52 protein-coding genes and 1 riboswitch (2 of these 53 running past the window's edge) are annotated in these 56,494 nt (G+C 64.4%); of the genes, 29 read left to right on the top strand and 23 right to left on the bottom strand.

Features of this window, described 5'->3' with window-relative positions; translation table 11 throughout:
- From KVP70_RS03890 to KVP70_RS03880, 3 genes are all read right to left on the bottom strand, one after another.
- A protein-coding gene (locus KVP70_RS03890; RefSeq protein ID WP_217940791.1) for a carboxymuconolactone decarboxylase family protein crosses the window boundary here: on the bottom strand, positions 1-54 show its 5' portion. Its footprint begins 411 nt before the window's first position; 54 of the gene's 465 nt are visible here — the first part of the coding sequence; the start codon lies at positions 52-54; its stop codon lies off the left edge, out of view.
- Positions 55-151: 97 nt separating this feature from the next.
- Positions 152-1,039 (bottom strand): RNA polymerase sigma-70 factor, encoded by an 888-nt coding sequence (locus KVP70_RS03885; protein ID WP_217940790.1) that lies wholly within the window; start codon positions 1,037-1,039, stop codon positions 152-154.
- A gap of 117 nt (positions 1,040-1,156) precedes the next feature.
- Complete coding sequence (locus KVP70_RS03880) at positions 1,157-1,777, bottom strand: FxDxF family PEP-CTERM protein (protein WP_217940789.1); 621 nt, start codon at positions 1,775-1,777, stop codon at positions 1,157-1,159.
- Between the two features lie 104 nt (positions 1,778-1,881).
- Here KVP70_RS03880 and KVP70_RS03875 point away from each other — a divergent pair, with 104 nt between their 5' ends.
- On the top strand, positions 1,882-2,934 hold the full coding sequence (locus tag KVP70_RS03875; RefSeq protein ID WP_217940788.1) for an RNA-guided endonuclease InsQ/TnpB family protein: 1,053 nt from the start codon (positions 1,882-1,884) through the stop codon (positions 2,932-2,934).
- A gap of 226 nt (positions 2,935-3,160) precedes the next feature.
- Here the strand turns inward: KVP70_RS03875 and KVP70_RS03870 are convergent, their stop codons facing one another.
- From KVP70_RS03870 to ompA, 6 genes are all read right to left on the bottom strand, one after another.
- Positions 3,161-4,270, bottom strand: coding sequence for a hypothetical protein (locus KVP70_RS03870; protein WP_217940786.1), 1,110 nt, complete (start codon positions 4,268-4,270; stop codon positions 3,161-3,163).
- A gap of 150 nt (positions 4,271-4,420) precedes the next feature.
- Complete coding sequence (locus KVP70_RS03865) at positions 4,421-5,458, bottom strand: hypothetical protein (RefSeq protein WP_229224580.1); 1,038 nt, start codon at positions 5,456-5,458, stop codon at positions 4,421-4,423.
- Positions 5,459-5,675: 217 nt separating this feature from the next.
- Positions 5,676-6,368, bottom strand: coding sequence for an HAD family hydrolase (locus KVP70_RS03860; RefSeq protein WP_217940784.1), 693 nt, complete (start codon positions 6,366-6,368; stop codon positions 5,676-5,678).
- A 24-nt stretch (positions 6,369-6,392) separates the two neighbouring features.
- Positions 6,393-7,088 carry a bifunctional 2-polyprenyl-6-hydroxyphenol methylase/3-demethylubiquinol 3-O-methyltransferase UbiG gene (gene ubiG / locus KVP70_RS03855; protein WP_217940782.1) on the bottom strand — a complete coding sequence of 232 codons (696 nt, stop codon included), beginning with the start codon at positions 7,086-7,088 and terminating at the stop codon, positions 6,393-6,395.
- A gap of 139 nt (positions 7,089-7,227) precedes the next feature.
- Entirely contained in the window at positions 7,228-7,734 is a 507-nt protein-coding gene (locus KVP70_RS03850; protein ID WP_229224579.1) for a PEP-CTERM sorting domain-containing protein, read from the bottom strand.
- Positions 7,735-7,983: 249 nt separating this feature from the next.
- On the bottom strand, positions 7,984-8,697 hold the full coding sequence (gene ompA / locus KVP70_RS03845; RefSeq protein ID WP_217940780.1) for an outer membrane protein OmpA: 714 nt from the start codon (positions 8,695-8,697) through the stop codon (positions 7,984-7,986).
- Between the two features lie 438 nt (positions 8,698-9,135).
- Between ompA and gyrA the strand changes: the two genes are divergently transcribed.
- The 19 genes from gyrA (at position 9,136) to KVP70_RS03750 (ending at position 30,401) form a co-directional block, all read left to right on the top strand.
- Positions 9,136-11,796: a DNA gyrase subunit A gene (gene gyrA / locus KVP70_RS03840; RefSeq protein ID WP_217940779.1), complete on the top strand. Its 2,661-nt coding sequence runs from the start codon at positions 9,136-9,138 to the stop codon at positions 11,794-11,796.
- A gap of 121 nt (positions 11,797-11,917) precedes the next feature.
- Positions 11,918-12,496 (top strand): DUF2059 domain-containing protein, encoded by a 579-nt coding sequence (locus KVP70_RS03835; protein ID WP_217940778.1) that lies wholly within the window; start codon positions 11,918-11,920, stop codon positions 12,494-12,496.
- A 10-nt stretch (positions 12,497-12,506) separates the two neighbouring features.
- The gene (gene serC, locus KVP70_RS03830; protein WP_217940776.1) at positions 12,507-13,601 is read left to right on the top strand and encodes a 3-phosphoserine/phosphohydroxythreonine transaminase; all 1,095 of its coding nucleotides are present in this window, start codon (positions 12,507-12,509) and stop codon (positions 13,599-13,601) included.
- Between the two features lie 4 nt (positions 13,602-13,605).
- Positions 13,606-14,679 (top strand): prephenate dehydratase, encoded by a 1,074-nt coding sequence (gene pheA, locus KVP70_RS03825; RefSeq protein WP_217940774.1) that lies wholly within the window; start codon positions 13,606-13,608, stop codon positions 14,677-14,679.
- Between the two features lie 27 nt (positions 14,680-14,706).
- Positions 14,707-15,816, top strand: coding sequence for a histidinol-phosphate transaminase (gene hisC, locus KVP70_RS03820; protein ID WP_217940772.1), 1,110 nt, complete (start codon positions 14,707-14,709; stop codon positions 15,814-15,816).
- Between the two features lie 2 nt (positions 15,817-15,818).
- Positions 15,819-16,721 carry a prephenate dehydrogenase gene (locus KVP70_RS03815; protein WP_217940770.1) on the top strand — a complete coding sequence of 301 codons (903 nt, stop codon included), beginning with the start codon at positions 15,819-15,821 and terminating at the stop codon, positions 16,719-16,721.
- A gap of 14 nt (positions 16,722-16,735) precedes the next feature.
- Positions 16,736-18,049 (top strand): 3-phosphoshikimate 1-carboxyvinyltransferase, encoded by a 1,314-nt coding sequence (gene aroA / locus KVP70_RS03810; RefSeq protein WP_217940768.1) that lies wholly within the window; start codon positions 16,736-16,738, stop codon positions 18,047-18,049.
- 32 nt (positions 18,050-18,081) lie between these two features.
- On the top strand, positions 18,082-18,750 hold the full coding sequence (gene cmk, locus KVP70_RS03805; protein ID WP_217940766.1) for a (d)CMP kinase: 669 nt from the start codon (positions 18,082-18,084) through the stop codon (positions 18,748-18,750).
- A gap of 104 nt (positions 18,751-18,854) precedes the next feature.
- Positions 18,855-20,534 (top strand): 30S ribosomal protein S1, encoded by a 1,680-nt coding sequence (gene rpsA / locus KVP70_RS03800; RefSeq protein WP_020705490.1) that lies wholly within the window; start codon positions 18,855-18,857, stop codon positions 20,532-20,534.
- 10 nt (positions 20,535-20,544) lie between these two features.
- The gene (locus KVP70_RS03795; RefSeq protein ID WP_008446215.1) at positions 20,545-20,850 is read left to right on the top strand and encodes an integration host factor subunit beta; all 306 of its coding nucleotides are present in this window, start codon (positions 20,545-20,547) and stop codon (positions 20,848-20,850) included.
- 79 nt (positions 20,851-20,929) lie between these two features.
- Positions 20,930-21,232, top strand: coding sequence for a LapA family protein (locus KVP70_RS03790; RefSeq protein ID WP_217940764.1), 303 nt, complete (start codon positions 20,930-20,932; stop codon positions 21,230-21,232).
- Between the two features lie 19 nt (positions 21,233-21,251).
- Positions 21,252-22,427 carry a lipopolysaccharide assembly protein LapB gene (lapB, locus tag KVP70_RS03785; RefSeq protein WP_217940762.1) on the top strand — a complete coding sequence of 392 codons (1,176 nt, stop codon included), beginning with the start codon at positions 21,252-21,254 and terminating at the stop codon, positions 22,425-22,427.
- A 13-nt stretch (positions 22,428-22,440) separates the two neighbouring features.
- On the top strand, positions 22,441-23,808 hold the full coding sequence (locus KVP70_RS03780; protein WP_217940760.1) for a UDP-glucose dehydrogenase family protein: 1,368 nt from the start codon (positions 22,441-22,443) through the stop codon (positions 23,806-23,808).
- 10 nt (positions 23,809-23,818) lie between these two features.
- Positions 23,819-24,766: a D-glycero-beta-D-manno-heptose-7-phosphate kinase gene (rfaE1, locus tag KVP70_RS03775; protein ID WP_217940758.1), complete on the top strand. Its 948-nt coding sequence runs from the start codon at positions 23,819-23,821 to the stop codon at positions 24,764-24,766.
- A 131-nt stretch (positions 24,767-24,897) separates the two neighbouring features.
- A complete protein-coding gene (locus tag KVP70_RS03770) occupies positions 24,898-25,284 on the top strand; it encodes a ComEA family DNA-binding protein (protein ID WP_217940756.1) in 387 nt (128 codons plus the stop codon).
- Positions 25,285-25,416: 132 nt separating this feature from the next.
- Entirely contained in the window at positions 25,417-26,781 is a 1,365-nt protein-coding gene (locus tag KVP70_RS03765; protein WP_217940753.1) for a M20/M25/M40 family metallo-hydrolase, read from the top strand.
- Between the two features lie 12 nt (positions 26,782-26,793).
- Positions 26,794-28,113 (top strand): MBL fold metallo-hydrolase, encoded by a 1,320-nt coding sequence (locus KVP70_RS03760; protein WP_217940751.1) that lies wholly within the window; start codon positions 26,794-26,796, stop codon positions 28,111-28,113.
- A complete protein-coding gene (locus KVP70_RS03755) occupies positions 28,113-29,066 on the top strand; it encodes a polysaccharide deacetylase family protein (RefSeq protein WP_217940749.1) in 954 nt (317 codons plus the stop codon). Before KVP70_RS03760 ends, KVP70_RS03755 begins: the two co-directional genes overlap by 1 nt.
- 288 nt (positions 29,067-29,354) lie before the next feature.
- Positions 29,355-30,401, top strand: coding sequence for an RNA-guided endonuclease InsQ/TnpB family protein (locus tag KVP70_RS03750; protein WP_217940747.1), 1,047 nt, complete (start codon positions 29,355-29,357; stop codon positions 30,399-30,401).
- Positions 30,402-30,621: 220 nt separating this feature from the next.
- On the opposite strand, the gene KVP70_RS03745 is transcribed toward KVP70_RS03750, so the two are convergent.
- On the bottom strand, positions 30,622-32,391 hold the full coding sequence (locus KVP70_RS03745; RefSeq protein ID WP_217940746.1) for an FAD-dependent oxidoreductase: 1,770 nt from the start codon (positions 32,389-32,391) through the stop codon (positions 30,622-30,624).
- A gap of 159 nt (positions 32,392-32,550) precedes the next feature.
- Between KVP70_RS03745 and cysM the strand changes: the two genes are divergently transcribed.
- Entirely contained in the window at positions 32,551-33,453 is a 903-nt protein-coding gene (gene cysM / locus KVP70_RS03740) for a cysteine synthase CysM (protein ID WP_217940744.1), read from the top strand.
- 60 nt (positions 33,454-33,513) lie between these two features.
- Here cysM and KVP70_RS03735 read toward each other — a convergent pair whose 3' ends face one another.
- The 6 genes from KVP70_RS03735 to KVP70_RS03710 form a co-directional block, all read right to left on the bottom strand.
- Complete coding sequence (locus tag KVP70_RS03735; protein WP_008446241.1) at positions 33,514-33,849, bottom strand: hypothetical protein; 336 nt, start codon at positions 33,847-33,849, stop codon at positions 33,514-33,516.
- Positions 33,850-34,277: 428 nt separating this feature from the next.
- Positions 34,278-35,402, bottom strand: a complete 1,125-nt coding sequence (mltB, locus tag KVP70_RS03730) for a lytic murein transglycosylase B (RefSeq protein ID WP_217940742.1) — start codon at positions 35,400-35,402, stop codon at positions 34,278-34,280.
- Entirely contained in the window at positions 35,393-37,423 is a 2,031-nt protein-coding gene (locus KVP70_RS03725) for a transglutaminase TgpA family protein (RefSeq protein ID WP_217940740.1), read from the bottom strand. The genes mltB and KVP70_RS03725 overlap by 10 nt, the downstream gene beginning before the upstream one ends.
- Positions 37,420-38,424, bottom strand: coding sequence for a DUF58 domain-containing protein (locus KVP70_RS03720; protein WP_217940738.1), 1,005 nt, complete (start codon positions 38,422-38,424; stop codon positions 37,420-37,422). The genes KVP70_RS03725 and KVP70_RS03720 overlap by 4 nt, the downstream gene beginning before the upstream one ends.
- A 6-nt stretch (positions 38,425-38,430) precedes the next feature.
- Positions 38,431-39,351: an AAA family ATPase gene (locus tag KVP70_RS03715; RefSeq protein WP_217940737.1), complete on the bottom strand. Its 921-nt coding sequence runs from the start codon at positions 39,349-39,351 to the stop codon at positions 38,431-38,433.
- A gap of 75 nt (positions 39,352-39,426) precedes the next feature.
- Entirely contained in the window at positions 39,427-41,439 is a 2,013-nt protein-coding gene (locus KVP70_RS03710) for an alpha/beta hydrolase family protein (RefSeq protein WP_217940736.1), read from the bottom strand.
- A 134-nt stretch (positions 41,440-41,573) separates the two neighbouring features.
- Here KVP70_RS03710 and KVP70_RS03705 point away from each other — a divergent pair, with 134 nt between their 5' ends.
- Positions 41,574-42,500, top strand: a complete 927-nt coding sequence (locus KVP70_RS03705) for a histone deacetylase family protein (RefSeq protein WP_217940735.1) — start codon at positions 41,574-41,576, stop codon at positions 42,498-42,500.
- Positions 42,501-42,520: 20 nt separating this feature from the next.
- Here KVP70_RS03705 and KVP70_RS03700 read toward each other — a convergent pair whose 3' ends face one another.
- The 3 genes from KVP70_RS03700 to KVP70_RS03690 all read right to left on the bottom strand — a co-directional run bounded on the left by KVP70_RS03700 (position 42,521) and on the right by KVP70_RS03690 (position 46,128).
- Positions 42,521-43,108 (bottom strand): hypothetical protein, encoded by a 588-nt coding sequence (locus tag KVP70_RS03700; RefSeq protein ID WP_217940734.1) that lies wholly within the window; start codon positions 43,106-43,108, stop codon positions 42,521-42,523.
- Between the two features lie 181 nt (positions 43,109-43,289).
- The gene (locus KVP70_RS03695) at positions 43,290-43,979 is read right to left on the bottom strand and encodes a hypothetical protein (RefSeq protein WP_217940732.1); all 690 of its coding nucleotides are present in this window, start codon (positions 43,977-43,979) and stop codon (positions 43,290-43,292) included.
- Between the two features lie 163 nt (positions 43,980-44,142).
- Complete coding sequence (locus tag KVP70_RS03690) at positions 44,143-46,128, bottom strand: OPT family oligopeptide transporter (RefSeq protein ID WP_217940731.1); 1,986 nt, start codon at positions 46,126-46,128, stop codon at positions 44,143-44,145.
- Positions 46,129-46,260: 132 nt separating this feature from the next.
- Between KVP70_RS03690 and ylqF the strand changes: the two genes are divergently transcribed.
- Positions 46,261-47,211: a ribosome biogenesis GTPase YlqF gene (gene ylqF / locus KVP70_RS03685; RefSeq protein ID WP_217940730.1), complete on the top strand. Its 951-nt coding sequence runs from the start codon at positions 46,261-46,263 to the stop codon at positions 47,209-47,211.
- Between the two features lie 81 nt (positions 47,212-47,292).
- Here ylqF and KVP70_RS03680 read toward each other — a convergent pair whose 3' ends face one another.
- Positions 47,293-48,105: a DODA-type extradiol aromatic ring-opening family dioxygenase gene (locus KVP70_RS03680; protein ID WP_217940728.1), complete on the bottom strand. Its 813-nt coding sequence runs from the start codon at positions 48,103-48,105 to the stop codon at positions 47,293-47,295.
- Positions 48,106-48,215: 110 nt separating this feature from the next.
- Positions 48,216-48,390: riboswitch (cobalamin riboswitch) on the top strand.
- 81 nt (positions 48,391-48,471) lie between these two features.
- Here KVP70_RS03680 and KVP70_RS03675 point away from each other — a divergent pair.
- From KVP70_RS03675 to KVP70_RS03650, 6 genes are all read left to right on the top strand, one after another.
- Positions 48,472-50,463, top strand: a complete 1,992-nt coding sequence (locus KVP70_RS03675; RefSeq protein WP_217940727.1) for a TonB-dependent receptor — start codon at positions 48,472-48,474, stop codon at positions 50,461-50,463.
- Entirely contained in the window at positions 50,463-51,353 is an 891-nt protein-coding gene (locus KVP70_RS03670) for a cobalamin-binding protein (RefSeq protein ID WP_217940725.1), read from the top strand. The genes KVP70_RS03675 and KVP70_RS03670 overlap by 1 nt, the downstream gene beginning before the upstream one ends.
- Before the next feature lie 83 nt (positions 51,354-51,436).
- A complete protein-coding gene (locus KVP70_RS03665) occupies positions 51,437-52,102 on the top strand; it encodes a thiol:disulfide interchange protein DsbA/DsbL (protein WP_217940724.1) in 666 nt (221 codons plus the stop codon).
- Positions 52,103-52,110: 8 nt separating this feature from the next.
- Complete coding sequence (locus tag KVP70_RS03660) at positions 52,111-52,443, top strand: hypothetical protein (protein WP_217940723.1); 333 nt, start codon at positions 52,111-52,113, stop codon at positions 52,441-52,443.
- 62 nt (positions 52,444-52,505) lie between these two features.
- A complete protein-coding gene (locus KVP70_RS03655) occupies positions 52,506-53,252 on the top strand; it encodes an SDR family oxidoreductase (protein ID WP_217940722.1) in 747 nt (248 codons plus the stop codon).
- A 113-nt stretch (positions 53,253-53,365) separates the two neighbouring features.
- The gene (locus KVP70_RS03650) at positions 53,366-53,833 is read left to right on the top strand and encodes an ester cyclase (protein WP_217940721.1); all 468 of its coding nucleotides are present in this window, start codon (positions 53,366-53,368) and stop codon (positions 53,831-53,833) included.
- A gap of 5 nt (positions 53,834-53,838) precedes the next feature.
- On the opposite strand, the gene KVP70_RS03645 is transcribed toward KVP70_RS03650, so the two are convergent.
- The 3 genes in view from KVP70_RS03645 to KVP70_RS03635 are tightly spaced (at most 25 nt apart) and all read right to left on the bottom strand, a layout consistent with a single transcriptional unit that may run on beyond the window.
- On the bottom strand, positions 53,839-54,699 hold the full coding sequence (locus KVP70_RS03645) for an HlyD family secretion protein (RefSeq protein WP_217940720.1): 861 nt from the start codon (positions 54,697-54,699) through the stop codon (positions 53,839-53,841).
- Positions 54,700-54,724: 25 nt separating this feature from the next.
- Positions 54,725-54,925, bottom strand: coding sequence for a DUF1656 domain-containing protein (locus tag KVP70_RS03640; RefSeq protein WP_217940719.1), 201 nt, complete (start codon positions 54,923-54,925; stop codon positions 54,725-54,727).
- Positions 54,915-56,494 carry the 3' portion of an FUSC family protein gene (locus tag KVP70_RS03635; protein ID WP_217940717.1) on the bottom strand. It continues 580 nt past the right edge of the window, so only the last 1,580 of its 2,160 coding nucleotides appear in the window; the start codon falls outside the window, past its right edge — the gene reads right to left on this strand; it ends in the stop codon at positions 54,915-54,917. Before KVP70_RS03635 ends, KVP70_RS03640 begins: the two co-directional genes overlap by 11 nt.

Below are 56,494 nucleotides of genomic sequence, written 5' to 3'. Positions count from 1 at the left end.
GTGCAGCTGGGGTTGTGCCAGTTGGAAGAAGGGGATGCGTGCGGAATGGTTCATGATGTCGCCTTTCAGTCGGTGAGGGCGCACCATTGCGCCCTGCATACCTGTAAGACGCCCCGGCTTCGCGTTCTGTGACCGCTTGTCTGAAAAAAGCTCAAATAAATTGCGGCACCCCGGTCAGCTTGTCCGGATTGCGCACGATGAAGATCGCCGCGATGCGCCCATCCTCCACCTGGAAGGACTGCGCCGATTCCAGCTTGCCGTCCACGTAGCGCACCAGTCCCGGCACGCCGTTGACGCGCGCCTGCCGGTAGGCGACCCGGTTCGGATTCTGATGCTCCAGCGACCAGTACGACCCGGCCACGCGCCCGGCGCCGTGCAGGATGTGCAGGTAGGAGTTGACCTTGCCGCCACCGTCGGCCACCAGTTGCACGTCGCCGGCCATCATCGCCTTCATGGCCGCGCGGTCGCCGACCTTGGCCGCCTCCATGAACTTGACCAGCAAATCGCGATGCTGCTCCTTCGGCACATCGAAGCGCGGCTTCTGCTGCTGCACGCGCTCCTGCGCCCGATGCACCATCTGCCGGCAGGCCGATTCGCTCTTGCCCAGCATGCCCGCGATATCGGCGTAATCCTGGTCGAACACCTGCCGCATCAGAAACGCCGCGCGCTCCTCCGGCGACAGGCGCTCCAGCACCCACAGGAAGGCCATCGACACCTCGCTCGCCAGCTCCGCACTGCTCTCCGGGGTGCGCTCATCGAGTTCGACGATGGGTTCCGGCAGCCACCAGCCGACATAGGAAGCGCGCTCCGCCATGCGCGCGCGCAGGCGGTCGATGGCGAGGCGGGTGGTGATGGTCACCAGCCAGGCCTCGGCCGATTGCACCGCCTGTTGTTCGCTGCCGTGCCAGCGCAGCCAGGCATCCTGCACCACGTCTTCGGCGTCGGCGCGGGTGCCGAGCATGCGGTAGGCGATGGAGAACAGCCGCGGGCGCAGCGCGGCGAAGGTGGCCGGTTCGGCGGGGGAGGTGGTCTCGGTCATCGCAGGTAAAAGTAGTGGTCGTCGAGCTTAGACGCGCCGGCCTCCGGTTTTGTGACAAGTAGGTGCGCCTGCGCAGCGGCGATGGCGCCGCGCCTGCGCAGGGCGACCTGTTCTTGCTTAACGGCGGCGGCGGGCGGCGACGCCGATCAGGGCCAGGCCGGCCAGCATCATGGCATAGGTTTCCGGTTCTGGCACGGCGTTGGCGAACTGCACCTCGCTGGCGAACACCCAGGCGTTCTTGCGCACGAAGGTGACGTTCAGGTCGTTGCCGGTGAAGCCGACGCCGTTGGCGGTGAACCAGAAGGGCGCGCTGCCGGCAGGCTCGGCGACGGTATAGGTGTTGCCGTTGATGATGACGGCGGACGGTGCGCTGACGCCGCCAGCGCCATCGGCGTCGTCAAAATGGATCTTGACGGTATCGACATTGGTGGACGCATTGAAGTGGAACTTGATGGTGGGGTCGAGCGTCCACCCGACATACGGACCATGGCCAGGCGCTTCGGTGACAAACCAGTTGTCGCTGGCGACGATGCCGTCGGTCAGCTGCCCCAGGCCGCCGCTCAGGCTGGCGTTGTCGCAGGTGACGCAGCCCGCGCCTGTATAAGTGTCATCCCAGTAATGATAGCTGCCGGTATTGCCGTTGAGCATATCGTAGGAGTTCGCTACCGGAGTGGCCGCAGCGGCCAGGGTGGAGGCACAGCAAGCCGCAAGCGCGGCGCATAGACGCACGTGTTTCATCAGATTTGCTCCGAGAAACCCCGTCCTTCAGGGCGGGGAGTGAAAGGAGCCGACTGCAAAGCAGTCGTTGCCCTTCGGTTGAGATAACTGTATATAATCACAGTATGGTTTTGGTCTATCGTTACCGAGTGAAGTCGCTGATCGGCTTGCTGAACAAGCAAAGCCGGGCGTGCAATTTCGTCTGGAATTTTTGCAACGACCGGCAGAAAGACGCTCTGCGGTTTGGTCGTCGGTGGCACACAGGTTTCGACCTGAACAAGCTTACGCAAGGCAGCAGTAAGGAACTGGGCCTGCACTCGGGCACGATCAATGCGGTTTGCGAGCAATACGCCAAGTCGAGAGCGCAGAAAAAGCGCCCTTTTTTGCGCTACCGAGGCAAAAAAAACCTCGGATGGGTTCCGCTCAAGGGGCGCGAACTGAAACGCGAAGGTGATGCGTTCCGGTTCGCCGGCAATACGTTTCGCGTATTCAACTGTCGCCCGCTCCCGGAAGGCAAAATCAAGGACGGTACGAATTTTTCCCGCGACAGTCGGGGCAACTGGTTTCTCAACATCGTGATTGAAGTTGATGTGATGGCCGCTAACGCGCGCGCGCCGGTGCGAGGGGTGGGGATAGACCTTGGACTGAAAGACTTCGCGACGCTGTCCACTGGCGAGAAAATCGAGGCGCAGCGGATTTACCGCGGTATGGAACAAGCGCTTGCTGTCGCCCAGCGTGCGCACAAAAAGCGCCGAGTTAAAGCGATCCACGCCAAGATAGCCAATTGCAGAAACGATTTTCACCATAAATTGTCGAGCCGTCTGGTGCGTGAGTTCGACTATATCGCGGTGGGCAATGTGAGCGCCGCCGGACTTGCCAAGACCAGCATGGCGAAGTCCGCTCTCGATGCCGGCTGGTCGTCCTTCCGAAACAAACTGGCGTACAAGGCTGTTAAGCATGGCGCATGGTTCGTAGAAGTGAATGAAAGATTTACCTCCCAAACCTGTTCGAATTGCGGCGCCTTGCCCGGTTCGAGGCCAAAGGGTATCGCAGGCCTTGGAGTAAGAGAGTGGCAATGTAGTGATTGTGGTTGCGTACATGATCGCGATCTCAATGCTGCATTAAACATTCTCCGTCGCGGACGTGCGACGCTAGATGTAGGAATCCCCATCCTTTAGGGTGGGGAGGACGTCAAGTTTTGATCTCCGTAGTGCGGGCGCCGGCATGGCAGGATTTCTGAAGGCTCGACGCAGCAGAATTGTTCTTTTGACTGCATCTTCAGTGTAGAGCCGGCGCAGTCTATGTCAACCGGAAAGCCTATCGAACGCGCCGGAAATCAAGGGGCTGTGGTGTGACTGGAACGTTTGCCCGCGGCCGCGATGGCGCTGGGCGCGGCATGGAGGGCTAGGGCTTGACCTTTTCCTGCACGCGCGTGATGAGCACGTCGCCGTCGACGATGGTGCAGTCGATGATGTGGCTGTTCGAGACCGGCGCGTGCCTGGAAAACAGGTCGTGGTACTTGCCCGGATCGTCCAGCCGCAGGTCGATGCGGAAGATATCGAGCTTGTTGGTTTCCTTGATCTGGCGCACGCGCTGCTTGCGGATCTCGGCCTCCTTGTCGCTGCGGCCATGCATCTCCGGGCCTTCGAAGTAGCGTATCAGCGCACATTCGATGACGTCGATGCGGTCCTTCATCAGCATGTCGGCCGCCACCGGGTTGTCGTTGGCGGGCAGCTCGGCCGGGTCGCCGTCGTCGGAGATCACTTCCACGTTCATGCGCTGGATCAGCAGCAGCATGTCGTTGTCGTCGCTGTTCTGCTGGTGGATGCGCTGCACCGCCGGCAGGCGCGCGCGCGCCAGGCGGCCGAGCGGGTCCTTGGTCTGGCCGACGTATTGCACCTTGCTCTGGAAGGTCAGCGAATTCTCGTATTTTTGCAGCACATCGTGGATCGACAGCGCCTCGATCAGGCCGCCCCAGTTCAGGGTGATGAAGCGGTCGGTGAGCACCACGCTCGGCTTCTTCAGCGTGGCGGCGAACGGCACTTCCAGCTCCAGCGTGATGCTGTCGCGCTTTTCCTCGGCGCCCACCAGGATCGGCACCGTCAGCTTGAGCGAGAAGAAGCCCCAGCTGGTGCTGCGGCTGGTGTCGAAGCGCACGCGCGGACGGTTGATGGCGAAGAAGATCAGCCGTTTTTCCATCGTCGCTTCCAGGTCGAACTGCATGCGGCGCAGGTGGCGGCCGACCGGGTCGCGGATGTCGGGCGTCTCGGGGAAGCCGGCCACCAGGTCGTACCAGTGGAATTTGGCGTCGGCCACGGTCACCGCCCAGGTTTGCGGCGCGTTGGTGCGTTGCGGCATCAGCGGCAGCAGCTCGTCGATCTGCTCGACCGGGGCGGCCATCAAGTCATGGAACGGCTCCGGTGCTTCGGCGAACAAAGCCCCCACGCCCAACTCGTCCGGCGACGGATCGGGATAGTCGTCATCAGCGATTATGGCTTTGTAATCGCTCGTCATGGCGTGCGCTCCAGGATCTCAAGTATTGGTTGCCCACAGTATAGTACGTCCCTGCTGATATTTCCATATTGCAAGTTAGCACGGTGTGAATTCTCTCCACAATGTAACACTGCGGCGGCCGGCACGCACGCGCGCGCCGGCAAGCGGACCTCAGGACTTGGCTTTTTTCCCCTCCAGCGGCAGCGGCAGGGGCGCGGCCATGGCCTGGCCGTTGGCGATGTGGCAGCCCAGCAGGTGGCGCTTGGCGCTGGCCGCGTGCTCGGAACACAGGTATTTGTAGTGGCCGGTGTCCTGGTATTGCAGGTCGATGGTGATCTGGGCGAGGTTGTGTTCGGCCTGGACCTCGGTCAGGCGGGCGGCGCGCAGCAGGCGCTGCTCCTGGTTGCGGGTGCGGGCGTCGGGGCCCTCGAAATAGCCCGACAGCGCCGCTTCGATCACGTCCATGCGTTCGGCCAGCAAGGTCTCGGCCGCCAGCGGGTGGGCGTTGTGCGGCGCCTCGGCCGGGTCGCCGTCGGCGCAGCTGACCTGTACCTCCAGCTGCTGCACCAGCAACAGCGTGTCGAAATGCGCGCTGTGCTGCGCGTGCAGCTTTTGCAGCGCCGGCAGGCGCCCTTTGCTGAGGCGGGCGTCGTCGTCGCGGGTCTGGCCGACATATACCACCTTGCTCGGGATCTTCAGCGCGTGGGCGTAGGTCTGCAGGATGTCGTGGATGGACAGCGCTTCGATCAGGCCGCCCCAGTTCAGGGTGACGAAGTTCGGTGTCAGCGTCACGGTCGGCTTTTTCATGGTGGCCGCGAACGGCACCTTGAGCTCGATGGTGATGCTTTCCCTGGCCTCGTCCGCGCCCAGCAGCAGCGGCAAGGTCAGCTTGAGCGAGAAGAAGCCCCACTGGATCGCGCCCGTGATGTCGAAGCGCACGCGCGGACGGACCACGGCGAAGAACAGGTGGTGCTGGGCCGCCGCCGCCTCCAGTTCGAACTGCATGCGGCGCTGGTAGCGGCCGATCGGGTCGCGGATGTCCGCCGCCTGCTGGAAGCCGGCCACCAGGTCATACCAGTGGAATTTGGCGTTGGCCACGCTGACCATCCAGCTTTGCGGCGCGCCCGGTTGGGTCGAGGGAGGGGCTAAGACAGCGAACTGCTCAGAGTGAGGCTGCGAGGTCGTGGCAGCCAGCTCAGGAAAAGTCATAAAACTCCTGATGGGAAAGTTGAGAGTGTGGTGACTGTCTCCCTTCCCATTCAGCGAGGTAGTGGCTTGCAGGAAATAAGTAATACTACGCAGTCGGTGCCGATTATTGCGTAGTTAAACCAGTTGAACAACCGATTAGTGTGCCTGTTCAAATGGCAGCGTTTTCATTGACTCGTCTATACAACGGTTAGCGTTATCAAATGCAAAATCGCTAATATTAGGCGGCCAGTTCGGATCTTCCGGACAACGATTCTTGCAGCAATACCAATAGTTGCGAAGGACTATCGAACAGGTAGTCGGCCTGCCAGCCTTGCGGTTCGACCGCGCCGCAGTAGCCCCAGCCGCAGGCGATGGTCGGCATCGCGGCGGCCTTGCCGGCCTCGATGTCGCGCAGGTCGTCGCCCACATACCAGCATTGCTCCGGCGCCAGGCCGAGGCGGGCGGCCGCCTCGAACAGCGGCGCCGGGTGCGGCTTGGCGTGCGCCGTGGTGTCGCCCGAGACCACGCAGGCCGCGTGCGCCAGGCCGATCTGCGGCAGCAGCGGATCGGTGAAGCGGGCCGGCTTGTTGGTGACGATGCCCCATTGCAGCCCGGCCTGCTCGATGCCGGCCAGCAGCTCGACGATGCCGGGGAACAGCGAGCTGTGCACCGCCATCGCCGCCTGGTAGTTGGCGAAGAAGCCGTCGCGCAGCGGGAGGTAGCCCTCGTCTTCCGGCTTCAGTCCGAAGGCCGCGCCTATCATGCCGCGCGCCCCGGCCGAGGCGGTCGGGCGCAGCAGTTCGTAGGCGGTCGGTTCCAGGCCGCGCTCGGTGCGCAGCAGGTTGACGGCGGCCGCCAGGTCGGGGGCGGTATCGGCCAGCGTGCCGTCGAGGTCGAACAGGATGGCGCGCGGAGGATTGATCTGGGTCATAAACGGGTCTTTGCGGCGGGGACTTTACAGCGGACGGGTGGTGGCCACCAGGTAGTTGACGCTGGTGTCGTCGTTCAGGGAATAGATCTTGGTCAGCGGGTTGTAGCCCATGCCCTTGAAACCCTGCACCTCGAGACCGGCGCTGCGGATGAATTGCGACAGCTCGGACGGCGTGATGAACTTGTCGTAGTCGTGGGTGCCCTTGGGCAGCATGCGCAACAGGTATTCGGCGCCCAGGATGGCGTACAGATAGGCCTTGGGGTTGCGGTTGAGCGTAGAGAAGAACACCTGGCCGCCCGGCTTGACCAGGGTGGCGGCGGCGCGCACGATGGCGCCCGGGTCCGGCACATGCTCCAGCATCTCCATGCAGGTGACGACGTCGTACTGGCCCGCTTCCTGGGCCGCCATCTCCTCGGCGGCGATCAGCTTGTAGCGCACCGCCACGCCCGATTCCAGGCTGTGCAGGTCGGCCACCTTGAGCGCCTTTTCCGACAAGTCGATGCCGGTCACCCTGGCGCTCTTGCGCGCCATCGATTCGCTCAGGATGCCGCCGCCGCAGCCGATGTCGATCACGTTCTTGCCGGCCAGCGGCGCGCGCGCGTTGATCCATTCCAGGCGCAGCGGGTTGATCTCGTGCAGCGGACGGAACTCGGAGGTCGGGTCCCACCAGCGATGGGCGAGGTCGGAGAATTTTTGCAGTTCTAAGGGATCGGCGTTCATCGGTTCAGCTCAAAAGGACTAATGCCGCTATTCTAAAGCAGCAGCCGTGAAAATACCGCCGCCGTGGCAATGGCACCGGCAATAAAAAAAGCCGCCCGGTTGTCGCCGGGCGGCTGCCGCTGCGGCCAGTTGCGGGGACTCAGGCGGTACGGGCGCGGCGGCGGGCGATCGCCCCGACCAGGGCCAAACCGGCCAGCAGCATGCCATAGGTCTCCGGCTCAGGGACGTCGCTGATTAAGTTGCGTATTTCCAGCTTGGACTGCAGGCTATGGTCGATCAGGTCGGTCACGCCGAAGGTCAGCGGGCCGCTGTAGGCGCCGCCCAGATGATAGGTGCGCCAGCCGGTGGTGCCGTAGTCGCCCACCGCCGACACGCTCGCCAGGTTGACGGTGCCGAAGACGGTCGTGATGAAGTAGGAATAGTCGTTGTACGGCAGGTAGTCGGCGGCGGTGAAGTTCCAGTCGAAGGAGGTGATATGGCTGACAGTGCCGCTGAGCGTGGTGGTGCCGACGATCATGCCGTAGTTGGCGCTCACGCTGCCGCCGTTGCCGGACAGGGTGAAACCCGTCAGGTCGATCGTGCTCGCTTGTGCCGAGGTGGCGGCCATGGCTGCGGTAATGCAAAACGCTGCGATTGCTGATTTCATCGTTATTTTCCCTAGTGAGTAAGTCCGACACACATGTGTCTGGGACATACTAACAGTGAAAATTACAAATTTGCTAATTCTATTGTCGCTGTAATAATTATATTTGTCACATTATCCTTAATGCAACAAAACCCGCCTGTGCGAGCTGCCGAGGCGGCGCCGGAAATGAAAAACACCCTGCAAGCCGGAGGCTTACAGGGTGCAAGGAGGTCATCCCGGTCCGCCATGGCGGACCGGGTGGCAGGCAGCTTACTTGCTGGTGCCGACGACTTCGATTTCTACGCGACGGTTCTTGGCGCGGCCTTCGGCAGTTTTGTTGTCTGCAACTGGCTGCTTCTCGCCCTTGCCTTCGGTGTACACGCGGTTCGCTTCAACGCCTTTGGAGATGATGTAGGCTTTGACGGCTTCAGCGCGGCGCACCGACAGCTTCTGGTTGTATTCATCGCTACCAACGGAGTCGGTGTGGCCGACGGCGATGATGACTTCCAGGTTGATCGAACCCAGTTTCGAGGTCACGTCGTCCAGTTTCGCCTTGCCTTCTGGTTTCAGAACGGCTTTGTCGAAGTCGAAGAACGCGTCGGCTGCGAAGCTGACTTTCTGTGCGGTAGGCACGGCGACGGCTGGCTTAGGTGCAGGCGCCGGAGCTGGTGCTACCGGTGCTGGAGCGACAGGAGCGGCTGGAGCGACGCACTTGCCGTCAACCAGTTTCTCTGGCTCGACGCACAGTGGCAGATCGCAACCTGGAACGGCATCAGCCGGGGTCCAGTAGCCGGTGCGCCAGCACAGACCGAACGGGTCACGGGCGATAACGCCGCGTGCGTCCTGAACGTAGGCACTCTTAGGGGTTGCTGCCTTGATGTCCTGGGTAACTGGAGCATACGGAGGAGCGGTTGGGGCGGTTTGTGCAATAGCCGAACCAGCGAATGCAGCCGATACGGCCAACATCGAAATCAGTTTTTTCATATTTTTCTTCCTTTCGGGGGTGATATCCGCAGAAAAACTGCGCGACGTAGTGATACGTGGGGCGAATTCTACCACGCAGGGGCGTCGCGCCTGTCTCCCGATTGCGAAACGAGCAATTAACTTCTAAACCATTTTGCCACAAGCTATGTTTGGGCGTGAAAAGGGTGCAACACGACTCCTTTTTGATTCCGACCAAAATGTTGTTTTGTTGCAACGTGATTATCGATAATAATTGAGTAATGTGTCATGAATATTACATGGCGTTACAACGTGTGCGCGCCCTGTGGCGGCGGGGCATGCGCCGGAATTGTGCTGGTTGCTGTGCGCGCATGCTAAAATCGCACGCTTGCCTGTCCGTAGTGAGGGGCGAGGCCAGAATGCAGTAAGTGCGGCATACATTGCTTAATAAACCACAGTCAAAGATCAGTCGACCCGCCAATGGATCAATTCGCAAAAGAAACAATCCCTATTTCCCTCGAAGAAGAGATGCGCAAGAGCTACCTCGATTACGCCATGAGCGTGATCGTCGGCCGCGCCTTGCCGGACGTCCGTGACGGCCTCAAGCCGGTGCATCGCCGCGTCCTCTTCGCGATGCACGAAATGAACAACGTGTGGAATCGCCCTTACGTCAAATGCGCCCGTGTGGTGGGCGAGACGATGGGTAAGTACCACCCGCACGGCGACGCGTCGATTTACGACACGCTGGTCCGGATGGCGCAGGACTTCTCGCTGCGCTACATGCTGGTCGACGGCCAGGGCAACTTCGGCTCGGTCGACGGCGATGGCGCCGCGGCGATGCGTTACACCGAGTGCCGCCTGGACAAGATTTCCGCCGAGCTGCTGGCCGACATCGACAAGGAAACCGTCGATTTCCAGCCCAACTACGACGGCAAGGAAAAAGAACCGACGGTGCTGCCGACCCGCATCCCGAACCTGCTGATTAACGGCTCGTCCGGTATCGCGGTCGGCATGGCGACCAACATCCCGCCGCACAACCTGCACGAAGTGATCGCCGGCGCGTTGCACGTGCTGCGCAATCCGCAGTGCACGATCGACGAGCTGATCGAACTGATCCCGGCGCCGGACTTCCCGACCGGCGGCACCATCTACGGCGTCTCCGGCGTGCGCGACGGTTATCGCACCGGCCGCGGCCGCGTGGTGATGCGCGCCAAGACCCACTACGAAGAATACGGCAAGGACGGCGGCCGCACGGCCATCATCGTTGACGAGCTGCCCTACCAGGTCAACAAGAAATCGCTGCTTGAACGCATCGCCGAAAACGTCCGCGACAAGAAGCTCGAAGGCATTTCCGACATCCGCGACGAGTCCGACAAGTCGGGCATGCGCGTGGTCATCGAACTGAAGCGCGGCGAAGTGCCGGAAGTGGTGCTCAACAACCTGTACAAGCAAACGCAGTTGCAGGACACCTTCGGCATGAATATGGTGGCGCTGGTCGACGGCCAGCCGCGCCTGCTGAACCTGAAGGAAATGCTGAGCTGCTTCCTGTCGCACCGCCGCGAAGTGGTCACGCGCCGCACCGTGTTCGAGCTGCGCAAGGCGCGCGAACGCGGCCACGTGCTGGAAGGCCTGGCCGTGGCGCTGGCCAATATCGACGATTTCATCGCCATCATCAAGGCCGCGCCGACCCCGCCGGTCGCGAAAACCGGCCTGATGGACCGCTCCTGGGATTCGTCGCTGGTGCGCGAGATGCTGGCCCGCACCGCCGACGGCACCACCATCGGCGGCATCGACGCCTTCCGTCCCGAGCACCTGCCGAAGCACTACGGCATGCAGCAGGACGGCATGTACAAGCTGTCGGACGACCAGGCGCAAGAGATTCTGCAGATGCGTCTGCAACGCCTGACCGGCCTGGAGCAGGACAAGATCGTCAACGAATACAAGGACGTGATGGCCGAGATCGCCGACCTGCTGGACATCCTGTCCAAGCCGGAGCGCGTGACCACCATCATCACCGACGAGATGACCCACGTGGTCAATGAATTCGGCGACCCGCAGAAGGACCCGCGCCGCTCCAACATCGAGCACAACGCGACCGACCTCGGCACCGAAGACCTGATCACGCCGCAGGACATGGTGGTGACCCTGTCGCACACCGGCTACATGAAGGCGCAGCCGATTTCCGAGTACCGCGCGCAGAAGCGCGGCGGACGCGGCAAGCAGGCCATGGCGACCAAAGAGGAAGACTGGATCGACCAGCTGTTCATCGCCAACACGCACGACTACATCCTGTGCTTCTCCAACCGCGGCCGCATGTACTGGCTCAAGGTCTGGGAAGTGCCGCAAGGTTCGCGCAATTCGCGCGGCAAGCCTATCGTCAACATGTTCCCGCTGGCGGACAACGAGAAGATCACCGTTATCCTGCCGCTGTCCGGCGATAACCGCGTCTTCCCTGAAGACCACTACGTGTTCATGTCGACCAGCCTGGGCACCGTGAAGAAGACGCCGCTGAAGGACTTCAGCAATCCACGCAAGGCCGGCATCATCGCGGTCGACCTGGACGAGGGCGACTTCCTGATCGGCGCCGCGCTGACCGACGGCCAGCACGACGTGATGCTGTTCTCCGACGCCGGCAAGGCGGTGCGTTTCGACGAGAACGACGTGCGTCCGATGGGCCGCAACGCCCGCGGCGTGCGCGGCATGAACCTGGACGAAGGCCAGCGCGTGATCGCGCTGCTGGTGGCGGAAAACGAGCAGCAGTCGGTGTTGACGGCGACCGAGAACGGCTTCGGCAAGCGTACCCCGATCACCGAGTACACCCGCCACGGCCGCGGCACCAAGGGCATGATCGCGATCCAGACCTCTGAGCGCAACGGCCGGGTAGTGGCGGCGACGCTGGTCGATTCGACCGACGAAATCATGCTGATCACCACCGGCGGTGTGCTGATCCGCACCCGAGTGTCCGAGATCCGCGAGATGGGCCGCGCCACGCAAGGCGTGACCCTGATCGCGGTCGAAGACGGCACCAAGCTATCGGGCCTGCAGCGCGTGGTGGAGACCGACATCGACGAAGTCGAGCTGGAACCGGGCCCTGACGCCAAGCCGGACGAAGCTCAGCCAGACGAAGCTCAACCTGAGTAAGTCCTAGCACACACCGCCCCGGACCCAGGTCCGGGGAGAGCGGGGTCAGGTTTATTGCGCGGATAAATGCGACAATAAGACTGATCCCGCTTTTTCTTTTTGAACGACCTTTGAGACGACCATGAAAAAAATAGTAGCAAGCATCGTTACCGCGTTCGCCCTGATCAGCGCCCCAGCCTTCGCGCAAGCCGACGCCGCCTCCACCGCCGCCGCCAAAGAGCTGTTCGACGCGATGAACCTGCGCTCGCTGATGACCGGCGTGATGCAGCAGATGGCGCAAAACATCGGCACGTCGATGCGCGCCGGCGCCGAAGCGTCGATCAAGGGCAACCCGGCGACCACGCCGGAACAGAAGAAGCAGGCGCTGGCCAAGATGGAAACCGAACTGCCGCCCGCCATCAGCACCCTGCAGGGCGCCATCAACGATCCGGCCATGATCGACGAGATCCTCGCCGAATCGGTTCCGCTGTACGCGCGCACCTATAGCGCCGATGAACTGAAGCAGATCGCCGCCTTCTACCGCACCCCGGTCGGCGCCAAGATGCTGGCCACCATGCCCAAGCTGACCGCCGAGAGCATGCAGATCGGCCAGGCGATCGCGATGCGGCGCCTAGGCCCGCTGATGCAGAGGCAGCAGGCGCAGGCGCAGGCACAGGAGCAGGAGCAAAAGCAGAAGCCGAAACAACCCGCAAAAAAATAAGGATCGCAACGTGACTCATATCTATAACTTTTCGGCCGGCCCCGCCGTATTGCCGAAGGAAGTGCTGGCGCAAGCCGCTGCCGAAATGCTGGACTGGCATGGCAGCGGCATGTCCGTCATGGAGATGAGCCACCGCGGACCGGAGTTTATTTCGATTTACAAGGCAGCCGAGCGCGATCTGCGCGAGCTGCTGGCAGTACCGGACAACTACAAGATCTTGTTCATGCAGGGCGGCGGACTATCGCAGAACGCCCTGGTGCCGCTGAACCTCGTCGGCCACAAGCCGCAGCCAGCGACCATCGATTTCATCCACACCGGTTCGTGGTCGGGCAAATCCATCAAGGAAGCCGCCAAATACGCCAACGTCAACGTCGCCGCCTCGTCGACGATGTCGGTGCCGCCGCAGTCGGAGTGGAAGCTCACGCCCGGCGCGGCCTACCTGCACATGTGCACCAACGAGACCATCGACGGCATCGAGTTCGACTTCGACGCCGGCGTGCCGGCGCCGCAGGATGGCGTGCTGCTGGTGGCCGACATGTCCTCGCACATCCTGTCGCGCCGCATCGACGTCTCGAAGTACGGCCTGATTTTCGCCGGCGCCCAGAAGAACATCGGCCCGGCCGGCGTCACCATCGTCATCGTGCGCGAAGACCTGCTGGGCAAGGCGCTGCCGGCCTGCCCGTCGGCGTTCGACTTCAAGCTGGTGGCCGACAACGAGTCGATGTACAACACGCCGCCCACCTACGGCATCTACATCGCCGGCCTGGTGTTCCAGTGGCTGAAGCGGCAGGGCGGCGTGGCCGAGATGGAGCAACGCGCCATCGCCAAGGCCAAGCTGCTGTACGACGCGCTCGACGCCAGCGATTTTTATCAGACCCGCGTAGCGAAAACCAGCCGCTCGCGCATGAACGTTCCTTTCTATCTGAAGGACGAGAATCAGAATGAAGCATTCCTGGCCGGCGCCAAAGCGCGCGGCCTGCTGCAACTGAAGGGCCACAAGTCCGTCGGCGGTATGCGTGCATCGATCTACAACGCGATGCCTATCGAGGGCGTGCAAGCGCTCGTAGACTACTTGAACGAATTCGCCGCCAGCAACGGAAAGTAAACCCATGAACGACAAACTGACACCCTTGCGCGAGCAGATCGACGCCATCGATGCGCAGATCCTCGACCTGCTGAACCAGCGCGCCAAAGTGGCGCAGCAGGTCGGCCACGTCAAGGCCGAGACCAACGCGCCGGTATTTCGTCCCGAACGCGAGGCGCAGGTGCTGCGCGGCGTGGCCGAGCGCAATCCCGGCCCGATGGGCGACACCGAGCTGCAAACCATCTGGCGCGAGATCATGTCCGCCTGCCGCTCGCTGGAGAAGCGCGTCACCATCGCCTTCCTCGGCCCGGCCGGCACCTACACCGAGCAGGCCGCGTACCAGCAGTTCGGCACCGCCGTCGACGTGCTGCCTTGCTCGTCGATCGACGAGGTGTTCCGCGCCACCGAGGCCGGCACCGCCGAATTCGGCGTGGTGCCGGTCGAGAACTCGACCGAGGGCGCCATCGGCCGCACGCTGGACCTGCTGCTGCATACCTCGCTGTCGATCAGCGGCGAAGTGTCGCTGGCGGTGCGCCACAGCCTGCTGACCGGCACCGGCAACATGGACGGCGTCACCGCCATCTGCGCCCACGCGCAGGCGCTGGCGCAGTGCCAGATCTGGTTGAACAACAACTACCCGGACATCGAGCGCCGCGCCGTTTCGTCCAACGCCGAGGCGGCCCGCATGGCGCGCGACGACCACAGCATCGCCGCCATCGCCGGCGAGCGCGCGGGCGTGCGCTACGGCCTGGGCACGGTCAAGGCCAACATCCAGGACGATCCGCACAACCGCACCCGCTTCGCCGTGATCGGCCAGTTGAAGGCCGGGCCGTCGGGCCAGGACCGCACCTCGCTGGCGCTGGCCGCGCCGCACAAGGCCGGCTCGATCTACCGCCTGCTTGGCTCGCTGGCCCGCCACAACGTGTCGATGACGCGCTTCGAATCCCGCCCGGCCCGCACCGGCACATGGGAGTACTACTTCTACGTCGACGTCGAAGGCCATGTGCAGGATGAAGGCGTGGCCAAGGCGCTGGAAGAATTGCAAGGCAATGCAGCCTTCTTCAAGGTGCTGGGTTCCTACCCGGTCAGCCTGACCTGATTTTTAACGATAATTTTGAGAGAGACCATGCCCAAGAACTACGGCCCCGAATACGTCCGCGCCATCGCTCCTTACCAGGCCGGCAAACCGATTGCGGAAGTCGCGCGCGAATTTGGCCTCGATGAAGCGGCCATCGTCAAACTGGCGTCGAACGAGAACCCGTTCGGCGTGCCGCCGTCGGCAGTGCAGGCGATGACCGCCGCCGCCGCGGACCTGGGCCGCTACCCGGACGCCAACGGTTTCGATTTGAAGGGCGCGCTGTCCAAGCGCTACGACGTGCCGGCCGAGTGGATCACGCTGGGCAACGGCAGCAACGACATCCTGGAAATCGCCGCCCACGCCTTCGTCGAGCGCGGCCAGTCGGTGGTGTATTCGCAGTACTCGTTCGCCGTGTACGCGCTGGCGACCCAGGGCGTGGGCGCGCGCCACATCGTGGTGCCGGCCAAGGACCATGGCCACGACCTGCCGGCCATGCTGGCCGCGATCGAGGACGACACCCGCCTGGTCTTCATCGCCAACCCGAACAACCCGACCGGCACCTTCATCCCGGCCGCCGAGATCCAGGCCTTCCTGGACAAGGTGCCGGCCAATGTGGTGGTGGTGCTGGACGAGGCCTACAACGAATTCCTGGCCGAAGAAAACCAGTTCGAATCGGCTTCCTGGGTCAAGCAGTATCCCAACCTGCTGGTCTCGCGCACCTTCTCCAAGGCTTACGGCCTGGCCGGTTTGCGCGTCGGTTTCGGCATCGCCCAGCCTGCGTTGACGGATTTGATGAACCGCATCCGCCAGCCGTTCAACGTCAATTCGATGGCGCAGGCGGCGGCGATCGCCGCGCTGAACGACAAGGCCTTCCTGGCGCAGAGCGCGACCAACAACGCCGCCGGCTACCAGCAGTTCACCGAGGCGTTCGACCAGCTTGGCCTGCAGTACGTGCCATCCTATGGCAACTTCGTGCTGGTCAAGGTCGGCAACGATGTGGGCGCCGGCGCGCGCGTCAACCTGGCGTTGCTGAAGCAGGGCGTGATCGTGCGTCCGGTCGGTAACTACGGCCTGCCGGAGTGGCTGCGCATTTCCATCGGCCTGCCGCAGGAAAACGCGGTGCTGATCGCGGCGCTGACCAAGGCACTGGCGGAGTAGGAATGCTGAACAAGGTCGTCATCTTTGGCGTGGGTCTGATCGGCGGATCGTTTGCGCGGTCGCTGAAAAAGGCCGGCGCCGTCGGCAGCGTGGTCGGCATGGGCCGTTCGGCCGCCTCGCTCGAGCGCGCGCGGGAACTGGGCATCATCGACGTCATCGGTGGCGACATGGGTGAGGCGCTCGATGGCGCCGACCTGGTGCTGCTGGCCGCGCCGGTGGCGCAGACCGAGGCGATCCTGGCGGCGCTGGCGCCGCATTTGCAGCCCGGTACCGTGGTCACCGACGCCGGCAGCACCAAGTGCGACGTGGTGGCCTCGGCGCGGCGCGCATTGGGCGGCAAGCTCGCCCAGTTCGTGCCCGGCCATCCGATCGCCGGCCGCGAGACCAATGGTCCCGAGGCGGCGATCGACGATCTGTACGTCGGCAAGAAGGTGGTGCTGACGGCACTGGATGAAAACGCGGCGGTCGATGTCGAGCGCGTGGCCGCCGCGTGGCGCGCCTGCGATGCGATCATCCATCGTTTGACGCCGCAAGAACATGACAAGGTGTTTGCCGCCGTCAGCCATTTGCCGCATTTGCTGGCGTATGCGCTGGTGGACGACATCGCCAACAAACCGCATGCGGATTTACTGTTCCAGTATGCGGCCAGCGGTTTCCGCGATTTCACAAGGATCGCGGGATCGTCGCCCGAAATGTGGCGCGACATCAGCCTGGCCAACCAGTCGGCGTTGTTGACGGAGCTGGATGCTTATCTGGCACAATTGACGGGCCTGCGCGCCCGTCTGGCCGCCGGTGACGGGGCAGGGCTGGAGCGCGTGTACAGCAACGCCCAGCGCGCCCGCCACCAGTGGATTACAGCGATCGAGGCGGCCGAGGCGCCGCCGTCGCAAGACCAAGCAGAATAGATCAGGAAATCAGCATGACTCACGAATATATCGACCTGCAAACGGTCGCGCATGTGCAGGGCGCGGTGCGCCTGCCCGGCTCCAAATCCATCTCCAACCGCATCCTGCTGTTGTCGGCGCTGTCGCAGGGCGACGTCGCCATCGTCGACCTGCTGGCCTCGGACGACACCGCCGTCATGCTGGCCGCGCTGCGCTCCCTCGGCGTGCAGTGGACCGAAGAGCAAACCGCCACCGGCACCATCCACCACGTCAAGGGCGTGGCCGGCGTGCTGCCGAACAAATCGGCCGACCTCTTCATGGGCAACGCCGGCACCGCGATCCGTCCGCTGACCGCCGCGCTGGCCGTGATCGGCGGCGACTACACGCTGCACGGCGTGCCGCGCATGCACGAGCGTCCGATCGGCGACCTGGTCGACGCCCTCAACGCCGCCGGCACCAACGTCGAATACACCGGCAACCCCGGCTTCCCGCCGCTGCACATCAAGCAGGGCAAGATCCACGCGCAGCGCCTGTCGGTGCGCGGCGACGTGTCGAGCCAGTTCCTGACCGCGCTGCTGATGGTGGCGCCGCTGATGGCGCGCGAGCACGCGATCGCTATCGACGTGGTCGGCGAGCTGATCTCCAAGCCCTACATCGAAATCACGCTCAACCTGATCCGCCGCTTCGGCGTGACGGTCGAGCAGAACGGCTGGGAGTCGTTCACCATCGAGCCCGGCCAGGTCTACCAGTCGCCGGGCACCATCCACGTCGAGGGCGACGCCTCGTCGGCGTCCTACTTCCTGGCGGCCGGCGCGATCGCCGGCGGCCCGGTGCGGGTCGAGGGCGTGGGCAGGGACAGCATCCAGGGCGACGTGCGCTTCGCCGCCGCGCTGGAGCAGATGGGCGTGCAGATCACCATGGGCGACAACTGGATCGAAGCCAGATCGAACGGCGTGCTGAAAGCCATCGACGCCGACTTCAACCACATCCCCGACGCCGCGATGACCATCGCCATCGCCGCGCTGTACGCCGACGGCACCAGCACGCTGCGCAACATCGCCAGCTGGCGCGTCAAGGAAACCGACCGCATCGCCGCCATGGCCACCGAGCTGCGCAAGGTCGGCGCGATCGTGGAGGAGGGCGCCGACTACATCAAGGTCACGCCGCCGGCCGTCATCACGCCTGCTACCATCGACACCTACGACGACCACCGCATGGCGATGTGCTTCTCGCTGGTATCGCTGGACGGCGCCGCGCGCAAGGGCAATGTCATGCGCATCAACGATCCCCAATGCGTGGGCAAGACCTTCCCCGAGTATTTCGCCGCCTTCGCAGCGATAGCAAAATAAGCAAAATAAGCAAAACAAACAAAGTGAACTAAATGGTAACTTCCCCAATTCCAGTCATCGCCATTGACGGCCCTACCGCATCCGGCAAGGGCACTGTCGCGCACCGCGTCGCCGATAAGCTCGGCTTCCACTACCTGGATTCGGGCGCCCTGTACCGCCTGACGGCGCTGTCGGCCCTGCGCCGCGGCACCGACCTGAGCGACGAACACGCCCTGGCCAAGCTGGCCGAGCATCTGCAGTGCAGCTTCCAGGGCGGCGACATCATCCTGTCGCACGAAAACGTCACCGAGGCCATCCGTGCCGAAGAGGTCGGCAACACGGCTTCAAAAATTGCAACATTCCACGCCGTGCGCCACGCGCTGCTGGGACTGCAGCTGGGCTTCCGCAAGGCGCCCGGCGTGGTGGCCGACGGCCGCGACATGGGGTCGGTGATCTTCCCGAACGCCGTGTTGAAGGTATTTTTGACCGCCAGTGTGGCGGCGCGTGCGGAACGTCGCTATAAGCAATTGATTGACAAAGGAATTTCTGCTAGTATGGAAGACCTACTGATGGATTTGCAGGCGCGTGACGACCGGGATACAAACCGGACCATCGCGCCGCTGGTCCCTGCAGAGGGGGCGCATGTGCTCGACACCTCGAATTTGACCGCTGACGAAGCGGTCGCCCAGGTGTTGCAGTGGTATGCGGCCATCGGTAAATAGCTGGTGTTGCGGTCGCTCTGATGTCCGCAACGTTTATTAACCCTAACCCAACTGAAGTCGCATTCGCGAGCCTTGTTGGTAACCTGGAAGTTACAATGTCTAATATGGAAAGTTTTGCAGCCCTCTTCGAAGAATCCCTGTCGCGTCAAGACATGCGTTCGGGCGAAGTGATCTCGGCTGAAGTCGTTCGTCTGGATCACAACTTCGTGATCGTCAACGCCGGCCTGAAATCGGAAGCATTCATCCCAGTTGAAGAATTCAAGAACGACCACGGCGAACTGGAAGTCAAAGTAGGCGACTTCGTTTCCGTGGCGATCGAATCGCTCGAAAACGGTTTCGGCGATACCATCCTGTCGCGCGACAAGGCCAAGCGTCTGGCTTCGTGGCTGGCACTGGAAAAAGCCATGGAATCGGGCGAAATCGTCGTCGGTACCGTCAATGGTAAAGTCAAGGGCGGCCTGACCGTTCTGACCAACGGCATCCGCGCGTTCCTGCCAGGCTCCCTGGTTGACACCCGTCCAGTTAAAGACACCACCCCATTCGAAGGCAAGACCCTCGAATTCAAAGTGATCAAGCTGGATCGCAAGCGTAACAACGTGGTTCTGTCCCGCCGCGCCGTCATCGAAGCTTCGATGGGCGAAGAGCGTCAGAAACTGATGGAAACCCTGAAAGAAGGCACCGTGGTTACCGGCGTCGTCAAAAATATCACCGACTACGGCGCGTTCGTGGATCTGGGCGGTATCGACGGCCTGCTGCACATCACCGACCTGGCATGGCGTCGTGTGCGTCACCCATCGGAAGTGCTGACCGTTGGCCAGGAAATCACCGCGAAAGTACTGAAGTACGATCAAGAGAAGAACCGTGTGTCCCTGGGCGTTAAGCAACTGGGCGACGATCCTTGGACCGGTCTGTCCCGTCGTTACCCACAAAGCACCCGTCTGTTCGGTAAAGTAACGAACCTGACCGACTACGGCGCGTTCGTTGAAGTCGAGCAGGGTATCGAAGGCCTGGTACACGTTTCCGAAATGGACTGGACCAACAAAAACGTCGCTCCAAACAAAGTTGTCCAGCTGGGCGACGAAGTTGAAGTGATGGTTCTGGAAATCGACGAAGAGCGTCGCCGTATTTCGCTGGGCATGAAGCAGTGCAAAGCGAATCCATGGGATGACTTCGGCGTGACCCACAAGAAGGGCGATAAAGTCCGTGGCGCGATCAAATCGATCACCGACTTCGGCGTGTTCATCGGCCTGGCCGGCAACATCGACGGCCTGGTACACCTGTCCGACCTGTCCTGGACCGAAACCGGCGAAGAAGCCGTGCGTCGCTTCAAGAAAGGTGACGAACTGGAAGCCATCGTTCTGGCCATCGACGTTGAGCGCGAGCGCGTTTCCCTGGGCGTCAAGCAACTGGAAGGCGATCCATTCAACAACTTCGCAGCCATGAACGACAAGGGCGCGCTGGTCACCGGCACCGTTAAATCGGTTGAGCCTAAAGGCGCCGTGATCCAACTGTCCGAAGAAGTTGAAGGCTACCTGCGTGCCTCCGAAATCTCCCGCGACCGCGTGGAAGATGCCGGTACCCACCTGAAGGTTGGCGATTCCGTTGAAGCCCTGGTCATCAACATCGATCGCAAAGCTCGCAGCATCCAGCTGTCGATCAAAGCGAAAGACAACGTCGAGACCCAGGAAGCCATGCAGAAAATGGCAGCGACCGACAACAACGCAGCTTCGGGCACCACCAGCCTGGGCGCGCTGTTGAAAGCCAAGTTCGATAACAAGAACTAAGAACTAGTCGATGACTAAGTCCGAATTGATCAACCGCCTGGCTGAGCGTTATTCTCAGCTGGTGGCCAAAGATGCGGAGTATGCCGTCAAGACCATTCTGGATGCGATGACCAACGCCCTGGCGACCGGTCAACGCATCGAGATCCGCGGTTTTGGCAGTTTTGCTCTGAATAGCCGGCCACCGCGTATCGGACGTAATCCGAAGTCGGGCGACAAAGTGATGGTGCCTGAAAAACGGGTGCCTCACTTCAAGCCGGGCAAGCAATTGCGCGAGCGGGTTGATGCGATGGTCGGGCAACCGATCATTGAGGACTGAAGCGTCTGATGAGTTAAAATAAAAGCGGCGTCTACGGATGCCGCTTTTTTTTAGAAATACTGAACAGGAAACCCGGCTAATGAAATTTATATCCACGATTATTGGATTCGTTCTTTTCGTCCTGTTTTTTGGCTTTGCCTTGAAGAATACGCAGGAAGTCGATCTGCATTTCTTCCTTCACTATGATCTGCACGGACCGCTGGTCCTGATGCTGCTGGGCTTCTTTGTGGCCGGCGCCTTCCTGGGCGTGCTGGCGCTGACGCCGACCGTGTTCCGCCACCGCCGCGAAACGAACAAGCACAAAACCACGATCACCACGCTGCAATCGAGCGCGCTGCAAACCAACGCCCAGCCGCAGCCGGACAGCATCAACACACAATAAACAATAAAAAATACCAAGCATGGAATTCGAACTCTGGTGGTTATTGGGGATCCCGGTCTTCTTCGGACTGGGCTGGGTCGCCGCGCGCGTCGACATACGTCAACTGGTATCGGAATCGCGCACCTTGCCGCGCGGTTACTTCAAGGGCTTGAACTTCCTGCTCAACGAGCAGCCGGACAAGGCCATCGACGCCTTCATCGAGATCGTCCGCATGGACCCGGAAACGGCCGACATGCACTTCGCGCTGGGGAATCTGTTCCGCCGCCGTGGCGAGACCGAACGCGCGATCCGCGTGCACCAGAACCTGCTGTCGCGTCCCGACCTGCCGCAGGAGCAGAAGGAGCACGCGCAGTACGAACTGGGCATGGACTACCTGAAGGCCGGCCTGCTGGACCGCGCCGAGGAAACCTTCAACGCCATGGTCAGCGGCCAGTACGCCGTGCAGGCGCGCCGTGCGCTGCTGGAGATCTTCCAGCGCGAGAAGGAATGGCCGCGCGCCATCGAGGCGGCGCTGGGCCTGCAGGAATCCGGCGCCGGATCGCGCCAGAAGGAAATCGCGCAGTTCTACTGCGAGCTGGCGCAGGACGCGCTGGTGCACATGCATCCGGAAGCAGCCTTGCCGCTGCTGGAGAAATCGCTGCAGGCGGACCGCGTCAACGTGCGCGCCACCATGCTGAGCGGCGACGCCCACCTGGCGCAGGGCGAGGTCGAAGGCGCGCTGCTGATCTGGCGCCGCGTCGAGCAGATCAGCGTGCCGCACACGGCGCTGGTGGCGCAGCGCATCATGGACGCCTACCGCAAGGTCGGCCGTCCGCAGGAAGGCGTCAACCTGCTCAAGTCCTATCTGGAACAGGCTTCGTCGATCGACCTGATCGAAGTGGTGTACAAGGCGGTGCTGGAGCTGGACGGCGTGGAAGCGGCCAAGCAGCTGGTCAGCACTGAGCTGCGCCGCACGCCGACCCTGCTGGGCCTGGACAAATTGCTGGAGGCGCGCCTGATGGACGCGCCGGCCAGCCTGGTGCCGGAACTGTCGATGGTGAAGAACCTGGTACACGGCTATACGCAGAAGCTGGCGCGCTACCAGTGCAGCCACTGTGGTTTCAAGGCGCGCCAGTTCTACTGGCAGTGCCCTGGATGCAGCCGTTGGGAGACCTACCCGCCGCGCCGCACCGAAGAACTCAACGTCATGAATTAAGAAGAGCACCAACATGAAAATCACCATCATCGGCACCGGCTATGTAGGCCTCGTCACCGGCGCTTGCCTCGCCGAACTGGGCAACGACGTTTTCTGCCTCGACGTCGACCAGAAGAAAATCGACCTGCTCAATAACGGCGGCATCCCCATCCACGAGCCGGGCCTGGAAGAAGTGGTCGCGCGCAACCGCGCCGCCGGCCGCCTGCAATTTTCCACCGACGTCGCCGCCTCGGTCGCCCACGGCTGCCTGCAATTCATCGCCGTCGGCACGCCGCCGGACGAGGACGGCTCGGCCGACCTGCAATACGTGCTGGCCGCCGCCAAAAACATCGGCAAGTACATGACCGAGTTCAAGGTCATCGTCGACAAGTCGACCGTGCCGGTCGGCACCGCCGACCGCGTCCAGGCCGCGGTGCAGGCCGAGCTGGCCGCGCGCGGCGACGCCTCCAAGTTCTCGGTGGTGTCGAATCCCGAGTTCCTGAAAGAGGGCGCGGCGGTGGAAGACTTCATGCGCCCCGACCGCATCGTCATCGGCTGCGACAGCACGCCGGAAGGCGAGAAGGCCCACGGCCTGATGAAGAAGCTGTACACGCCGTTCAACCGCAACCACGAACGCACCTTCTGGATGGATGTGCGCTCGGCCGAGTTCACCAAGTACGCGGCCAACGCCATGCTGGCCACCCGCATCTCGTTCATGAACGAACTGGCCAACCTGGCCGACCAGGTGGGCGCCGACATCGAGGCGGTCCGCCACGGCATCGGCTCCGATCCGCGCATCGGCCACAGCTTCCTGTACGCCGGCGCCGGTTATGGTGGCTCCTGCTTCCCGAAAGACGTGCAGGCGCTGGAGCGCACGGCGCGCCAGTACAACCAGGACTTGCTGATCCTGCGCGCGGTGGAAGCGGTCAACGACAAGCAGAAGCTGGTGCTGGGCCAGAAAGTGGTCAAGCGCTTCGGCGAGGATTTGAGCGGCAAGCATTTCGCCGTCTGGGGCCTGGCCTTCAAGCCGAACACCGACGACATGCGCGAGGCCCCGGCCCGCGTGCTGATCAAGCAGCTGCTGGACGGCGGCGCGACGGTGGCGGTCTACGACCCGGTCGCGATGACCGAAGCCAGGCGCGTGCTGGAGCTGGACCTGACGGCCGAAGAAATGGCGCGCATCCGCTTCGCCACCACGCCGATGGATACCCTGACCGCCGCCGAGGCACTGGTGATCGTCACCGAATGGAAGGCCTTCCGCAGCCCGGACTTCGACCGCATCAAGTCGTCGCTGAAGCAAGCCATCATCTTCGACGGCCGCAACCTGTTCGAGCCGGAAGTGATGGCCGAAGCAGGCTTTGAATACCACGGCATCGGCCGTTCCATCCTGACCCGCGTTTAACGAGGTATCTGTGAGCACCAACGTCACGACTTATCAAGCTCCGGCACTGGATAAAGTGCGCATCCTGGTGGTAGGCGACATCATGCTGGACCGCTACTGGTTCGGCGATGTCAGCCGCATTTCGCCGGAGGCGCCGGTGCCTATCGTCCGCATCGAGAAGCGCGAAGCGCGCCTGGGCGGCGCCGCCAACGTGGCGCGCAACGCCGCGGCGCTGGGCGCATACGCCGGCCTGCTGGGCGTGGTCGGCGCCGACGAGGCCGGCAATGAAGTGGAGCAGATGCTGCACAGCGGCGGCATCCAGAGCTATTTGAAGCGCGACGAAGCCATCTCCACCATCATCAAGCTGCGCGTGATTGGCCGCCAGCAGCAGATGGTGCGCATCGACTTCGAGGAAGCGCCGACCGACACCGTGCTGCGCGACAAGCTACTGCAATTCAAGGCGCTGCTGGCCGACTACGACGTGATCGTACTGTCGGACTACGCCAAGGGTTCGCTGGTCAACGTGGCCGACATGATCGCCTCGGCGCGCGCCGCCGGCAAGGTGGTGATGGTCGACCCGAAAGGCGACGACTTCACCCGCTACGCCGGCGCCACCGTGCTGACCCCGAACAAATCGGAAATGAAGCGCATCGTCGGCAGCTGGAACAGCGAAGAGCAACTGACCGCCAAGGCGCAGGCGCTGCGCACCGAGCTGAAACTCGATGCGCTGCTGCTGACCCGTTCGGAAGAGGGCATGACCCTGTACACCGACGGCGAGCAATTCCACATGCCGGCGCAGGCGCGCGAGGTGTTCGACGTCTCCGGCGCCGGCGACACGGTGATCGCCACCATGGCCGCCATGCTGGGCGCCGGTGTCGGCTGGAACGAAGCGGTGCAGACGGCCAATCGCGCCGGCGGCATCGTGGTCGGCAAGCTGGGCACGGCGACGGTCACGCGCGAGGAGCTGTTCAACGCCTGATGGCCGGGCTTTGATACTTGTCACAAAACCTTCATGGATTATCTGTCAACCGTCGCCGAGGCTGGCCGTTAAGGGTGTTCAAGGCGCGGTTGTCGCCCTTGCTTTTCACCCACCTTCATGGAGATTGAGACATGTTCAAGAAAATTTTGCTGGCAGTTGCGACCCTGGTCGTAACGATGGGCTTCGCTTTCGCGCAGGTCGATGTCAACAAGGCTGACGCCGCCGCTCTGGACTCGGTCAAGGGCATCGGTCCGGTCAAGTCGAAGGCCATCCTGGAAGAGCGCAAAAAAGGCGATTTCAAGGATTGGGCGGACTTCGAGAAGCGCGTGAAGGGCATCGGCGAGAAAAGCGCCGTCAAGCTGTCGCAGGCCGGCCTGGTCGTGAACGGCAAGCCGCTGGACGGCGCGCCAGCCGCAGCGGCTCCGGCCGCCAAAGCCGACAAGGCTGCAGCGAAAGCCGCCGCCAAGGCCGACAAGGCCGCTGCCGCCTCCACGCCAGCCGCTCCGCCTGCCAAGTAATTAATCCCCGTCAAGAAACGCCGGTGCTGAACATGTTCAGGCCGGCGTTTTTTTGTTGAGGATTTGTTTCCGGGTGAAAATCACTCATGGTTACGTGAGAAGATATTGCGACCATTTCACCGGAGACAGCAGATGCATAAAAATTCGCTCATCTTGTCCGCCCTGACCGTGCTGGCCGTCGCGCCCGCCGTCGCGGCCACGCCCGACACCAGCCGCCACCAGGCCCAGATCGACCAGGTCGTGCAGGAGATTTCTCCGGCCCGCATCGAAGGCTATATCAACAAGCTGGTGGGCTTCCGCACGCGCCACACGATGTCGGACACGGTCTCCGAGACCGAAGGCATCGGCGCGGCGCGGCGCTGGATCAAGAGCGAACTGGAGCGCTGCGGCGCGGCCCAGGGCGGCCGCCTGCAAGTGGCGTTCGACAGCCACATCGCGCCGGTCTCGGCGCGCATCAGCCGCCCGACCGAGATCGTCAACGTGGTGGCGACCTTGCCGGGCACGCAGCCCGCCTCGGTGGACCGCATGTACGTGGTCAGCGGCCACTACGACTCGCGCAACACCGACATCATGGACGCCAAGGGCGACGCCCCCGGCGCCAACGACGACGCCTCCGGCACCGCCGCCGTGATGGAGATGGCTTGCGTGATGGCCAAGTATAAATTCGACGCCACCCTGGTCTTCATGACGGTGGCGGCGGAAGAGCAGGGCTTGCTGGGTGCGGCGCACTGGGCCGAGCAGGCCAAACAGAAAAACCTGAACATCGCCGGCATGTTCACCAACGACATCATCGGCAGCTCGCGCGACGAGCACGGCAAGGTCGACAACACGCAAGTGCGCCTGTTCGCCGAAGGCCTGCCGGTGCAGAAGGAAAACAGCGACACCGTGCGCACCTTGATCCAGACCGGCGGCGAGAACGATTCGCTGTCGCGCCAGCTGGCGCGGGCGGTGAAGGAGGCGGGCGAGCGTTACGTGCCGAAGTTCAAGGTCAGCGTCATCCAGCGGCGCGACCGCTACCTGCGCGGCGGCGACCACATGCCGTTCCTGGAGCGCGGCTACGCGGCGCTGCGCTTCACCGAGCCGGCCGAGGACTTCAACCACCAGCACCAGAACATCCGCACCGAGAACGGCGTGCTGATCGGCGACCTGCCGCAGTACGACGACTTCAACTACATCGCCCAGGTGGCGCGGGTGAACGCGGCGGCCTTGTCCTCGCTGTCGCTGGCGCCGGCCGCGCCGGCCAAGGTGCAGGTGCGCACCGCCAAGCTGCAGAACGATACCGAGCTGGTGTGGCAAGCCAACGCCGAGCCGGACCTGGCGGGCTACCGCATCGTCTGGCGCGACACCGCGTCGGCCGAATGGCAGGGCAGCCAGTTCGTCGGCAAGGCCACCGAGTTCACGGTGCCGCTGTCGAAGGACAATTACTACTTCGGCGTGCAAGCGATCGACAACGACGGCAACGCCAGCCCGGCCAGCTACCCGACGCCGTTGCGGTGATACCATGGCGGGATGACGCTAAAAATCTCCCGCATCCTGCACGCAGGCTATGTCTTCGAATGCGATGGCACGCTGATCGCATTCGATCCCATATTTGAAAACCCCTTCAGCAGGAATTGCCACGCCTTCCCCGACGTGCGCTTCGACCTTGCGCAGATACGCGGGATGAAACCGGATGCGGTGTTCATCTCGCATTTCCATGACGACCATTGTTCGATGGAGAGCCTGGATCTGCTCGACCGCGATACGCCGATCTACCTGTACTGCCTGTTCGACGAACTGTTCGCGATGATACGGGAGCTGGGCTTCGTCAACGTGCTGACACTGAAGGTGGATGCGCCGGTGCAGGTCGGCGCGATCGAAGTCATCCCGCGCAAGGCATTGGACGCCGATGTCGATTCGATGTTCCACATCCGCGCCGCCGGCCTGAATGTGCTCAACGTGGTCGATTCGTGGATGGACCCGGAAACGCTGGAGCAGCTCAAGCCCTACGCGCCGTGGGACATGGTGTTGTGGCCGTTCCAGACCATGCGCGAGATCGACGTCATCGCGCCGTCGCGCGCGCAGGGCGGCGCACCCGCGCTGCCCGAAGAGTGGCCGGAGCAGCTGCAGGCGCTGGCGCCGCGCTACGTGGTGCCGAGTTCTTGCCAGTTCGTGCAGGAGCCGTGGTCCTGGTACAACCACGCGCTGTTCCCGATCACCTACCGCCAGTTCGCCGACGAGGTCGGCGCGTGGCTGCCCGGCGCCGCCGTCGTGCGCTTGAATCCTTCGGTGTCGGTGGCGCTGACGCCGCAAGGATTGACGCCAGCCGCGCCGCTGCCATGGGTGCTGCCGGTCGGCGAGCAGGATGTCGACTACGAGTACGACGCCGATATCACGCCGCCGCCAACGTCCGGCATCGCCCGCCACTTCGCGCCGCTGAGCGCCGAACACACGGCGCTGGCGCTGGACTACTGCCGCACCGGCCTGCTCGAAAAATACCGCGACATGGAACTGACGCCGGACAGCTACTTCGAAACGCCCTGCGTCTGGCAGCTGTCGGTCTATGACCATGACGGCGTGGCGCGGCAGTTCCGCTACCACGTCCACGGCGACGACATCGCGCTGGCCGGCGACGAGGAAGCGCCGACGTGGATGACCGAAATCCCCATCGCCAAGTTGTACGCGGGCCTGGCGCTGGGCGAGTCGCTGACGTCGATGTACATGCGCATCAACGGCGCGCCGCCCGACGCCGACATCGTCGATGATCCTTTGATACGCTGCCTGTTCAACGACGCCTTCGGCGCCTACCAGTCGGCACAACTGAAACGCATCAAGGAGAGAACCACATAATGACCTTTGGCCGTGCCTTGCTTATCGCCGCCATGCTGTGCGCCTCCACCTCGCAGGCGCAATCGGTGGCCTTCACTTTCGACGATGGCCCCGGGCTGGAGACGACGCCGCTGCTGTCGCCGCAGCAGCGCAACCAGGCGCTGCTCGACGCGCTGGCCGTGCACCATGCGCAGGCGGCATTGTTCGTCACCTGCGGCTTCGGCGCCGACAAGCCGGAAGGCTATGCGCTGGCCAGGGCATGGGGGCAGGCGGGGCACGCGCTCGGCAATCACACGATGACGCATCCGGACCTGAACAGCGCCCAGCTTTCCCTGGCACAGTACCGGCAGGAAGTGCAGGACTGCGACCGCATCACGTCGACCTTGCCGGGGTATCGGAAGTGGTTCCGCTACACCTTTCTGCGCGAAGGCAATACGCCGGAAAAGCGCGACGGCATGCGGGCCTTCCTCAAGCAGAGCGGCTATCGCAACGGCTACGTCAGCCTCGACACCAGCGACTGGCGGCTGGACCAAAAATTGAACGAGGTGCTGCGCGCCGACCCCAAGGCCGACATCGCGCCGATCAGGCAAGCCTACCTGTCGCACGTGCGCCAGCGCGCCATCGCCTACCGCGACCTGTCGCGCAAGCTGGAGGGGCGCGATATCCCGCAGGTCATGCTGATGCACCACAACCTGATCAACGCGCTGTGGCTCAAGGACGTGATCCAGCTGTTCGTCGACATGGGCTGGACCATCACCACGCCGGCGCAGGCGTTTGCCGATCCGGTCTACCAGTTGCAGCCGGAACGCCCGGCGCCGGGCCAGAGCCTGTTGCTGTCGATCGCCCGCACGCGCGGCATGGGCAAGTTCGAGGGCTGGGAGCGGGTGGTCGATGACGGCGACTTCGAGATCAACGCGCTGGACGCCGCCGCAGGTGCGCTGGCGCCCCGCAGTAAGGATTCGCTGAAAAACTAAGAGATAGGTAAGGCCGAGCCGCGCGGTGACGGTCCTTGTCCGCCGGGCACAGTGTTTGATATGAGCTACCATCGGTATGGCCTTTACTTTGTCCAGGCGCTTACTTACCGACGAGCAGGATTGGGTGCTGGTGGCGACTGCACGCAAGCACGCCAATGCGGCAGTGGGCGAGCCAGCCGGATTAGGTCTCGATAGCTAATAATCTTGCTTATAAAAAGCCAAGCTGAAGCAGTCGAACTCGGGTTGCTTAAAACGGGAACCAGTTCTAACTCTGCTGGTCAAACAAACATGAAACTGGTTTACCGCTATCGCGTGAAATCGTTGACCGGTCTGTTGAATCAACAGGCACGGATGGTGAACTTCGTTTGGAACTACTGCAATGACAGGCAGAAGGATGCACTGCGTTTCAATCGCCGCTGGCATACAGGGTTTGATCTGATTAAGCTGACCACCGGCTGTAGCAAGGAACTGAAATTACATTCAGGTACGGTTAACGATGTGTGTCAGCAGTACGCCAAATCGCGCACGCTGTCGCGCCGTGCGTATTTGCGTTACCGTGGCCGAAAGTCCTTGGGCTGGGTACCGATCAAGGGCCGTGAACTGAAGCGGGAGGGCAATGCCTTCCGCTTCGCCGGCAACACCTTTCGGGTGTTTTACTCACGACCGCTACCCGAGGGGAAAATCCTCGATGGTACCAACTTCTCCCGTGATCGCCGGGGCAACTGGTTCCTGAACATTGCGCTGGAAGTGGTGACGTCACCTGCGAGAGTTCCGGTGCGCGGCATCGGCATCGATCTGGGCCTGAAGGACATTGCCACGCTGTCGAACGGTGACAAGATTGCAGCACCGCACATCTACCGTGATGCCGAGGCTGCGCTGGCGGTGGCGCAACGTGCGCGCAAGGCACGACGGGTGAAGGCCATCCATGCCAAGATCGCTAATTGTCGCAGCGATTTTCTTCACAAGCTTTCCGCCCGCATAGTGCGCGACTTCGACTACATCATTGTTGGCAACATTAATGCTGCGGCGCTCGCCAAAACCAGCATGGCGAAATCTGTTCTTGATGCAAGCTGGTCGTCCCTTCGCAGTCAACTGGCGTACAAGGCTGTTAAGCATGGCGCATGGTTCGAGGAAGTGGACGAACGTTTTACCACCCAGGTCTGCTCGAATTGTGGCGCGATGCCCAAAACAAGGCCGAAAGGTATCGCAGACCTTGGAGTAAGAGAGTGGCGATGCTGCGATTGCGGTGCAGAACATGATCGTGATCTCAATGCTGCGTTAAACATTCTCCGTCGCGGACGTGCGACGCTGGCAGCAGGAATTCCCATGCTTTAGCGCGGGGTGGACGTCAACGTGTTCTTTCTGGTCATGCGCCAGGCCGGTTTCACGAAGGAGAAATTCGGCGAGCTGAAACAGGCGCAGGCTAACTTGGACCGGCTGGCGATAGCCGAGTGACAAGTTCACCAAGACCGGGCCGCTCCATCATGGCGTCTGGAGCGCAATTGCTTTGCTGGCGCTGCCAGGGCGGGGCTAGTGCCCGATCTGGCTAAACGCTTTAGCTGAACACCTTGTCGGCCGGCAGGTTGGCCAGGAAGGCGTGGATCTGCGAGACCACGGCCGCGCCTTCGCCCACCGCTGCGGCGACCCGCTTGGTCGAGCCGGCGCGCACGTCGCCGATGGCGAACACGCCGGGCACGCTGGTCTCGAGCGCCGCGCGCGACGGCAGCTCGCGCGGATAGACGCCGTTGGAGAAGTTGGCCTTGCACTGGGCCTTGGTGACGTCGAAGCCGGTGCGGATGAAGCCGTGGGCGTCGACGTCCACGCCGCAGTCGCCCAGCCAGTCGGTGTTCGGATCGGCGCCGATGAACAGGAACACGCGGCAAACGTCGTAGTCGCATTCCTCGCCGCTCTTCATGCCGCGGATGCGCACCTGCTTCAAGCCATCGTCGTCGCCTTCCAGCGCGACGATTTCCGTCTGCGTGTGCAGCTCGATGTTGGGCGTGGCCTGGATGCGCTCGATCAGGTAGCTCGACATGGTCGAGGCCAGGCTGTCCTTGCGGATCAGCATGTGCACCTTGGCCGCGTGGCTGGCCAGGAACACCGCCGCCTGGCCGGCCGAATTGCCGCCGCCGACCAGCACGATCTCTTCGGTCTTGCACAGCTTGGCCTCGATCGGCGAGGCCCAGTAGTACACGCCCTTGCCTTCGAACTGGCGCAGGTTGGCCAGCGACGGCCGGCGGTAGCGCGCGCCGCACGACAGCACCACGGTGCGCGCCTTCAGCCGTTGCAGGCTGCCGCACATTTCCACCTGCAGCGGATAAGTGTCGCAGATCAAGCGGCCGGCCGGGGCCGGGATCGCCACCTCGACGCCGAACTTCTGCGCCTGCACGTAGGCGCGGCCGGCCAGCGCGCGGCCGGAGACGCCGGTGGGAAAGCCCAGGTAGTTCTCGATGCGGGCGCTGGCGGCGGCCTGGCCGCCGTAGGCGCGCGTTTCCAGCGCCAGCACCGACAAGCCTTCGGACGCGGCGTACACCGCCGTCGCCAGGCCGGCGGGACCGGCGCCGACCACGATCACGTCCCAGATCTTTTCGCTGTCGATCTCGGGCAGCATGCCGAGGCAGCGGCCGATCTCGACCACGGTCGGGTTCTTCTTGACCACGCCGTCCGGGCACACCACCAGCGGCAGCTCTTCCGGCTTGGGCTGGTAGTGCGCCATCAGGTCGGCGGCCTGCTGGTCCAGTTCCGGATCGAGCACGCTGTGCGGGTGGCCGTTGGCCGACAGGAAGCTTTGCAGCGTGTGGATGCGGCCGTGGCCGCGCGGGCCGACGATCACCGGGCCGCCGGAGTTCTGCTCGATCAGGCCGACGCGGCGCAGGATCAGCGCGCGCACGATGCGCTCGCCCAGGTCGGCGTGCGCCACCAGCAGCGCGCGCAGCGATTCGGACGGCAGCTCCAGCACCTCGACCGCGCCGACCGCCAGGCCGTTGCCCAGCGACGGCCGGCCCGACAGCTGCGAGACTTCGCCGCTGAACTGGCCCGGCGTGTGGGTGGTGATGTAGGAAGTATTGCCCAGGCCGTCGTAGCGGCTCACTTCGATGCCGCCCTTGAGCACCAGCATCAGGCCGAAGCTGGTCTTGCCGGCTTCGAAGATCAGCTCGCCGTCGTTGAAATGGCGCACGCGGCCGAAGCGGTGCATATGCTTGATGTCGGCCGCGCTGAGCGTGGGGAAGATCTGGTGGCTGCGCTTTTCCAGGTCGAGACCGGTGAGCGGCGTCGGCTCGTCCGGCGTGTCTTCGGGGAGCAGTTCCATAGGGGTTGTAGCCATGACGATTCCGGAAAATGAGAGTGGTGACAGGAGTGTTGCAAGTCTAGCGCATGGCGGCCGCCCGGTGCAAAATCTTCAGCCTCGGGCAGCTTGCCATACGCGCAAGCCGAACTCGGATTAAAATGCCTCTTTTGGCGAAATAACTGACGATAGAACACGATGGCTTACAAGACTCTGGAAGATACGATAGGCAACACGCCGCTGGTACAGCTGACGCGCCTGCCAGGCGCGGACGCGCTGGCCCGTAACAACGTCATACTGGGCAAGCTCGAAGGCAATAATCCGGCCGGTTCGGTCAAGGACCGCGCCGCCATGTCCATGCTCAAGCGCGCCGAGGAACGGGGCGACATCAAGCCCGGCGATACGCTGATCGAGGCGACCAGCGGCAACACCGGCATCGCGCTGGCGATGGCGGCGGCGCTGCGCGGCTACAAGATGCTGCTGCTGATGCCGGAGAACCTGAGCGTGGAACGGCGCCAGAGCATGGCCGCCTACGGCGCCCAGATCATGCTCACGCCCAAGACCGGCGGCATGGAGTACGCGCGCGACATGGCCGAGCAATTGCAGAAGGACGGCAAGGGCATCATCCTCGACCAGTTCGGCAACTTCGATAATTCGCGCGCCCACTACGAAGGCACGGGCCCGGAAATCTGGCGCGACACCGACGGCCGCGTGACGCACTTCGTCAGCGCCATGGGCACCACCGGCACCATCATGGGCGTGTCGCGGTATTTGAAGGAGCGGAATCCGGCGGTGCAGATCATCGGCGCCGAGCCGGAAGAGGGCTCGTCGATACCGGGCATCCGCAAGTGGCCGGAGGCGTATCTGCCGAAGATCTATGAGCGCTCGCGGGTGGACCAGGTGGAGCCGGTGTCGCAGGCGGCGGCCGAGCGCATGGCGCGCCGCATGGCTGCCGAGGAAGGCATCTTCTGTGGAATTTCGGCGGCGGGCGCCTGCGAAATCGCGCTGCGCATCTCGCAAACGGTGGAGAACGCAACCATCGTGTTCATCGTTTGCGATCGCGGCGACCGCTACTTGTCGACCGGGGTATTCCCGGCGTAAGGTGTTGCTTCCCTCGCCCCCGGATAAGGGGGAGGGTTCGCTGCAGGACGACGGCTAGTATCAGCCCTGGCCGCCTGGTTCGCCTTCTTTAGGCTTGAACTGCTTGTCGCTGATGCGGAACTTGTTGCGGCGATCGCCCATCAGGTAACGCAGGTCGCGAATGCTCAGGTCGCTCACTTCGTGCATGCGGATCAGCAGCGAAGCGCCAACCGGCAGGCGGTGGTGGCGGATTTTGCTGATGACCGGCGGCGCCACTTCCAGTGCGCGCGACAGGGCCGCGTCGTTTTTCAGACGCAGGTTCTCGATCAGGGTATCGAGCAGGCGGTTGGGATTGTATTGCAGCAGATCATCGCCATCCGCATCGTTGTTCATATCTATGCCGACTTGGTTTGTCATGATTTCGTCTTTTCCTTCTGTAAAGTTGTCCTGCAAAGTAAAACACTCGGAGCTCGCTTTGCTGCGTTAATGTTCATCCTTACCAAGGAACGAATTCACACACGGACGGATTCCGGGATAACAAGTTTCATAATATATACACAATTGTACAACAACATGCCTTCTAATACTCATAAGCAATAAAAAAACCTGATTGCCGTGAGTTATTGTTGTCCGGTTGCAACATTGTGTGAGAATTATACACCCACTGATATGCTAAGCTGCCTGTGCACACTTTTAATGAACATACAAAGTTAATTATAAATTAATTTTGTTGTAGAACGGCTTACGTTTGCCCCCGCAGCTATGCCAGTGTGTACAGATAATTGCCAAGTGTCAACTAAACAATACAGTCAGCAAGTCTGCGCGGCAACCTTCTTTACGCTTCCTTACAAACCGCCGCGCGCCAGACGCACGGCGCGCCCCAGCTCCACCACCGACATCGCATAGAAATAACTGCGGTTGTATTGAGTGATCGCAAAGAAATTATTGTTCGCCAGCCAGTACTCGGTCGGCTCGGCGCCGTTCTGCAAGTCCACCAAACCATAGGTCTGCTGTTCCGGCACCGGCACCGTGGTGGTGACGCCGGCCGCCGTCAGTTCCTGCGGGCGGTACTTGGCGCTCAGGCCCTGGTTGATCATGCTTTCCCAGGCGCGGTTGGGCGACACGGCGGCAGAGTATACCAGCGGGCCGCCGACGTCGCGCTGCCAACCGTGCGCCACCAGGAAGGCCGCCACGCTGCCGATGGCGTCGGTGCCGGAGTTGAGCAGGTCGACCTTGCCGCTGCCGTCGAAATCAACCGCGTATTTCATCACGCTGCTGGGCATGAACTGCGGCATGCCGATGGCGCCGGCGAACGAGCCGCGCAGCGACAGCGGATCGAGCTCGTTCTGGCGCGCGAACAGCAGCGTCGCTTCCAGTTCGCCGCGGAAGAAGGCCATGCGCTCGCTGCGCTGCGGCGCCTCGGGGTAGGAGAAGGCCAGCGTGGTCAGCGCGTCGACCACGCGGAAGCGGCCGGTGTTGCGGCCGTATACGGTTTCCACGCCGAGAATGCCGACCAGGATTTCCGCCGGCACGCCGTACAGGGCCTCGGCCCGTTCCAGCGCGTCGCGGTTTTCGTTCCAGAATTTGACGCCGTTGTCGATGCGCACCGGGTCGACGATCAGCCGGCTGTAGGCTTGCCAGTTCTTCGGCTTGCCCGGCGGCGCGGGCTTGACCAGCTGCACCGCCGCATCGACGTAGCGCACCTGGCCCATCAGGGTGTTCAGCGCGGCGCGGTCGAAGCCGTCGCGGCTGGCGACGTCGTCGAGGAAGGCGCGCACTTCCTTCCATTCGCCGAAGTTGACGAACTCGCCGACGTAGTCGATAGGCGGCGGACCCTTCTTGGCGGGCGGCGCTTTTTTCTTCGGCTGCATGCTGGGCGGCAGCTTGTAGCCGTAGGGGTCGACGGCGGCGGCTTGGCCGAGGGTGGCGGCGCCCAGCAGCAGGGCGGTAATCAGAGTCTTCATCGGCATAAGGGTAGCAGTGTTTTCAGCGTCGTCAGCGACGCCGAACGTGGTTCGGAACCGGCGACGCCATACTTCAGCGCGCCGTACAGTGTTAAAAATTTCTCCATCGCGGCCAGCTTGGCCGGGCTGGCCTGCATGGTGCGCAGGCGGGCGGCGTAGCTGAGCGGGCCCTCGTCCGGGCGGCGCGCGTAACCGTGGCGCGCCTGCTGCCGGCAAAAACGGTGGTACAGCCCGTCCAGCGGCGCCAGCGGCCGCTGTTGCCGCCGCCAGTACAGCCCGTACAGCAGGGCGCACACCAGCGCCGCACCGAGTGCGCTGCGCCAGTTGGCGAAGGCCGAGCTTAGTTCTTCAAGGAAACCTCGCTGCCTCTCTGGATTGTAATCCAGGACCCATTGATTCCAAGCATTATTCAACGCGGCGTAGTTGAATCTCAACTTGCCCAGCCACGAATCGGGGTCGTTTCGCAGGTTCAGCAAGGGGCCGAAGCCGAAGCCGGACGGCTGCGGCAGCGCCTGCGCCAGGTTGTGGGCGATGCGTTCGGGGGCGACGGCGGCGGTCGGGTCGATGCGGCGCCAGCCGGCGCCCGGCGCCCAGAATTCGGCCCAGGCGTGGGCGTCGGACTGGCGCACGGTCAGGTAGCCGTCCACCGGGTTCAGTTCGCCGCCCTGGTAGCCGGTCACCACCCGCGCCGGCACGTTCATGGCGCGCATCAGCACCACGAAGGCGCCGGCGTAGTGTTCGCAGAAGCCGGCCTTGCTGCCGAACAGGAAATCGTCGACCGCGTCGCGGCCCAGCAGCGGCGGTTGCAGGGTGTAGGCGTAGCCGCCGTCGTGGAAGCGCTGCATCACTTGCAGCGCGGCGCCGGCGGCCTCGCGCGCGGACAGCGGGGCGTCGGCGGCGGCGTTGGGGGCGGCGGCCGGGCGCAGCGCGCGCGCCAGGGCCAAGGTGCGCGGGTTGAAGCCGGACGGCAGTTCGGTCCAGCGCAGCATGCGCTGCGGCTGTTCGTCGGCCTGCACGCGGAAATCGGTCCAGGCGCTCGCTTCGTAGCGCACGCGCTGCGTGACCGGCTCGCTGGTGAAGAATTCCAGTTCGTCGGAGTCGTGCACGCGGTAGCCGGGCAGCGACAGCGTCGGCCCGCTCAGTTCCAGCGCCGCCAGCCAGCGGGTGTTGGTCGCTTCCATCGTGATCTCGTGGCGCAGCGGCTGGCCGCGCGTGGCGATGCCCACGTCCAGGCGCTGCAGGCCGCGCCGGCGCGGCACGCGGGTCCAGGTGCGGCCGTCGTAGTCGCCCAGTACGATGCTGCGCCAGTACAGCTGGCCCTGGGGCGGCATGGGGTCCAGGAAGCGCACGCGGAAGGCCACGGCTTCCGACTGCGCCAGCGAGGACAGCGAGCCCGGCGCCATGCTGTCGGAGATGCCGGTGTGGCCGCTGTGGGCGTCGCCCGGCAGGCCCCACAGCGGTCCCTGGATGCGCGGGAAGCCGACGAACATCAACAGCGCCAGCGGCGCCGCCAGCAGCGCGGTGCTGGCGGCGGTGCGCAGGCGCCGGCGCAGCGGCGGCACGGCGCCGGTGTACTGGAACGATTGTTGCGCCGTCAGCAGCACGATCAGGGTGGCGCCCATGCACAGCGCGGTCAACATGGTTTGCGCGTAGAAGAAATTGGTCAGCAGCACGAAGAAGCTGAGGAAGATCACCACGAACAGGTCGCGTTTGGCGCGCATCTCCAGCAGCTTGAAGGCCAGCAGCAGCGCCAGCATGGCGACGCCGGCGTCGCGCCCCAGCAGCGTGTGGTAGCTGCGGTAGACGCCGGCCATCGCCGCCAGCGAGACCGGCAGCAGCAGCCACAGCGGCGGCATGCGCTTGCCGCGCCATGTGAGGGCGGCGCGCCACAGCAAGGTGGCGCACACCACGGCGCTGATCCACGGCGGCAGATGGGCGAAGTGCGGCGCCAGCACCATCAGCGCGGCGGCCAGCAGCAGCAGGGTGTCGGACTTGTCGCGCGTCAGGCGCAGCGCCAGCGCGTTCATGCCTGGCCCTCGCGGCCGAACAGCGCCAGCGCGCGCAGGCAGGCGGCCTGGTGGGCGTCGCCCAGCGCCGGGCCGTATTCGTGCTGCGCCAGGCGGAAGCTGTAGGGCAGGGCGCGCCGCTCGGCCTCCAGCACCCAGCGCGCCATGCGCGACAGTTTCAGTTCCAGCGCCATCTGCAGCGGCAGCTCGGCGAAGTCGAGGCACAGCTCGGCCACGGCGCCGCCGTCGAAATGCTTGGTGACCAGCTGCCCGCCCAGCGCCGGATCGTGGCGGGCGATCTGGCGCCAGGCCAGGTGGCGCATCGGGTCGCCCGGCTGGTAGCTGCGGATGCCGGCGAAATTGTCCAGCCCCACGGTGCCGTGGCCGTCCTCGCTGGCGGCGCCGCTGGACGGCAGCGGCTGCGCCGGGTACTCGGGCGCCGGATACACCAGCGCCTTGAGCGCCGGCCGCCAGTAGCTCCAGGCGCGGAACAGGCCCAGCGGGAAGCGCGTGACGAGGCGGATGCGCGGCGCCTCCAGCCAGCCGCGTTCGGTGGTGGCGGCCGACAGCCGCACCGTGCTGGCGCCGCCGGCCAGGATGTCGGTGACCTGGCGCGGCTCGCCGTCGGCCTGGAAGCCCAGCCAGACGGCGTAGCGATCGCGCTTGCCGCGGTTGTGCAGCTGCAGTTCGAACTGCGCCTCCTCGCCGGCGAACACCGGCTGCGCGCGGCCGGGCGACAGTTGCAGACGGGCCAGGTTGCTGGCGGTCTGGACCATGTCGGCCACGGCGCAGGCGCCGGCAAAGAAGGTCAGCGCGAAGCCCAGGCCGAGGTTGTAGTTGAGAGAGCCGATCAGCATCAGCAGCAGCAGGCCGGCGAAGGCCAGGCCCGGCCGCGTCGGCACGATGAACACACGGCGCATCGTCAGCGTGACCTGGCCCGGCTCGCTGGGGCCGAGCTGGAACAGCCACTTGTCGCGCGCCTGGCGATAGAGCGATCGCGGCGATGGCAGCGGGCCGTTCATGGCGGCCTAGACCGGCACCGACTCTTGCAGTTGCAGCACCAGGTCGCGGCTGGCCAGCGCCACGCCGTGCGCCGATTTCAACGGCCGCAGGCGGTGCGCGCACACCGGCACCAGCACCGCCTGCACGTCTTCCGGCAGCACGTGGTCGCGGCCCTCGAGCGCGGCCCAGGCGCGCGCGGCCTGCAGCAGCGCGATGGCGGCGCGCGGGCTCATGCCCTCGGCGAACAGGCCGTTCTGGCGCGAGGCGGCGGCCAGCGCCTGCACGTAGTCGATCAGCGCCGGCGCCGCGTGGATGCGCTTGAGCGCCAGCTGGGCCTCCGCCAGCTCGGCCGGCGCCATCGCCGGCTGCAGCGCCTTGAGCAGCACGCGCCGGTCCTCGCCCATCAGCAACGCGCGCTCGGCGGCGGCGTCCGGGTAGCCCAGCGACAGGCACATCAGGAAGCGGTCCAGCTGCGATTCCGGCAGCGGGAAGGTGCCGATCTGGTGGGTGGGGTTTTGCGTGGCGATGACGAAGAACGGTTCCGGCAGCGGCCGGGTGACGCCGTCGGCGCTGACCTGGCGCTCTTCCATCGCCTCCAGCAGGCCGGACTGGGTCTTGGGCGTGGCGCGGTTGATCTCGTCGGCCAGCAGCACCTGCGTGAAGATGGGGCCGGGGTGGAACACGAAGCCGTTCTTCTCGCGCTGGTAGATCGAGATGCCGTTGACGTCGGCCGGCAGCAGGTCGCTGGTGAACTGGATGCGGTTGAAGCGCAGCCCCAGCGAGATCGCCAGCGCGTGCGCCAGGGTGGTCTTGCCGACGCCGGGCACGTCCTCGACCAGCAGGTGGCCGCCGGCCAGCAGGCAGGTCAGGGCCTGGCGGATGTGCAGCTCCTTGCCGACGATGATGCTGCCGACCTGCCGGGCCACGGCGTGCAGTTTTGTGTACATGGTATCGATGGGAGTTGAGCGCTGTACAGATTCTATGCGAGAAACTGCCCAGGCGATACCATGTGCTGCTGCGGCCTACTCGGCGTGTTTCAGGTGTTGGTCGAGGAAGGTCTCGACTTGCTTCCAGAAGGCGATGCGGTTTTCCGGATGGCGCCAGCCGTGGCCTTCATCGTTGTAGATGATGGAGGTCACGTTCGGGTTGTGGGCCTTGACGGCGGCGGCGAAGCTGTTGGCGTGCTCGATCGGCACGCGCAGGTCCTTCAGGCCGTGCGCCATCAGCAGCGGCTGCTTGAGCTCGGCGGCGCGCAGCAGCGGCGAGTTCTGGCGCATCATCGCGGCGTCGGCCGCGTTGTCGGGGTCGCCGACCAGCAGGCGCAGGCTGTAGCCCAGGGTTTCCTTCGACGCGTCCGACTCGGTGGAGGTGAAGCGCAGCTTGATGTCGGTCGCGCCGGCCCATTCGACGCCGCAGCGGAACACGGCCGGGTCCTTGATCAGGCCCATCAGCGTGGCGTAGCCGCCGTAGCTGGCGCCCATGATGGCCACGCGCCGGGGATCGGCCCAGCCCTGTTTGGCGGCCCAGCGCGCGGCGTCGGCCAGGTCGTCCTGCATGGTGCCGCCCCATTGCTTCCAGCCGGCGCGGAAATGGTCGGCGCCGAAGCCGGTGCCGCCGCGGAATTCCGGCTGGATCACGACGTAGCCGCGCGAGGCCAGGAAGGCCGCCTCGGCGTCCCATTCCCACGCGCCGCCGCGCACCATCGGGCCGCCGTGCACCAGCACCACGGCCGGCTGCGGCCCGCCGACCTTGGCGGCCGGCAGCGTCACGTAGACGGGGATCGAACGGTCGTCGCGCGCCGTGTAGCGGTGGAAGCTGCGCCGGCCCATCTCGGCCGGCTTGAGGTCGGGATGGACGCCGCCCAGTCCGATCATGGCGCCGCTGGCGCGGGTGTACAGGATGAATTGCAGCGGCTGGCGGTCGGAGTTGGAGGCGATCAGCAGCACCGGGCTGGCGGCGCAGTCCTGCGCGCAATGCACGGTGTTGATGGCGCCGGGCAGGGCGGCGTCGATCCTGGCCTGCTCGGCCTTCATCGCCGGGTCCAGCCAGGCGGTGGTGCCGGCGTCGGTGCGCAGGTGGATGCCGAGCAGCTTCCTGGTGGCGCGGTCCACCTCGGGGACGCCGTCGAAGTCGTAGCCCGGCGTTTCGACGAAGGGTTCGGCGTCCATCTTCATGGTCTTCAGCTTGTAGCGGAACAGCGCGGCGTAGCCCTTGTAGTTGGCGCGCACATACAGCGTGTCGGCGCCGTCGAAGAACAGCGGCACGAAGCGCTGGTCCTGGTAGCAGACGCCATTGCTGATCTCGGTCCAGCTGGTGTCGTCGACGTTGCGGTAGGAGGCGATGCAGTGGCCCTTGACTTGCGAGGTGACCACGCGCGGCACGTCGTTGCCGTCGGTGAACCAGGCGTGCACCGCCGGCGGCTGGGTGCCGTCGAAGGCGCTGCGCAGGGACTGGGTGCGGGTGTTCAGGCGCATCAGGCGCGAATGGTCGGGCGCCAGGTCGGTGTTGTTCCACATGTAGCGCTCGACCAGGATGTCGTCCGAGCCGTCGTGGGTGACGCCGTGGTAGGCGTATTCGGCGGTCAGGGTGCGGTTGACCATATTGCTGCCGATCTGCTTTTGCTGGTGGCCCCAGCTGCCGGCGATCAGGTGCACGCGGTTGTCGCCGTTGCGGTCGATGGCGAACTCGTCGAGGTTGCCCTCGAATTCGTTGTCCAGGTTCTTGACGGTGAAGCCGACGCGGTGGTCGTTGATCCAGTGGATGCTGGTGATGGTGGCGCGCTCGATGGCGGTCTTGGCCAGCACGGTCACCTTGCTCAGGTCGCTGGTGTCGCGCACGGCCAGCGCCTGCACGCCGCCAGGCAGCAAGGTGGTGATGGCCACATAGCCGCCCTTGGGCGACAGCTCGGCCTGGCTGACCTGGGGCGTATCGAAGAAGCTGGCGACGGCCGGGGCGGCGTCGGCGGCATGGCCGTCAACGCTGAGCAGCGCGGCCGTCGCCAGCGCCAGGGAGCGGAAGAGAGGATGACTTGCCATGCAATACCTTTGTTGTTAAGTAATCGACAATGATATGCGGCAATTGTTTTTTTGTCCACCCGAGGACGGCGGGCCATTCGGCCGGCGCGATATCTATGGTAGATTAGCGCCTACAAGCAGCAGATACCCGCCCCATGACCACAGCCATTTACAGCCATCCCGATTGCGCCCGCCACGACATGGGCGACTGGCACCCCGAATCGCCGGCCCGCCTGCAGGCGATTGCCGACCAGCTGATCGGCTCGCACATCCACGACCTGCTGGAGCACCGCGAGGCGCCGCTGGTGGCGCTCGCCGACCTGGAGCGCAACCACAGTCGCAACGCCATCGCCCTCGTGCGCGACAACGTGCCGGCGCCGGGCGACAGCTATCCGATCGACGGCGACACCTCGCTCAACCACTACAGCTGGCGCGCCGCCCAGCGCGCCGCCGGCGCCGCCGTGGCCGCGACCGACGCCGTGATCGACGGCGAGATCGCCAACGCCTTCTGCTCGGTGCGTCCACCCGGCCACCATGCGCGGCCGGTCGAGCCGATGGGCTTCTGCCTGTTCAACAACGTCGCCGTGGCGGCCAAGCACGCGCTCGACGCGCGCGGCCTGGCGCGGGTGGCGGTGGTCGATTTCGACGTCCATCATGGCAACGGCACCGAGGAGGCGCTGCAGGGCGAGCCGCGCGCCTTGATGGTGAGCTTCTACCAGCATCCGTTCTATCCCTACACCGAGCCCGAGCCGATCAGCGCCCACATGGTCAACGTGCCGGTGCCGGCCCACACCAAGGGCGACGCCGTGCGCCAGATCGTGCTGGAGCAATGGCTGCCGGCGCTGCACGCGTTCCAGCCGGAGATGATCTTCATCTCGGCCGGCTTCGACGCCCACCGCGAGGACGACATCGGCGGCATGGGCCTGGTCGAGGCGGACTACGCCTGGATGACGCAGCAGGTGATGGAGGTGGCCCGGCTGTACGCCAAGGGCCGCATCGTCAGCTGCCTCGAAGGCGGCTACAACCTGTCGGCGCTGGGCCGCAGCGTGGTGGCGCATGTGAAGGCGCTGGCCGAGCTGTGAGCGTGGATGGCGGCGTGGGGTCAGTGATCGTCGCTGAGTAGATCGTATTGGCGACGATAGCGGGGCAGGCGGCGCTCCAGGGTGTTTTGCGATTGATGGTTGGCGTGCTCGACCAGCGCCAGGGCGGTGGTCAGGGCATCGCTCATCGATTTCGCGGCGACGGTCATGGCGTCGGCGGCGGACAGCGGCTGCTTGGCGGCCCGCTGTTGCAGCCGGTCGCGCAGGCGGGCGGCATTGGCCCAGTTTTTTTCGCCGGGCAGCAGTATCCAGAGATCGCGCCACGCGTTGCGGCCATCGCCGGCAATCTGCATGGTCATCTGGCGCGGCGATACGGCATCGTCGCGGAATAGGATTTCTTCGCCGACGACTTCGGCGTAGTACGCCATGCCGGCGTAGCTCATGCGCAAGCGGCTCTTTTCGGGAATGAACAGCTGCTTCCATTGATAGCCGCGCATCGGCGCCGCCGCGGCGCGGCACTTTTCGATCCACTCGCGGATGGCGATGATGGTCGCCTCGACCGGCGACAGCGTGCTGCCGCTGTTGCGCAGAAAGTTTTCCAGCTCGGCGTGTGCGGCGGGTGGCAGTTCGCAGGTCCTTGCGGCGTTCATGCTCGTTCTCCTTGTGCGTTTGGTCTTGTTTTGTCTTGTTCTGTCTCGTTAGACCTTGTGCACCGCACAAAGTTCAAACGAATCAAAACGAGACAGAACCAGACACACAAACGAGCACGAATGCCGCAAGGGTCGAATTTCGGACCCACCGCCTATACTGGCGGCATGAAATCCGACGGGGCTACGGTGCGGGAACGAGTCGCAAGTTGGCAAGGATGGCGGCGTAAAGTTCCGGCGTGAGTGCGCCCGACAGGCTGTAAACATCGGGTGCGTTATCGACGACCAGGTAGGCATATTGGGAACTCGGCGGCGTGGACTGAATCCAATATGCATGCACCTTGTCGCGCGCGGTGTGCGTGTAACGGATCGCGTTGTCCAGGCCTTCTACCCTTCTGATTTTTGCCCATGGATCGGCGCTATTGACCGGGTGGCCCAGTTGCTCAAGGAACTGGTTCGCAGATAGTTTTTGTCTATACTTGTCCACCAGTCCCCGTACCGGCGTGGCGGATAGGACGACGTCATGTCTGGGGTCTCCGTCGGGAGGAATCAGATGCACGGACGGGGCCATGCTGGTAGCGATAAAGATCTTGCTGACAAGTGCGGGCGGCAGTTGTATTTCCAGCATTCCGAACTGGAGCACCGAGCAGCCGCCGCAGGCTGCGTTCCGTGGCCAGTCGACTTGTTCCAGAACGACAGGGCTTACCCCCTGCGCAGGGGTAAGCCAACTGACCGCCGTCAGCATCAATAGCGCGGAAGTAGGGCGTGTCAGGCGCATTGTGACGACCTTGATAATAAGCTCGAAGAGGCGATGCCGAGTGCCGCCAGGTCCAAAGCCGTTCTCCACTTGTAACAGTGTCGGTTGCCATTTCAACTCTCCATTTTGTCGCTCAATTCCAGCGGAATCTCCACTGTAGGTAGGTGTTTGGCGAGGATGTTGAGCGGAGTTAAAGAGGCTGATAGTTGCGCACCGCGGATCGCCAAATGAAAACGCCCTGCCGGCTGGCAGGGCGTTGGGCTTGACGCGGCTTGCGCCATCAGGCGGCGACGTTGCGCCCGCTCCGGGCCGACCAGCGGTACAGTCCCCACACCATCGCCACGCCGAGGATCAGCGCCACGATCATGGCTTGCGCCTCGCTCAGCGAATTGGCGATGGCCAGCGGCTCGCCCTTGCCGGAGACCACGATCAGGCCGGCCAGCGCGACGTTGAACAGGCTCTCGCCGACGATGAAGCCGGACATCACCAGCACGCCCAGGCGCTTGGCGGTGTCGCCGCCGACCTTGTGCTCCATCGCGCGGTCGAACAGGTAGCCGGCCACGGCGCCGATGCACACCGGCGTGATCACCGCGCTCGGCAGGTAGATCGCCAGGCCCACGCCCAGCGGCGGCAGCGAGTACTTGCCGTTGCTGGACTTCTTCAAGGCGAAATTGATCGCCACCAGCAGCAGGCCGACCAGCGCGCCGTAGCCCAGCAGGTCCCAGCGCAGCTGGCCGCCGATGACGCCCTTGGCCAGCGTCGAGATCAGCAGCGCCTGCGGCGCGGCCAGCGGCTGGTCCGAGATCGAATTGAGGTTGGGCGCGCCGACGAAGCCGTTCGCATGGTTGAGCAGCTCGAGCACCGGCGGCACCACGCACGAACCGGCGATCACGCCGATCAGCAGGCCGACCTGCTGCTTCCACGGCGTGGCGTCGACCAGCTGGCCGGTCTTCAAGTCCTGCAGGTTGTCGTTGCCGATCACGGCCACGGCCAGCACCACGGTGGTGACGAACAGCGCATAGGCGATCAGCGCCTGGGCCACTTCCGGCCCCATGATGCTGCGCCCGACCATGCCCACGCTCAGCGCGGCGCCGAGGATGGTCAGGATGGCGATGCCGGACACCGGCGAATTCGAGGAGCCGATCAGGCCCGCCATGTAGCCGCAGACGGCGGCGGCGAACATGCCGGCGATCAGGATGTAGCCGATGCCGACCGCCACCAGCGGCAAGGCCAGCGACGCCAGCGGGCCGCCTTGCAGGAAGCTGGCCAGCAGCCAGCCGGCCGGCACCATCGACAGCAGCGTGACCAGGCCGACCACGAAGATCGGCAAGTCCTGCTCGGTGCGATCGAGCACGCCGCCATTGAGCTTGGCCTTGCGCGCCGAGTCCATCGCCGACTTCAGGCCGCCGAAGATCGGCTTGGCCAGGCCGGCCAGGGTGATGATCGCGGCCATGCCGATCACGCCGGCGCCCATCATGCGCACTTCCTTGGACCAGATGCCCAGCGCGTGGGCGGAGGCGTCGACGCCGGCCGCGGCCGGCGACAGGGAGGTCATCAACGGCACCATGATGCCCCAGGCGATGACCAGGCCGGCCAGCATCGCGATGCCGACCGTGATGCCCATCAGGTGGCCGGCGCCGATCAGCGCCAGCGAGCTCGAAGCGCCGATGCCGGTGGCGCCGGCGCCGGTGCGGAAGTAGATCGCCACTTCGCCGGCCATCAGCTTGACGGCGGCAAACGCGGCGAAGGCGGCGGAAGCGACGCTGCCCCAGATCACGGCCCACAAGCCGGCCTTGCCCTCGGCGGCGCCGGCGCGCGAGGCCATGCCGACCTTGAGCACCTCGGCGGCGGCCACGCCTTCCGGGTAGGGCAGGTCGGACTGCGACACCAGCGCGCGGCGCAGCGGCATGGTGTACATCACGCCCAGCACGCCGCCGATGGCGCAGGCGCCGAAGGTCGGCCAGAACGGCACCTTGGCCCACCAGCCTATCATCAGCAGGCCGGGCAGCACGAAGATCACCGACGCCAGCGTGCCGGCGGCCGAGGCGATGGTCTGGACGATGTTGTTTTCCTGGATGGTGGCGTCCTTGAAGGCGCTCAGCAGCGCCATCGAGATGACGGCGGCCGGGATCGAGGTGGCGAACGTCAGGCCCACTTTCAGCCCCAGGTAGACCTGAGCCGCCGTGAAGACCAGCGTGATCAGTATGCCCAGGATGATGCCGCGAACGGTGATTTCCTTGGGGTTGGACGGTGCAGCTATGCTCATCTTCAGCACTCCGGTGGAGAATAATATTGTTTATATAATCAGAAAAAGGGAAAAGCGCCTCATGATATCCGAAGTCCAGGCGAGCCAGCAGGTAAAATAGCGGATTGTCAGAACGATTTTGAAGGTCAGAGCATGTCGATACAATGGTACCCAGGGCACATGAACGCCGCCAAGAAAAAGGCGGCCGAGCAGATGGAGAACACCGATCTGGTGATCGAGGTGGTCGACGCGCGCCTGCCCGAGGCCAGCACCAATCCGATGGTGGAGGAGTTGCGCAAGTTCCGCCAGCGTCCGTGCCTGAAGATCCTCAACAAGATCGACCTGGCCGATCCGGCCGCCACGGCGGCCTGGGTGGCTTATTACAACGCGCAGGAAGGCGTGACCGCGTTCGCGATGACCACCAAGAAGCCGGCCGACGTCACGCGCGTGCCGGAACTGGCCAAGCAGCTGGCGCCGCACCGCGGCGTGCCGACCAAGCCGCTGCGCATCATGATCATGGGCATCCCCAACGTCGGCAAGTCGACCCTGATGAACGCGCTGCTCAAGCGCAAAGTGGCCAAGGTCGGCGACGAGCCGGCCGTGACCAAGCAGCAGCAGAAGCTTTACCTGGACAAGAACACCATCCTGGTCGACACGCCGGGCATGTTGTGGCCGAAGATCGCGTTGCCGAGCGACGGCTTGATGCTGGCGGCCAGCCACGCGATCGGCTCGAACGCGCTGATCGAAGAGGAAGTGGCGGTGTTCCTGGCCGACGAGATGCTCAAGTACTACCCGCAACTGCTGGTGGCGCGCTACGGCTTCAAGGATATCGAGAGCTTCGACGGCATCGCGGTGGTGGAGGGCGTGGCGGCCAAGCGCGGCTTCCGCCAGAAGGGTGGCGACCTCGATTTCGAGAAAGCCTCGCACACCTTCCTGGGCGACTACCGCAGCGGCATCCTGGGGCGCATCTCGCTGGAGACGCCGGCCAGCCGCAAGGGCCGGCTGGAGGTGCACGACGCCGAGATGGCCGTCAAGAACGCCGAGAAAGCCGCCATCGCCGCCGCCAAGGCCGAAGCCTACGCCAACGGCAAGCGCGGCACCTAGTACCCAACCCGCAGAGCCGGGCAAGGGTCGGACCCCGCACGGGGTCCGACCCTGCGTCCGCATTGCGGGGTGGCGCCGCGGCTAAGCCACAGCCGCCCGCCCGAAGCGGAAGCTGGAGACCGCCAGCGATCCCATGAACGCATCCTCGTGGTAGGGCACGGCCGCCGGCTCGTTCTCCGCCGCGCCCAGCGCCACCATCAGCGGCAGCAGATGTTCCTCGCGCGGATGCGCCATGCGCGCGGCCGGCGCCTGTTCCCATTCCAATAGGCGCGCCGTGCGCTCCCGCGGCGGCAGCGCCATGGTCGCGCGCAGCCAGCCGTCAAACGCGTGCGAGGCCGCCGCGCCCTGCGCGTTGAAGGCGCGCAGGTTGTGGTAACTGAGCCCGCTGCCGACGATCAGCACTCCCTGCTCGCGCAAGGGCGCCAGCAAGCGGCCCACTTCCAGATGCGTCAAGGGATCGAGGCCGCGCTTGAGCGACAGCTGCACGATCGGCACCTGCGCATCCGGATAGATCGGATACAGGGCGCTGAAGGTGCCGTGGTCGAAGCCGCGCTGCGCATCCAGCCGCGCCGGATGGCCGCCCGCTTCGAGCAGCAGCTGGACCTGCGCCGCCAGCTCCGGCGAACCCGGCGCGTTGTACCGCACCTCGTAGGTGTGCGGCGGGAAGCCGCCGTAGTCGTAGATCATAGTCGGCCGGGCCGACGACGACAGCGTGAAATCGCGCTCCTCCCAATGCGCGGTAATCACCAGCACCGCCTTCGGCGTCACGCCGAGCTGGCGCGGAATATCGCGCAGCGCGGCGTCCAGCTGGCCGTACAGATGGCCCACCTGGTCCATCATGAACGGCCACGGACCGCCGCCGTGGGAGAGGAAATAGCTGGGCAATGCATGCATGAAAAGCTCCGGTTTGAGTATCACCCCACTATAAGCACCGTCGCCGTTGCGATCAATGCACGAAATATAGATAGGTCCTATCTAAAATGTTAATGATCCGGGGCGCCCGCGTATAATGCCGGGGTTCTGGTGCTTGCCCATGTGCTCACATGGGCGGTTAAACGGGAAACACAAGGCCGCCCGCGCCCACGGCGCGACGGCCAAGGTGTGCTGCCCCCGCAACGGTAACGCGAGGCGACGTTCAGCCTTGCCAGCCCGGATATCGGCCAGACTGGGGGAAGCGCGCAGCGACAACGTCCGCGCGGCTTCCGTACACTTCCAGCCTGCGGGGACGCGGGCGGATGTCTCTTTTGAAAATGACCTGACATGCAATCCTCCGCCTTCCAACCGCGCCTGCTGGCCGCCGCCGTCTCCCTGTGCTTTGCCGCCGCCGTTCCCGCCGCCGCCCAGATCTCCGAGGTGCTGGCACCGGTCGTCATCACCGGCTCGCGCTTCGACGCCAACGCCGCGCTGACGCCGATCGGCGCCGTCGTCATCACGGCGGAAGACATCCAGCGCGCCGGCGCCAACGACGTCAACACCGCCATCCGCAAGGTCGGCGGCGTGTACGGCCGCCAAAGCCTGGACGGCAGCCCGGACTTCAGCCTGGACCTGCGCGGCTTCGGCAGCAACAGCAGCCAGAACATGGTGATCGTGCTCGATGGCGTGCGCCTGTCGGAAAATGAACTGAGCAACGCCATCCTGTCGACCATTCCGATCGACACCGTGGACCACATCGAAATCACGCGCGGCGGCGCCAGCGTGTTGTACGGCGACGGCGCCACCGGCGGCGTGATCAACATCGTCACCAAGCGCCCGGTCAAGAATACCCGCCGTGGCAGCGTGTTCGTCGAGGGCGGCCAGTTCCGCGCCGGCGAGGCGCGCGTGTCCGGCTTCCAGGCCTGGGACGGCTTCGCCGCCGACGCCACGCTGGGTACCCAGCGCACCGACAACTACCGCGACAACAACGAATTCAAGCAGACCCACTTCAGCGGCGGCGCGCAATGGTTCGACAACGCCGGCCGCGCGGGCTTCCGCTACGAAGGCGCGCGCCAGGACATGCGCCTCCCCGGTGATCTGACCGAGGCCATGTACAAGGCCAATCCGCGCCAGGCCAAGACCCCCGACAACTACGGCAATCTCGATAGCGACCGCCTCACCGCCTTCGGCCAGCGCCGCATCGGCGGCTATGAACTGGCGGCAGATCTGTCGTACCGCAAGAAGAAGGCGGTATCGACTTACGTCGGCACCTCCGGTCCATCGACCTACACCCTCGATAGCAAGCAAACCCAGTTCTCGCCGCGCGTGCGCCGCCTGGGCGAGATCGGCGGCCTGCTGAACGAGATGGTGGCCGGCTTCGACTGGACTGTATGGAATCGCGTCAGTACCGACAGCGGCCACTATTCGGCGGGCGACGCCACCCAGCACTCGAAAGCGCTGTATGTTCGCGATGAGCTGCGTTTCGATGCCGCCCATGAAGGCCGCGTATCGGCCGGCGTGCGCCGCGAAATCTTCAACAAGGACTTCAGCGATCCGCTGAACACCTTCGGCGTCAACACCTACAAATTGGCGCAAGGCCTGAAGGCATGGGAACTGCAGGCGAGCTACATGCCGGTCGCCAAGCTGACCGTCTACGGCAAGGCCGGCCAGAGCTACCGCGTCGCCAACTCGGACGAAAACGGCTACACCGTCGACACCAACAAGGTGCTGCTGGTGCCGCAGCAGTCGCACGACCTGGAACTGGGCGTCAGCTACGGCAGCGCCGCGCGGAAGATCACCGGACGCGTATTCCGCCACAATCTGACCAACGAGATCTTCTACGATCCGACCCTTAACTTCAACAACGGCGCCAACACCAACCTGGCGCCGACCCGCCGCCAGGGCTTCGAGCTCGACGCCGAGCAGCGCATCAACGCCGCCTGGAACCTGACCGCGCACTACCAGCATGTGGACGCCAAGTTCACTGAAGGCGTCAACAACGGCAAGGAGATGGTGCTGGTGCCGAAGAATACGCTGACCGCGCGCCTGAGCTGGACCCTGGCCACCGGCCACACCGCCGACGTCGGCGCGCAGTGGGTCGACAGCCAGCGCAACGGCGGCGACTTCGACAACAAGTGCCCGGCGCAGATCCCGTCCTACACCACCGTGGACGCGCGCTACGCCCGCAAGCTGGGCCAGTGGGAGTTCGCCGTGTCCGGCCTGAACCTGACGGACAAGCGCTACTTCTCGCAAGCCTTCAACTGCAAGGACGGCATCCAGGGCGGCATCTACACCGCCGACGGCCGCCAGCTGAAACTCTCGGCCCGCTACGAGTTCTGATGCGCGCCGTGACCACGAGCATCCGCTGCGCCGTGCTGGCGCTGGCCTGCGCGCCGCTGTGCGCGCAGGCCGCCGTCACCGTGCAGGACGACGCCGGCAACAGCGTCGCCCTCGCCAGGCCGGCGCAGCGCATCATCTCGATGGCGCCGCACATCACCGAGCTGCTGTTCGCGGCCGGCGGCGGCGAGCGCGTGGTCGGCGTGATGAACTACAGCGACTACCCGGAAGCGGCCAAGCGCATCCCGCAGGTCGGCAGCAACGCCACCATCGACATGGAACACGTGCTGGCGCTGCGCCCGGACCTGCTGGTGGTGTGGAAGAGCGGGAACACCGCGCGCCAGCTGGAGCAGCTCAAAAGCCTGGGCATCCCGATCTTCCACAGCGATCCGCGAAAGCTGGACGAAGTGGCCACCAGCCTGACCCGCCTGGGCCAACTGATGGGCACCGAGGACGCCGCGCAAAAGGCGGCGCAGGATTACCGCCAGCGGATCGCCAAGCTGACGGCCACCTACGCGCAAAGGCCGACGGTGCGGGTGTTCTATCAAATCTGGGAAAAGCCGATCTTCACGCTCAGCGGTGAGCACATCGTCAGCGACGCGATCCGCGTCTGCGGCGGCCAGAACGTGTTCGCCGCACTCAAGCTGCCGGCGCCCACTGTCAGCACCGAGGCGGTGTTGCAGGAAAACCCGGAAGCGATTTTCGGCGGCGACCAGCACGACGCCGAATCCGGCATCAATATCTGGAAGCAGTACAAGGGCATGCTGGCGGTCCAGCGGGGCAACCTGTTCACGCTGGATGGCGAACAGCTGGTGCGCGCCACGCCGCGCATCGCCGACGGCGTCGCCGCGTTGTGCGAACGGCTGGAGACGGCGCGCCGGCGCCGCCCCTGAAGCTTAGCGCCGCCGTCATTTGCACAGCGCGGAAAAGGTGGTAATCTCGCGGCGTTTGCCACTTACCTTGTCGAAGGACTGTTATGCGTTTCCTGAACTTGCTGCGCCCCCTGATCGCCACCGCCGCCTTCATGGCCTTCGCCGCCGGCGCCCACGCCGCCGAATTCAAGAACGGCATCGATTTCACCACGCTGGACGCGGTCAACCGTCCGGAGACCGGCAAGAAGGTCGAAGTGCTGGAAGTGTTCATGTATCACTGCCCGCATTGCAACGCGCTCGAGGCGCCGCTGGCGGACTGGGTCAAGAAGCAGGGCGACAAGATCGTATTCCGCCGCATGCACCTGGGCGAGGACGCGCAAGCCAAGGCTTTCTTCACGTTGGAAGCGATGAACGCGCTGGGCAACGGCTTGCACGAGAAGTTCTTCCACGCCGTGCACGTCGAGCACTACCGCCTCAACACCGACCAGTCCATCCTGGACTTCGTCGTCAAGAATGGTGTCGACAAGGCCAAATATCTGGAATTTTTCAACTCGTTCGCGGTCCAAACGAAGATGAAACGTGGCGTGCAGGTGGCAAACCAGTATAAACTCGACAGTGCTCCGGCCCTGGTGATCGACGGTCACTATACGACCTCGCCAGCGGTGGCCGGCCACGGCCTGGCGACGGTTCCCGAGGCGCACGCGGCCATGTTTGCGGTGATGGATAGCCTGGTTGCCAAGTCGGCCCAGGAACGCGCCACTAAGAAGTAAGGAAAGCCATGAAAGAAATCAGCGACGAACGCAAGGCGGCCGAGGGTGAGGTCATGAAGATCTACAAGGAATCTTCGCCGGTCATTGAAACCCTGTTCGAATGGGCCTACATCAACCACGTGGCATGGAGCCTGGCGGTGCTGGCGCTGGGCTTCATCGTCTGGCTGCTGATCGCCTTGAGCAATGCCGAGAACCAGCGCAACGCGCTGATGACCAAGCAGTGCGCCGATCCCGTCTTCAAGGGGGAGCTCGACAAGAAGTGCCTGCGCACCGTGCACTCGCGCGAGCACTGGTGGGAGCACGTCGGCTATGCGCTGACCCACGTCAGCCCGGAAAAATAGGCACGACACCAGCCCGCAGCAGCGGGCTTTTTTCTGTGGCATTTACTTTGACTAGGCGTCCGATGAAACAAGTGATACTGGTGACCGGCAGCAGCCGGGGCATAGGCGCGGCGACCGCGCTGATGGCGAGCCGCCGCGGCTACGCTGTGTGCATCAACTACCTGCGCGACGCGCAGGCGGCCGCGCAGCTGCGCGCGCAGATCGTCGCCGAGGGCGGCGAGGCGATCGCCGTGCAGGCCGACGTCAGCGTGGAGGCCGACGTGCAGCGCCTGTTCGAGACCATCGACGAGGAACTGGGGCCGCTGACGGCGCTGGTCAACAACGTCGGCATACTGGAGCAGCAGTGCCGCCTGACCGAGATGTCGGTGGCTCGCCTGCAGCGCGTGTTCACCACCAATGTGATCAGCTACTTCCTGTGCTGCAAAGAGGCGGTCAAGCGCATGTCGACCGCCGACGGCGGGCAGGGCGGCGGCATCGTCAACTTGTCGTCCGGCGCGGCCCGGCATGGCGCGCCGAATGTCTACATCGACTACGCCTCGTCCAAGGGGGCGATCGACGTGATGACGCTGGGCCTGTCGAAGGAAGTGGCGGCTGAAGGCATCCGCGTGAACTGCGTGCGGCCGGGCATGATTTATACCGACATCCACGCCAGCGGCGGCGACCCTGGCCGCGTGGCGCGGCTGGAATCGAACGTGCCGATGCTGCGCGGCGGCCAGCCGGCGGAAATCGCCGAGACGATCCTGTGGCTGCTCAGCCCACAATCGTCCTACGTCAGCGGCGCCATCATCGACGCCGCCGGCGCGCGCTAGCCGGCGCGGCGATTTTCAAACGCCGCAAGCAGGTGCTTCAACGGCCAGGCCAATTCTCGCGGGGCGGCGGGCGGCGCACAATCCGGGCATCCACACAACGTAAGGAATCGCCCATGAAACGCTCCCTCCTGCTCGCCGCCTTGCTGCTGGCTGGCGCCGCCAACGCCAACGATCTCACCGTCCAGGCGGCGCGCCGCTACGCCGCCTTCTGGAACACCGGCGATCCGGCGCTGGCCAAACAGGCGCTGTCGCCCGACTTCATCGACCGCACCTTGCCGGCGGGCCGCGAGCAGGGCGTCAACGGCCCGCTGCAAGCGTCGAAAGGCTTCCGCACCGCCGTCCCCGACCTGAAGGCGGAAATCACCGACATGGTGGTCGACGGCGACCGCGTCGCCGTGCACCTGCATTTCAGCGGCCACTTCACCGGCAGCTTCGGCGCCACGCAAGGCAAGGGCCAGTCCATAGCCTTCCAGGCCTTCGACCTGTACCGCGTGGCCGACGGCCGCATCGCCGAGAACTGGCACCTGGAAGACAAGCTGACGCTGTTGCAGCAGATGGGCATCATGCCAGTCTCGCATTGATCCACCTAGCTGTGGATCACCACCGTGCAGGTGGTGCCGGCCACCAGTTCGAGCCCCTTGGGCTGCCGGTCGATATGGATGCGCACCGGCACCCGCTGCGCCAGCCGCACCCAGTTGAAGGTCGGGTTGACGTCGGCCAGCAATTCGCGGCCGGTGTTGGCGTCGCGGTCGGTGATGCCGTGGGCGATGCTCTCGATATGTCCCTGCAGCTGCGCCGCGCCGCTCATCAGGTGCACTTCGACGGCGTCGTTCACCTTCAGCAGCGGCAGCTTGGTCTCCTCGAAATAGCCGACCACATAGAACGAAGCGCTGTTGATCATCGCCAGCTTGGCCGCGCCGATGGCGGCGAAATCGCCCGCGTGCACGTTCAGGTTGGTGACGTAGCCGGTGACCGGCGCGCGCACCACCGTGCGCTCCAGGTTCAGCTCCGCCAGCTGGCGCGCCGCCAGCGCCGCCTGGTACTGCGCCGCCGCCGTGCCGACCGCGAATTCCGCCGTCTCCTTGCTCTCGGCCGAGATGATGGAGTTGTCCAGCCCCGCGCGGCGACTGGCTTCCTTGCTGCGCCGGCCTTTCTCCACCTGCTGCGACGCCAGCACGGCGCTGGCCTGCACCAGCGCGCTCTGGTAGCGCGCCTTGTCGACCACGAACAGCACCTCGCCCTGCTTGACCAGCTGGTTGTCGCGCACCATCACCTCGGTGACGGTGCCGGCGACGTCGGTGCTGATGGTGACCACGTCGGCCTTGATGCGGCCGTCGCGGGTCCAGGCGGATTCCATGTAGTGGTCCCAGGCCGAACGTCCCATCCACAGGGCGGCCGCCAGCAGCAGCATGGTCAGGAAAAAGCGGAAGATTTTGGATGCACTCACGGCGGGCTTTCTGATTGAATTGAGTTTATTTGTACAGCGTGACCAGCAGGGCGCTGAAGATGCAGACGAACAGGCATAGGCGCACCAGCGCCGGATGCCAGCTGCGGCGGTAGGCGCCCAGGTGGCTCAGGGCGCTGTCGAGCGCCGCTTGCAGCACCAGGCTGACGAGGAACAGCGGCAGCACGCCGGGCAGCAGCACGCCGAAAAAATCGATCTCACGCGGCATGGCCGGCTTCTCCTGTAGTGATCTGGTCCAGCAGGGACGTGTAAATGGAATGCAGGTCGGTCAGCGCGGTGTGCAGGCGCAGCCGGCGCTCCGGCGTGGCGGAGGGCAGGGCGGCGCGCACGCTGGCGCCGGCGTCGAGTATCGTTTGCATCGCCGTCTCGCCGCTGGCGCGCGCCGGCGCCCGCAGATAGGCGGCCAGCTGGCGCACCACCAGTTTCAGCGCCACCGGCACCGGGCCTGGTTGCGAGCCGGCGACCAGCTGGCGCAGCTCGATCACGGCGTGGCCCAGTTCCAGCAAGGTCAGGCCCTGGCGCACCACGGCGCGCGCGGCGTCGTCGGGCGTCGGGCCGGCGGCTGCGTTCAGTTGGCTGAGCAGGTCGCGCACGCGGTTGTCGAAGCGCCGCTTCAGCCGGTACATCGACGCGGTGCAAGCGCCTTGCGCCTCGCGCCACAGGGCGGCGGCCACGTGGTCCTTCTGGCCCATGGTGTGCTCCGGCAGCACCACCTTGAACATCAGGTAGGCCACCGCCACGCCCATCGTCAGCGACAGTTCGCTGCTCATGAAGCTCTCGACGTCGTAGTGCATCAAGTTGGTCGGCACCACCAGTGTGGCGCAGAACATGCAGATGCCGATGCCCACGCCGGCCCGGCGCGGGCTGGTCATCAGATAGCTGCCCAGCACAAAGATCGGCAGGGCCGCGACGATCAGCGTGGGGAAGTCGTTGGCGCGGGCCACCAGGAAGAATTCGGTGGCGAAGGCCAGTGGCGTGGCGACCAGGAAGCCGACCAGCACCTGCTGCACCATGGCCGTCGGCCGCGGCGACGACGAGGCCAGCGCGCAGAAGATGGTCGCCATCAAAATGGCGTTGCCGAGAAAGGGCCAGGCCAGCCAGTACCACACGCCGGCCGTCAGCAGCAGCGTGACGCCGGCGCGGAAGCCGCTGGCGACGATGATGGCCGGCGGCGTCTTCGGCGTGTAGGAGCCTGGATCGCTGACCTGCTGCCGCTTCTCCTGCGCCAGGCCGAGATACAAGCCGGCGAAGGCTTCCATGTCGCGCACGTAGCGCTCCAGCAGTTCCACCGCCGTGTCGAAGTCGATCCGCTGCGCGCGTTCGACCGGCGCCGCGGTTGTCCCCGCGCCTGCCGCCAATTGGACGCGGGCGGCGGCGATGTCGCTGGCCAGGCCGGTGCGCATCCGCGCCATGCGCTGCGGCGTCAGCTCGTCGCCCATGGCCTGCGCCAGGTGCGCGTGCATCGGCTCGACCAGCGCCAGCACCGGCCGCGCATGAGCCGGCGCCGCGCCGCGCAGGCGGTGGATCAGGCGGTGCAAGGTGTAGAAGGTGGTCAGCACCGTCATGAAGGCGGCGTTGAAGGCATGCAGTTGGCGCGTGTGCGAGCGCGGATGGTCGGCCTCGAAGAAGGCGGCGGCGCGGCCCGATTCCAGCGCCGCGATGTCGGCGGCGAACTTCAGGTGACTGAGTTCCGTCTCGGCCGGCGTCAATCGCTGTTCCAGCACCTGGGTGCAGAAGGTGATGAAGCTGGCGTAGCGCGCCTGTACGGTGCGCATCA

The organism is Duganella violaceipulchra (assembly GCF_019166075.1).
Classification (GTDB): Bacteria; Pseudomonadota; Gammaproteobacteria; order Burkholderiales; family Burkholderiaceae_D; genus Rugamonas; species Rugamonas violaceipulchra.
Note: the sequence above shows the minus strand (reverse complement) of the source record. Positions and strands in the feature narration are given on the sequence as shown.

Excerpts from the sequence above, each read along its gene's own strand:
- KVP70_RS03885 (WP_217940790.1), bottom strand. The coding sequence starts at position 1,039 with ATGACCGAGACCACCTCCCCCGCCGAACCGGCCACCTTCGCCGCGCTG.
- KVP70_RS03880 (WP_217940789.1), bottom strand. The coding sequence starts at position 1,777 with ATGAAACACGTGCGTCTATGCGCCGCGCTTGCGGCTTGCTGTGCCTCC.
- KVP70_RS03875 (WP_217940788.1), top strand. The coding sequence starts at position 1,882 with ATGGTTTTGGTCTATCGTTACCGAGTGAAGTCGCTGATCGGCTTGCTG.
- KVP70_RS03870 (WP_217940786.1), bottom strand. The coding sequence starts at position 4,270 with ATGACGAGCGATTACAAAGCCATAATCGCTGATGACGACTATCCCGAT.
- KVP70_RS03865 (WP_229224580.1), bottom strand. The coding sequence starts at position 5,458 with ATGACTTTTCCTGAGCTGGCTGCCACGACCTCGCAGCCTCACTCTGAG.
- KVP70_RS03860 (WP_217940784.1), bottom strand. The coding sequence starts at position 6,368 with ATGACCCAGATCAATCCTCCGCGCGCCATCCTGTTCGACCTCGACGGC.
- ubiG (WP_217940782.1), bottom strand. The coding sequence starts at position 7,088 with ATGAACGCCGATCCCTTAGAACTGCAAAAATTCTCCGACCTCGCCCAT.
- KVP70_RS03850 (WP_229224579.1), bottom strand. The coding sequence starts at position 7,734 with ATGAAATCAGCAATCGCAGCGTTTTGCATTACCGCAGCCATGGCCGCC.
- ompA (WP_217940780.1), bottom strand. The coding sequence starts at position 8,697 with ATGAAAAAACTGATTTCGATGTTGGCCGTATCGGCTGCATTCGCTGGT.
- gyrA (WP_217940779.1), top strand. The coding sequence starts at position 9,136 with ATGGATCAATTCGCAAAAGAAACAATCCCTATTTCCCTCGAAGAAGAG.
- KVP70_RS03835 (WP_217940778.1), top strand. The coding sequence starts at position 11,918 with ATGAAAAAAATAGTAGCAAGCATCGTTACCGCGTTCGCCCTGATCAGC.
- pheA (WP_217940774.1), top strand. The coding sequence starts at position 13,606 with ATGAACGACAAACTGACACCCTTGCGCGAGCAGATCGACGCCATCGAT.
- hisC (WP_217940772.1), top strand. The coding sequence starts at position 14,707 with ATGCCCAAGAACTACGGCCCCGAATACGTCCGCGCCATCGCTCCTTAC.
- KVP70_RS03815 (WP_217940770.1), top strand. The coding sequence starts at position 15,819 with ATGCTGAACAAGGTCGTCATCTTTGGCGTGGGTCTGATCGGCGGATCG.
- aroA (WP_217940768.1), top strand. The coding sequence starts at position 16,736 with ATGACTCACGAATATATCGACCTGCAAACGGTCGCGCATGTGCAGGGC.
- cmk (WP_217940766.1), top strand. The coding sequence starts at position 18,082 with ATGGTAACTTCCCCAATTCCAGTCATCGCCATTGACGGCCCTACCGCA.
- rpsA (WP_020705490.1), top strand. The coding sequence starts at position 18,855 with ATGGAAAGTTTTGCAGCCCTCTTCGAAGAATCCCTGTCGCGTCAAGAC.
- KVP70_RS03795 (WP_008446215.1), top strand. The coding sequence starts at position 20,545 with ATGACTAAGTCCGAATTGATCAACCGCCTGGCTGAGCGTTATTCTCAG.
- KVP70_RS03790 (WP_217940764.1), top strand. The coding sequence starts at position 20,930 with ATGAAATTTATATCCACGATTATTGGATTCGTTCTTTTCGTCCTGTTT.
- lapB (WP_217940762.1), top strand. The coding sequence starts at position 21,252 with ATGGAATTCGAACTCTGGTGGTTATTGGGGATCCCGGTCTTCTTCGGA.
- KVP70_RS03780 (WP_217940760.1), top strand. The coding sequence starts at position 22,441 with ATGAAAATCACCATCATCGGCACCGGCTATGTAGGCCTCGTCACCGGC.
- KVP70_RS03770 (WP_217940756.1), top strand. The coding sequence starts at position 24,898 with ATGTTCAAGAAAATTTTGCTGGCAGTTGCGACCCTGGTCGTAACGATG.
- KVP70_RS03765 (WP_217940753.1), top strand. The coding sequence starts at position 25,417 with ATGCATAAAAATTCGCTCATCTTGTCCGCCCTGACCGTGCTGGCCGTC.
- KVP70_RS03760 (WP_217940751.1), top strand. The coding sequence starts at position 26,794 with ATGACGCTAAAAATCTCCCGCATCCTGCACGCAGGCTATGTCTTCGAA.
- KVP70_RS03755 (WP_217940749.1), top strand. The coding sequence starts at position 28,113 with ATGACCTTTGGCCGTGCCTTGCTTATCGCCGCCATGCTGTGCGCCTCC.
- KVP70_RS03750 (WP_217940747.1), top strand. The coding sequence starts at position 29,355 with ATGAAACTGGTTTACCGCTATCGCGTGAAATCGTTGACCGGTCTGTTG.
- KVP70_RS03745 (WP_217940746.1), bottom strand. The coding sequence starts at position 32,391 with ATGGCTACAACCCCTATGGAACTGCTCCCCGAAGACACGCCGGACGAG.
- cysM (WP_217940744.1), top strand. The coding sequence starts at position 32,551 with ATGGCTTACAAGACTCTGGAAGATACGATAGGCAACACGCCGCTGGTA.
- KVP70_RS03735 (WP_008446241.1), bottom strand. The coding sequence starts at position 33,849 with ATGACAAACCAAGTCGGCATAGATATGAACAACGATGCGGATGGCGAT.
- mltB (WP_217940742.1), bottom strand. The coding sequence starts at position 35,402 with ATGCCGATGAAGACTCTGATTACCGCCCTGCTGCTGGGCGCCGCCACC.
- KVP70_RS03725 (WP_217940740.1), bottom strand. The coding sequence starts at position 37,423 with ATGAACGCGCTGGCGCTGCGCCTGACGCGCGACAAGTCCGACACCCTG.
- KVP70_RS03720 (WP_217940738.1), bottom strand. The coding sequence starts at position 38,424 with ATGAACGGCCCGCTGCCATCGCCGCGATCGCTCTATCGCCAGGCGCGC.
- KVP70_RS03715 (WP_217940737.1), bottom strand. The coding sequence starts at position 39,351 with ATGTACACAAAACTGCACGCCGTGGCCCGGCAGGTCGGCAGCATCATC.
- KVP70_RS03710 (WP_217940736.1), bottom strand. The coding sequence starts at position 41,439 with ATGGCAAGTCATCCTCTCTTCCGCTCCCTGGCGCTGGCGACGGCCGCG.
- KVP70_RS03705 (WP_217940735.1), top strand. The coding sequence starts at position 41,574 with ATGACCACAGCCATTTACAGCCATCCCGATTGCGCCCGCCACGACATG.
- KVP70_RS03700 (WP_217940734.1), bottom strand. The coding sequence starts at position 43,108 with ATGAACGCCGCAAGGACCTGCGAACTGCCACCCGCCGCACACGCCGAG.
- KVP70_RS03690 (WP_217940731.1), bottom strand. The coding sequence starts at position 46,128 with ATGAGCATAGCTGCACCGTCCAACCCCAAGGAAATCACCGTTCGCGGC.
- ylqF (WP_217940730.1), top strand. The coding sequence starts at position 46,261 with ATGTCGATACAATGGTACCCAGGGCACATGAACGCCGCCAAGAAAAAG.
- KVP70_RS03680 (WP_217940728.1), bottom strand. The coding sequence starts at position 48,105 with ATGCATGCATTGCCCAGCTATTTCCTCTCCCACGGCGGCGGTCCGTGG.
- KVP70_RS03675 (WP_217940727.1), top strand. The coding sequence starts at position 48,472 with ATGCAATCCTCCGCCTTCCAACCGCGCCTGCTGGCCGCCGCCGTCTCC.
- KVP70_RS03670 (WP_217940725.1), top strand. The coding sequence starts at position 50,463 with ATGCGCGCCGTGACCACGAGCATCCGCTGCGCCGTGCTGGCGCTGGCC.
- KVP70_RS03665 (WP_217940724.1), top strand. The coding sequence starts at position 51,437 with ATGCGTTTCCTGAACTTGCTGCGCCCCCTGATCGCCACCGCCGCCTTC.
- KVP70_RS03660 (WP_217940723.1), top strand. The coding sequence starts at position 52,111 with ATGAAAGAAATCAGCGACGAACGCAAGGCGGCCGAGGGTGAGGTCATG.
- KVP70_RS03655 (WP_217940722.1), top strand. The coding sequence starts at position 52,506 with ATGAAACAAGTGATACTGGTGACCGGCAGCAGCCGGGGCATAGGCGCG.
- KVP70_RS03650 (WP_217940721.1), top strand. The coding sequence starts at position 53,366 with ATGAAACGCTCCCTCCTGCTCGCCGCCTTGCTGCTGGCTGGCGCCGCC.
- KVP70_RS03640 (WP_217940719.1), bottom strand. The coding sequence starts at position 54,925 with ATGCCGCGTGAGATCGATTTTTTCGGCGTGCTGCTGCCCGGCGTGCTG.